Source organism: Bacillus sp. LJBV19 (genome assembly GCF_017797845.1).
GTDB classification, from domain to species: domain Bacteria; phylum Bacillota; class Bacilli; order Bacillales; family Bacillaceae; genus Bacillus; species Bacillus velezensis.
This window is the reverse complement of the sequence record NZ_CP072563.1, coordinates 3,710,481-3,768,151: the sequence shown is the minus strand read 5'-3', so window position 1 is coordinate 3,768,151 and position 57,671 is coordinate 3,710,481. Positions and strand designations below refer to the sequence as shown.

General features: G+C 47.8%; 54 protein-coding genes and 3 riboswitches (1 of these 57 only partly in view). Of the genes, 26 read left to right on the top strand and 28 right to left on the bottom strand.

From position 1 onward, the window contains the following. On the top strand, nt 1-78 hold the final stretch of the coding sequence (gene licT / locus J6600_RS18435) for a BglG family transcription antiterminator LicT (RefSeq protein ID WP_209387739.1). 750 nt of this gene lie to the left of the window's left edge; only the last 78 of its 828 coding nucleotides appear in the window; the start codon falls outside the window, past its left edge; the stop codon is at nt 76-78. A gap of 235 nt (nt 79-313) precedes the next feature. After that, nucleotides 314-1,045, top strand: coding sequence for a beta-glucanase (gene bglS, locus J6600_RS18430; protein WP_017418586.1), 732 nt, complete (start codon nt 314-316; stop codon nt 1,043-1,045). 41 nt (nt 1,046-1,086) lie between these two features. Here bglS and citH read toward each other — a convergent pair whose 3' ends face one another. Continuing rightward, nucleotides 1,087-2,367, bottom strand: coding sequence for a citrate transporter CitH (citH, locus tag J6600_RS18425; RefSeq protein WP_021494706.1), 1,281 nt, complete (start codon nt 2,365-2,367; stop codon nt 1,087-1,089). 200 nt (nt 2,368-2,567) lie between these two features. On the opposite strand from citH, the gene J6600_RS18420 reads away from it, so the two are divergent. The 3 genes from J6600_RS18420 to J6600_RS18410 all read left to right on the top strand — a co-directional run bounded on the left by J6600_RS18420 (nt 2,568) and on the right by J6600_RS18410 (nt 6,003). Continuing rightward, nucleotides 2,568-4,619, top strand: coding sequence for a catalase (locus tag J6600_RS18420; protein ID WP_209387738.1), 2,052 nt, complete (start codon nt 2,568-2,570; stop codon nt 4,617-4,619). Nucleotides 4,620-4,939: 320 nt separating this feature from the next. Beyond that, complete coding sequence (locus J6600_RS18415) at nt 4,940-5,188, top strand: hypothetical protein (protein WP_046341506.1); 249 nt, start codon at nt 4,940-4,942, stop codon at nt 5,186-5,188. 140 nt (nt 5,189-5,328) lie between these two features. Beyond that, complete coding sequence (locus tag J6600_RS18410) at nt 5,329-6,003, top strand: DUF3298 and DUF4163 domain-containing protein (RefSeq protein WP_021494710.1); 675 nt, start codon at nt 5,329-5,331, stop codon at nt 6,001-6,003. A gap of 47 nt (nt 6,004-6,050) precedes the next feature. On the opposite strand, the gene J6600_RS18405 is transcribed toward J6600_RS18410, so the two are convergent. Then, complete coding sequence (locus J6600_RS18405; RefSeq protein WP_209387737.1) at nt 6,051-7,244, bottom strand: NupC/NupG family nucleoside CNT transporter; 1,194 nt, start codon at nt 7,242-7,244, stop codon at nt 6,051-6,053. 135 nt (nt 7,245-7,379) lie between these two features. Further along, nucleotides 7,380-7,480, bottom strand: a riboswitch (purine riboswitch). 362 nt (nt 7,481-7,842) lie between these two features. Here J6600_RS18405 and J6600_RS18400 point away from each other — a divergent pair. Further along, nucleotides 7,843-8,724 carry a methyltransferase domain-containing protein gene (locus J6600_RS18400; RefSeq protein ID WP_095271136.1) on the top strand — a complete coding sequence of 294 codons (882 nt, stop codon included), beginning with the start codon at nt 7,843-7,845 and terminating at the stop codon, nt 8,722-8,724. A 34-nt stretch (nt 8,725-8,758) separates the two neighbouring features. Here the strand turns inward: J6600_RS18400 and J6600_RS18395 are convergent, their stop codons facing one another. The 4 genes from J6600_RS18395 to pepT form a co-directional block, all read right to left on the bottom strand. Next, the gene (locus tag J6600_RS18395) at nt 8,759-9,895 is read right to left on the bottom strand and encodes a 5-methyltetrahydropteroyltriglutamate--homocysteine S-methyltransferase (protein WP_029972954.1); all 1,137 of its coding nucleotides are present in this window, start codon (nt 9,893-9,895) and stop codon (nt 8,759-8,761) included. A gap of 77 nt (nt 9,896-9,972) precedes the next feature. Beyond that, nucleotides 9,973-10,059: riboswitch (SAM riboswitch) on the bottom strand. Nucleotides 10,060-10,142: 83 nt separating this feature from the next. Continuing rightward, on the bottom strand, nt 10,143-10,619 hold the full coding sequence (locus J6600_RS18390) for an LURP-one-related/scramblase family protein (protein WP_022553977.1): 477 nt from the start codon (nt 10,617-10,619) through the stop codon (nt 10,143-10,145). A gap of 103 nt (nt 10,620-10,722) precedes the next feature. Further along, nucleotides 10,723-10,890, bottom strand: coding sequence for a hypothetical protein (locus J6600_RS18385; RefSeq protein WP_003150808.1), 168 nt, complete (start codon nt 10,888-10,890; stop codon nt 10,723-10,725). 576 nt (nt 10,891-11,466) lie between these two features. Then, on the bottom strand, nt 11,467-12,699 hold the full coding sequence (gene pepT / locus J6600_RS18380) for a peptidase T (protein WP_014419238.1): 1,233 nt from the start codon (nt 12,697-12,699) through the stop codon (nt 11,467-11,469). A gap of 210 nt (nt 12,700-12,909) precedes the next feature. On the opposite strand from pepT, the gene galE reads away from it, so the two are divergent. Further along, nucleotides 12,910-13,926: a UDP-glucose 4-epimerase GalE gene (galE, locus tag J6600_RS18375; RefSeq protein ID WP_014419237.1), complete on the top strand. Its 1,017-nt coding sequence runs from the start codon at nt 12,910-12,912 to the stop codon at nt 13,924-13,926. Between the two features lie 46 nt (nt 13,927-13,972). Here the strand turns inward: galE and J6600_RS18370 are convergent, their stop codons facing one another. Then, on the bottom strand, nt 13,973-14,512 hold the full coding sequence (locus tag J6600_RS18370) for a DUF4352 domain-containing protein (RefSeq protein WP_123282873.1): 540 nt from the start codon (nt 14,510-14,512) through the stop codon (nt 13,973-13,975). A gap of 346 nt (nt 14,513-14,858) precedes the next feature. Further along, nucleotides 14,859-14,960, top strand: a riboswitch (guanidine-I (ykkC/yxkD leader). Nucleotides 14,961-15,025: 65 nt separating this feature from the next. Here J6600_RS18370 and J6600_RS18365 point away from each other — a divergent pair. The 4 genes from J6600_RS18365 (at nt 15,026) to J6600_RS18350 (ending at nt 19,081) form a co-directional block, all read left to right on the top strand. Continuing rightward, the gene (locus tag J6600_RS18365) at nt 15,026-15,862 is read left to right on the top strand and encodes a YitT family protein (RefSeq protein ID WP_003150818.1); all 837 of its coding nucleotides are present in this window, start codon (nt 15,026-15,028) and stop codon (nt 15,860-15,862) included. Between the two features lie 166 nt (nt 15,863-16,028). Continuing rightward, nucleotides 16,029-16,922 (top strand): PucR family transcriptional regulator, encoded by an 894-nt coding sequence (locus J6600_RS18360; RefSeq protein ID WP_209387736.1) that lies wholly within the window; start codon nt 16,029-16,031, stop codon nt 16,920-16,922. 116 nt (nt 16,923-17,038) lie between these two features. Beyond that, entirely contained in the window at nt 17,039-18,139 is a 1,101-nt protein-coding gene (locus J6600_RS18355; protein WP_014419235.1) for an ABC transporter ATP-binding protein, read from the top strand. A gap of 99 nt (nt 18,140-18,238) precedes the next feature. Next, nucleotides 18,239-19,081 (top strand): polysaccharide deacetylase family protein, encoded by an 843-nt coding sequence (locus tag J6600_RS18350; RefSeq protein ID WP_007407765.1) that lies wholly within the window; start codon nt 18,239-18,241, stop codon nt 19,079-19,081. A 35-nt stretch (nt 19,082-19,116) separates the two neighbouring features. Here the strand turns inward: J6600_RS18350 and cimH are convergent, their stop codons facing one another. Continuing rightward, nucleotides 19,117-20,460 (bottom strand): citrate/malate transporter CimH, encoded by a 1,344-nt coding sequence (gene cimH, locus J6600_RS18345; RefSeq protein ID WP_012118784.1) that lies wholly within the window; start codon nt 20,458-20,460, stop codon nt 19,117-19,119. Nucleotides 20,461-20,962: 502 nt separating this feature from the next. Between cimH and J6600_RS18340 the strand changes: the two genes are divergently transcribed. The 5 genes from J6600_RS18340 to J6600_RS18320 all read left to right on the top strand — a co-directional run bounded on the left by J6600_RS18340 (nt 20,963) and on the right by J6600_RS18320 (nt 27,721). After that, nucleotides 20,963-22,369, top strand: a complete 1,407-nt coding sequence (locus J6600_RS18340) for a cytochrome ubiquinol oxidase subunit I (RefSeq protein WP_007614697.1) — start codon at nt 20,963-20,965, stop codon at nt 22,367-22,369. Next, on the top strand, nt 22,353-23,369 hold the full coding sequence (gene cydB, locus J6600_RS18335; protein WP_014722010.1) for a cytochrome d ubiquinol oxidase subunit II: 1,017 nt from the start codon (nt 22,353-22,355) through the stop codon (nt 23,367-23,369). Before J6600_RS18340 ends, cydB begins: the two co-directional genes overlap by 17 nt. Continuing rightward, nucleotides 23,369-25,072, top strand: a complete 1,704-nt coding sequence (cydD, locus tag J6600_RS18330; protein ID WP_209387735.1) for a thiol reductant ABC exporter subunit CydD — start codon at nt 23,369-23,371, stop codon at nt 25,070-25,072. Before cydB ends, cydD begins: the two co-directional genes overlap by 1 nt. Continuing rightward, nucleotides 25,069-26,799: a thiol reductant ABC exporter subunit CydC gene (gene cydC, locus J6600_RS18325; RefSeq protein ID WP_209387734.1), complete on the top strand. Its 1,731-nt coding sequence runs from the start codon at nt 25,069-25,071 to the stop codon at nt 26,797-26,799. The genes cydD and cydC overlap by 4 nt, the downstream gene beginning before the upstream one ends. Nucleotides 26,800-26,890: 91 nt before the next feature. Continuing rightward, nucleotides 26,891-27,721, top strand: coding sequence for an NAD(P)H-hydrate dehydratase (locus tag J6600_RS18320; protein WP_209387733.1), 831 nt, complete (start codon nt 26,891-26,893; stop codon nt 27,719-27,721). 13 nt (nt 27,722-27,734) lie between these two features. Here J6600_RS18320 and J6600_RS18315 read toward each other — a convergent pair whose 3' ends face one another. Next, nucleotides 27,735-29,093 (bottom strand): purine-cytosine permease family protein, encoded by a 1,359-nt coding sequence (locus tag J6600_RS18315; protein ID WP_014419229.1) that lies wholly within the window; start codon nt 29,091-29,093, stop codon nt 27,735-27,737. Between the two features lie 316 nt (nt 29,094-29,409). Between J6600_RS18315 and J6600_RS18310 the strand changes: the two genes are divergently transcribed. Further along, on the top strand, nt 29,410-30,396 hold the full coding sequence (locus J6600_RS18310) for a choloylglycine hydrolase family protein (protein WP_014419228.1): 987 nt from the start codon (nt 29,410-29,412) through the stop codon (nt 30,394-30,396). Nucleotides 30,397-30,434: 38 nt separating this feature from the next. On the opposite strand, the gene katX is transcribed toward J6600_RS18310, so the two are convergent. The 13 genes from katX to J6600_RS18245 form a co-directional block, all read right to left on the bottom strand. Further along, a complete protein-coding gene (katX, locus tag J6600_RS18305; protein ID WP_022553975.1) occupies nt 30,435-32,048 on the bottom strand; it encodes a catalase KatX in 1,614 nt (537 codons plus the stop codon). 77 nt (nt 32,049-32,125) lie between these two features. Then, on the bottom strand, nt 32,126-33,208 hold the full coding sequence (locus J6600_RS18300; protein ID WP_209387732.1) for a glycosyl hydrolase: 1,083 nt from the start codon (nt 33,206-33,208) through the stop codon (nt 32,126-32,128). Nucleotides 33,209-33,227: 19 nt separating this feature from the next. Further along, the gene (gene manA / locus J6600_RS18295; RefSeq protein ID WP_209387731.1) at nt 33,228-34,172 is read right to left on the bottom strand and encodes a mannose-6-phosphate isomerase, class I; all 945 of its coding nucleotides are present in this window, start codon (nt 34,170-34,172) and stop codon (nt 33,228-33,230) included. Beyond that, nucleotides 34,169-35,050: an ROK family protein gene (locus J6600_RS18290; protein ID WP_209387730.1), complete on the bottom strand. Its 882-nt coding sequence runs from the start codon at nt 35,048-35,050 to the stop codon at nt 34,169-34,171. Before J6600_RS18290 ends, manA begins: the two co-directional genes overlap by 4 nt. A gap of 19 nt (nt 35,051-35,069) precedes the next feature. Further along, entirely contained in the window at nt 35,070-36,470 is a 1,401-nt protein-coding gene (locus J6600_RS18285; RefSeq protein WP_209387729.1) for a glycoside hydrolase family 1 protein, read from the bottom strand. Between the two features lie 29 nt (nt 36,471-36,499). Then, nucleotides 36,500-37,819, bottom strand: a complete 1,320-nt coding sequence (gene celB, locus J6600_RS18280; protein WP_209387728.1) for a PTS cellobiose transporter subunit IIC — start codon at nt 37,817-37,819, stop codon at nt 36,500-36,502. 18 nt (nt 37,820-37,837) lie between these two features. Then, on the bottom strand, nt 37,838-38,155 hold the full coding sequence (locus J6600_RS18275; RefSeq protein WP_209387727.1) for a PTS lactose/cellobiose transporter subunit IIA: 318 nt from the start codon (nt 38,153-38,155) through the stop codon (nt 37,838-37,840). A gap of 14 nt (nt 38,156-38,169) precedes the next feature. Next, a complete protein-coding gene (locus J6600_RS18270; protein WP_007614670.1) occupies nt 38,170-38,481 on the bottom strand; it encodes a PTS sugar transporter subunit IIB in 312 nt (103 codons plus the stop codon). A gap of 153 nt (nt 38,482-38,634) precedes the next feature. Further along, nucleotides 38,635-39,933, bottom strand: coding sequence for an arsenic transporter (locus tag J6600_RS18265; RefSeq protein ID WP_202735176.1), 1,299 nt, complete (start codon nt 39,931-39,933; stop codon nt 38,635-38,637). A 13-nt stretch (nt 39,934-39,946) separates the two neighbouring features. Next, nucleotides 39,947-40,297 (bottom strand): ArsR/SmtB family transcription factor, encoded by a 351-nt coding sequence (locus J6600_RS18260; RefSeq protein WP_209387726.1) that lies wholly within the window; start codon nt 40,295-40,297, stop codon nt 39,947-39,949. A gap of 102 nt (nt 40,298-40,399) precedes the next feature. Beyond that, nucleotides 40,400-41,296, bottom strand: coding sequence for an ABC transporter substrate-binding protein (locus J6600_RS18255; protein ID WP_095271094.1), 897 nt, complete (start codon nt 41,294-41,296; stop codon nt 40,400-40,402). Nucleotides 41,297-41,312: 16 nt separating this feature from the next. Beyond that, nucleotides 41,313-42,326 (bottom strand): FecCD family ABC transporter permease, encoded by a 1,014-nt coding sequence (locus J6600_RS18250; protein ID WP_209387725.1) that lies wholly within the window; start codon nt 42,324-42,326, stop codon nt 41,313-41,315. Beyond that, nucleotides 42,327-43,325, bottom strand: a complete 999-nt coding sequence (locus J6600_RS18245) for a FecCD family ABC transporter permease (RefSeq protein WP_245207621.1) — start codon at nt 43,323-43,325, stop codon at nt 42,327-42,329. A 242-nt stretch (nt 43,326-43,567) separates the two neighbouring features. Between J6600_RS18245 and J6600_RS18240 the strand changes: the two genes are divergently transcribed. The 7 genes from J6600_RS18240 (at nt 43,568) to licH (ending at nt 49,903) form a co-directional block, all read left to right on the top strand. Next, entirely contained in the window at nt 43,568-44,158 is a 591-nt protein-coding gene (locus tag J6600_RS18240) for a DNA-3-methyladenine glycosylase (protein WP_014419216.1), read from the top strand. Between the two features lie 51 nt (nt 44,159-44,209). After that, nucleotides 44,210-44,344 (top strand): hypothetical protein, encoded by a 135-nt coding sequence (locus tag J6600_RS19720; RefSeq protein ID WP_369719122.1) that lies wholly within the window; start codon nt 44,210-44,212, stop codon nt 44,342-44,344. A gap of 146 nt (nt 44,345-44,490) precedes the next feature. Continuing rightward, complete coding sequence (gene licR / locus J6600_RS18235; protein ID WP_038461685.1) at nt 44,491-46,446, top strand: transcriptional regulator LicR; 1,956 nt, start codon at nt 44,491-44,493, stop codon at nt 46,444-46,446. Between the two features lie 98 nt (nt 46,447-46,544). Next, nucleotides 46,545-46,853 (top strand): PTS lichenan transporter subunit IIB, encoded by a 309-nt coding sequence (gene licB / locus J6600_RS18230; RefSeq protein WP_003150863.1) that lies wholly within the window; start codon nt 46,545-46,547, stop codon nt 46,851-46,853. 15 nt (nt 46,854-46,868) lie between these two features. Then, a complete protein-coding gene (celB, locus tag J6600_RS18225; RefSeq protein WP_209387723.1) occupies nt 46,869-48,227 on the top strand; it encodes a PTS cellobiose transporter subunit IIC in 1,359 nt (452 codons plus the stop codon). Nucleotides 48,228-48,245: 18 nt separating this feature from the next. Then, nucleotides 48,246-48,578 (top strand): PTS lichenan transporter subunit IIA, encoded by a 333-nt coding sequence (licA, locus tag J6600_RS18220; RefSeq protein ID WP_003150867.1) that lies wholly within the window; start codon nt 48,246-48,248, stop codon nt 48,576-48,578. Further along, nucleotides 48,575-49,903 carry a 6-phospho-beta-glucosidase LicH gene (gene licH, locus J6600_RS18215; protein WP_014419213.1) on the top strand — a complete coding sequence of 443 codons (1,329 nt, stop codon included), beginning with the start codon at nt 48,575-48,577 and terminating at the stop codon, nt 49,901-49,903. Before licA ends, licH begins: the two co-directional genes overlap by 4 nt. A 41-nt stretch (nt 49,904-49,944) precedes the next feature. Here the strand turns inward: licH and J6600_RS18210 are convergent, their stop codons facing one another. From J6600_RS18210 to J6600_RS18185, 6 genes are all read right to left on the bottom strand, one after another. Continuing rightward, the gene (locus tag J6600_RS18210) at nt 49,945-51,036 is read right to left on the bottom strand and encodes a branched-chain amino acid aminotransferase (protein WP_209388366.1); all 1,092 of its coding nucleotides are present in this window, start codon (nt 51,034-51,036) and stop codon (nt 49,945-49,947) included. Nucleotides 51,037-51,219: 183 nt separating this feature from the next. Further along, entirely contained in the window at nt 51,220-52,398 is a 1,179-nt protein-coding gene (dltD, locus tag J6600_RS18205) for a D-alanyl-lipoteichoic acid biosynthesis protein DltD (RefSeq protein WP_209387722.1), read from the bottom strand. Then, nucleotides 52,399-52,635 carry a D-alanine--poly(phosphoribitol) ligase subunit 2 gene (gene dltC / locus J6600_RS18200; RefSeq protein ID WP_003150875.1) on the bottom strand — a complete coding sequence of 79 codons (237 nt, stop codon included), beginning with the start codon at nt 52,633-52,635 and terminating at the stop codon, nt 52,399-52,401. Nucleotides 52,636-52,651: 16 nt separating this feature from the next. Then, a complete protein-coding gene (dltB, locus tag J6600_RS18195; protein WP_012118762.1) occupies nt 52,652-53,833 on the bottom strand; it encodes a D-alanyl-lipoteichoic acid biosynthesis protein DltB in 1,182 nt (393 codons plus the stop codon). After that, on the bottom strand, nt 53,830-55,341 hold the full coding sequence (dltA, locus tag J6600_RS18190) for a D-alanine--poly(phosphoribitol) ligase subunit DltA (protein WP_209387721.1): 1,512 nt from the start codon (nt 55,339-55,341) through the stop codon (nt 53,830-53,832). The genes dltB and dltA overlap by 4 nt, the downstream gene beginning before the upstream one ends. A 15-nt stretch (nt 55,342-55,356) precedes the next feature. Further along, nucleotides 55,357-55,506, bottom strand: a complete 150-nt coding sequence (locus J6600_RS18185) for a teichoic acid D-Ala incorporation-associated protein DltX (protein ID WP_003150882.1) — start codon at nt 55,504-55,506, stop codon at nt 55,357-55,359. A 443-nt stretch (nt 55,507-55,949) separates the two neighbouring features. Between J6600_RS18185 and J6600_RS18180 the strand changes: the two genes are divergently transcribed. Then, on the top strand, nt 55,950-56,885 hold the full coding sequence (locus J6600_RS18180) for a 1,4-dihydroxy-2-naphthoate polyprenyltransferase (protein ID WP_014419209.1): 936 nt from the start codon (nt 55,950-55,952) through the stop codon (nt 56,883-56,885). Between the two features lie 131 nt (nt 56,886-57,016). Continuing rightward, nucleotides 57,017-57,649 carry a GTP pyrophosphokinase YwaC gene (gene ywaC, locus J6600_RS18175; protein WP_007407732.1) on the top strand — a complete coding sequence of 211 codons (633 nt, stop codon included), beginning with the start codon at nt 57,017-57,019 and terminating at the stop codon, nt 57,647-57,649. The last annotated feature ends 22 nt before the right edge of the window (nt 57,650-57,671 follow it).

Sequence of the window (57,671 nt, the reverse complement as noted above, 5' to 3'; positions counted from 1 at the left end):
GAGAGGGCGTATGAACACAAGCTCACCAGTGACGAGCTGCTGTATTTAACGATTCACATAGAAAGGGTAGTCAAATAAGCATAATGAAAGCGTTGGCATTTTTTTCTTCATTCACATATGATCTTGTTAGGATTGTTACTGATAAGCAGGCAAAACCTAAATTACAATGAGCGCTGATCATTTCTGTTTGCGCTGATGGTAATTTAGGTTTTTTTAAGATTCATTATTATCATTATTCTGACCGATGTCCCCTTTTAACAGAATCATGTATGATCGATAAAGAAATCGCTTTCAAAGAAAGGGGAATGCCGACATGTTTTATCGTATGAAACGAGTGCTGCTGCTTCTTGTCACTGGATTGTTTTTGAGTTTGTGTGCCATCACTTCTACTGCATCAGCTCAAACAGGCGGATCGTTTTTTGAACCTTTTAACAGCTATAACTCCGGATTATGGCAAAAAGCAAATGGTTACTCCAATGGAGATATGTTCAACTGCACATGGCGTGCAAATAATGTATCCATGACGTCATCAGGTGAAATGCGTTTGGCGCTGACAAGCCCGTCTTATAACAAGTTTGACTGCGGGGAGAACCGCTCCGTTCAAACCTATGGCTATGGACTTTATGAAGTCAGAATGAAACCGGCTAAAAACACAGGGATCGTTTCATCGTTCTTCACTTATACAGGTCCAACGGATGGAACTCCTTGGGATGAGATTGATATCGAATTTTTAGGAAAAGACACGACAAAGGTTCAATTTAATTATTATACAAATGGCGCGGGAAACCATGAGAAGGTTGCGGATCTCGGATTTGACGCGGCCAATGCCTATCATACGTATGCGTTCGATTGGCAGCCAAACTCTATTAAATGGTATGTCGATGGGCAATTAAAACATACTGCGACAAGCCAAATCCCGACAACACCGGGAAAGATCATGATGAACTTGTGGAATGGGATAGGTGTCGATGACTGGCTCGGTTCCTACAATGGTGTAAATCCGCTATACGCTCATTATGACTGGGTGCGCTATACAAAAAAATAATGTACAGAAAAGGATTTCCGCCAACGGAAATCCTTTTTTAATTAAAACGAAATAATCCCAATCAAAAGCGCCGCAATCGTCATCACAATCGTTGTCCCCACGGCCCATTTAATAGTGAATTTTTGATGATCGCCAAAGCTGACACCCGCCATTCCGACCAATAGATAGGTGGATGGCACAAGCGGGCTGAGCAGATGCACCGGCTGGCCCAGCAAGGAGGCTCTTCCGATTTCAGCGGCGTCTATTCCGTAAGCGGAAGCGGCTTCGGCGATGATGGGAAGGACACCGAAGTAAAAGGCGTCATTCGACATGAAAAAGGTGAAAGGCATGCTGGCAATCGCAGTGATCAACGGCAGATGCGGGCCCATGGCATCAGGGATGAGGGAAACGAGAGAATGCGCCATCGCATCGACCATTTTTGTGCCGGAGAGAATGCCTGTGAATATGCCTGCCGCAAACACCATTGAGACAACGTTTAACGCATTACCCGCATGCGCTGAAATCCGTTTTTGCTGCTCTTTGACATTTGGATAGTTGACCATCAAGGCGATGGCGAACGCGATCATAAAAAGAACAGGGATTGGCAGCAGGCTGGTGATCAGCGCGGCCATCAGGGCGACAGTCAGCAGCAGGTTGAACCATTGGAGAGCCGGACGCTTCAGCGGCGTCGCCTCCGGATCAGAAGACGGTGCGTGTTCAATTGAAATGATGCCGAGCCGCTTCCGTTCTTTTTTTCCGAGGAGATAAGCAACGGCGATCACCCAGAGAACGCCGGCGATCATAGCGGGAATCAGCGGCGTAAAAACTTCTGACGTGTCCAATTTCAAGGAAGCTAAAACCCTCGCCGTCGGTCCGCCCCACGGAATAATATTCATGACTCCCGAACCGAGCATCGCAATCCCCGCCAGCACCAAACGGTTCATGCCGAGCCGTTTGTAAAGGGGCAGCATTGCCGCAATCGTAATCATATACGTTGTTGTCCCATCTCCGTCCAGCGAAATGGTCATCGTCAGAACCGCTGTGCCGATGGCGATTTTTAACGGGTCCCCTTTGACAAGCGATAGGATTTTGGCAATGAGGGGATCAAACAAACCTGAGTCAATCATAATGCCGAAATACAGGATGGCGAATAACAGCATGATCCCGGTAGGAGCGAGGTCTGTAACGCCTTGAATCATCATCTCGCCGAGATCTTTGCCAAATCCGCTGATCAGGGCAAACACAACAGGAACGACAATCAAAGCAATAAGAGCGGAAAGCCGGTTAGACATAATAAGATACATAAAGACAATCATCATCACAAAACCGAGTATGGCAAGCACGATATGACCTCCCCTGTTCAACAGCTGTATTAGTAAGCGCTTTCACAACTTATTTCTGTGAAAATGGCTTATTTCAAAATGTGTATGACCGCATATGTAAATACAGACCTAAAATCCTAATGAGCGGATCAGCAGTTTATATGAAGAACGCCGCGGGTAAATGTGCTGTAGAATGTTTCGTTTTAAAAGGGGGAACTGACATGAGTGATGATCAAAACAAACGAGTAAATGAACACTCAAAGGACGAACAGCTGGAGCAGTACCGGTCTGATAACAGCGGCAAAAAAATGACGACCAATCAGGGGCTTCGCGTGTCTGAGGATGAGCATTCTTTAAAAGCGGGCGTTCGCGGCCCGACGCTGATGGAGGATTTTCATTTTCGTGAAAAAATGACGCACTTTGACCACGAGCGGATTCCGGAACGGGTCGTTCATGCGCGCGGGTACGGCGTTCATGGGCATTTTCAGGTGTACGAACCGATGACGGAATATACACGGGCGAAATTTTTGCAGGACCCGTCCGTCAAAACGCCTGTTTTCGTCCGTTTCTCAACAGTGGCAGGTTCCAAGGGGTCAGCCGACACCGTCCGTGACGCCAGGGGATTTGCGACGAAGTTTTATACTGAAGAAGGGAACTATGACCTCGTCGGAAACAATATTCCGGTGTTCTTCATTCAGGACGCGATCAAATTCCCGGATCTCGTTCACGCCATAAAACCGGAACCGCACAATGAAATGCCGCAGGCTGCGACGGCTCATGATACGTTCTGGGATTTTGTCGCTAATAACCCTGAGTCGGCTCACATGGTCATGTGGACGATGTCTGACCGCGGCATCCCGAGAAGCTATCGGATGATGGAGGGCTTCGGCGTGCATACGTTCCGTTTTGTCAACGAGAAAGGAAAAGCGCGCTTTGTAAAATTCCACTGGAAACCCGTGCTCGGCGTTCATTCCCTCGTATGGGATGAAGCGCAGAAAATTGCCGGGAAAGATCCCGATTTCAACCGCCGCGACCTGTGGGAAACGATTGAAAACGGCGGCAAAGTCGAGTATGAGCTCGGTGTTCAGATGATTGACGAAGAAGACGAGTTCAAATTCGATTTCGATATCCTTGATCCGACGAAGCTGTGGCCGGAGGAGTTGGTTCCCGTCAAGCTGATCGGAAAAATGACCCTTGACCGCAATCAGGACAATGTCTTTGCGGAAACGGAACAGGTTGCCTTTCACCCGGGAAATGTCGTGCCGGGCATTGATTTCACCAATGATCCGCTTCTTCAAGGCCGGCTTTTCTCTTATACAGATACACAGCTCATCCGTCTTGGCGGGCCGAATTTTCACGAGATTCCGATCAACCGGCCGGTCTGCCCGTTCCATAACAACCAATACGACGGCTACCACCGGATGACGATTAATAAGGGTCCCGTCGCCTATCATAAAAATTCTCTGCAGAACAATGATCCGTCGCCGGCCTCAGAAGAAGAAGGCGGATACGTTCATTACCAGGAAAAAGTAGAAGGCAGAAAAATCCGCCAGCGCAGTGAGAGCTTCAATGACTATTTTTCTCAGGCCAAGATGTTCTGGAACAGTATGTCTCCCGCTGAGAAAGAACATATCATCTCCGCGTTCTGTTTTGAAGTCGGAAAAGTGAACAGCAAGGATGTGCAGCAGCAGGTGGTTGATGTCTTCAGTCACGTCGACGCCGGGCTAGCCGAGCGTGTTGCGAAAGGAATCGGCGTGAACCCGCCGCCGAAGGACCGTGAATCTGATGAAACGTTCACTTCCCCGGCCTTAAGCCAGGAAAACACGGTGAAGACGGCAGCGACAAGGCAGGTTGCGGTTTTAACCGACCACGGGTTTTCTGATGAGAAAGTCAAACAAGTGCTTGATGCATGCAAACAGGCGGGAGTCAGAGCCGATATCATCAGCCCCGCGCTTGGGACCGTGAAGGGAGAAAACGGCACGGAGCTCGAAGCGTCAGCCACTTTCCTGACAGCGGATTCCGTCCTGTACGACGCTGTTTTCATTCCGGGCGGAAAACAAAGCACAGACAGCCTCAAAGCCCAAAAATCGGCCAGAGACTTCGTTAACGAAGCCTTCAGCCATTACAAAGCGATCGGCGCCTCCGGTGAAGGAAAAGAACTTCTCGCCCTCGCCGCCGGAACCGAAAACGGCCCCGGCCTTGTTCCGGACGGAAACCATGAACAATTTCTGAAGGCCGTGGCTGAGCATCGGCATTGGGACAGAAGCATATAAGAATGAAAAAGCGCCTTTTATGAGAGGGGCGCTTTTTTATTGTGAAAGTGAAATATCTGAACGAAGCATTAATATTGGGAGAAAACGAAAATGGCTTCCGGGCAAATCCGTACCTTCCGCTGTCCGGGACATTCAGACAACAGTTTTAGAGAGTCAGGGCATTGCATGATTTAAAGGGTTCTGACTGATGGTGAAATGATCTTTGGTTTACTTCCGCTCTTTGTTTGTGTATCTTAGGGGTAGATTTTCTGGAGGAGCGAATAATAGTGAAGCCGTTTACCGAAAAACAACTCGAAGAATATTACCGGCGTGACGAAAACATGATGATTTTGGTGTTTGCCCAATGGTGCGTCAATCATGACCTTGATCCGATGGCCATTTACAGCAAGGCTTATCCCGGACAGCCTTTAAACGAAGAGCTGCGAAAAACGGCTGAAGAACTTGTCGTGCCGAAGGAGGAATCAGAACCGATTCCTGATCAAACCGTTATCGGCGTTTTGGAGATGTTCGGCAACTCCGATTTGGCGGAAGCCGTTTATGAAGCCATTGCGCAAAGACCTTCACGGTAAAAGAGGCGTGGATTTTCCATGTCTCTTTTTTTCATGGAGAAAATGTGAAAGAAGGCCCAGAAACAATTTGCTGATCTGCGCTGTCTATAGAGTGTAATCCGTTTTCAAAAAGGGAACGGTAATGAAAAGGAGGAGTTGTGATGAAAAAGGCATTCAAAATGATGGCGGCTGTGCTCTTAACCGTGCTGACAGCCGCGCCGTTCGGAGGTTTCGCGCCTTCAGCCGAGGCCGCGCAAACCGCAAAGCCCGTTGTCAAAAGCCATACGTATAAGCATGTAAAGCAGCTGACATACCCCGAGGTCACAAATACGGGAAACGCATCTTTTGAAAAGAAAATCAATCAGGACTTCAAGCGCTATATTGAACAATCGTACAAAGAATATGTGAAAAACAAAAAAGACGGTGAGAAACAAGGCTACAAAGCGGAATACCAGGCAGATTTCAAGGTGAAGTATAATCAAGACGGCAAGCTCAGCATTCAGACGGAAGACTACAGTTACACAGGCGGCGCACACGGGCTGACATCCGTTCAGACCTTTAATTACGACCTGGCCGCAAAAAAACGGGTCACACTCGATAATGTGCTGAATACAAAAACGAAAGCTAACAAGACGAGAGACTATCTTTACGGCTACATCAAGAAACATGATGATCTGTTCGATCAGGACGTTAAAAAACAGGAGATCATCCTGAATAACGAAAGACCTTTCTTCTTTACGAAAAACGGCATTGCCGTTGTGTTCGGACAATATGATCTCGGACCGTACGCGGCAGGAATCCGGGACGTTTTCGTACCTGCATCCGTCTATCAATAAAAAAAAGCGATATCACTCCAAAACGGAGCGGTATCGCTTTTTTTCTTTTACCAGACAAACAATCCGACAATCGCCGCGCTCAATAAGGAAACGGCAATTCCGCTGACAAGCAGCTTCCAGACGTTTTTTCCGATGATGGCTGATTTTTCACTATCAAGCAGAGATTGATAAGATCCGTAGATCATACCGATGGTGCTGAAGTTTGCGAATGATGTCAGGAATGTTGTAGCCACGGCAATCGTGTGCGGCGGAAGTGAATTCAGCTGCCCTTTCAGATCGGCCATTGCCACAAATTCATTTGTCGCGAGCTTGATGCCCATCAGCTGTGCGACATACATCGCGTCATGTCCGCCTAATCCGAGAAGGAAGGCAAACGGACTGAAGATGTATGAGAAAATCTTTTGAATGGTCAAACCGTGCATGAACAGTCCGAGTACGCCGTTTAACGCGGCCGTTAACGCCACATATCCGATCACCATCGCTAAAATGACAATGACCATGTTCATGCCGACAAGCATACTGTTAGAAATCGTGGAGAAGAAGTCTTTTTTCTCCGCTTTTGAAGGAACGTATATAATATCGTCCTCTTTAGAAACGTCCACGGGATTCAGCATATTGGCGATTAAAAGCGCGTTTAAGCAATTCAGCGGGATGGCTGTAAACACATAAGTGGACGGAACCATCGTCAAGTACGATCCGATGATCGAGCCGCTGATGCTGCTCATGCTCATCAGCCCGAATGTCAAAAGCCGATTGTTGCTGACGGCGGCAAGCTGCTGGCGGATGACGGCTAAAGCTTCCGTATTTCCTAAAAACATCATCTGGATGGAGAAAAAGCTCTCCAGCTTCGGCAGACGGGATATTTTAGAAATCAGCCAGCCGATTTTATCAATGAGCCACGGCAGAATACCGAAATACGACAGCATATCAAAGAAGGTCACGACGAAGATAATCGGCAGCAATGCGCTGAAGAAAAAATCAACCGTCGGGTTCGCCATGACAGACGGAAAAGCGAACGCAATCCCTTGACTGGCGCAGGAAATCAGCCATGTAAAGAACGCGCCGATCTTCCCGATGACAAAGCCGCCGACTTTTGTCCCTAACATAAACCAAGTAATCAGAAACTCAAAGACGAGGAGCATGACAATCGGACGCCATTTAATCTTCTTCTTGTTGGGAGAGCATAAGAAAACAACAGCCATGACAACAATGAGACCGACAATGTTCAATAAAAAGTACATGTGAGCAACTCCTATAAGGGTATTATGGAAATAAAAAAAGCTCTTATTCGTCACAAATTCCTGAAAGCCAGAAAGTGTGATAAATAAGAGCCAAAAGAAAAGAATAGACAGCGTCATATGCTTTTCACTCGTTCAAATTTATGCAAACTTTCTTGTAGTCTAGTCTTTTACGGCACTAGGTAGAAACAATCAGACCATATTACTGATCATATACAAGAATAACGATATTACATGAGATAGCAGTATTTTATCGTTTCAATTTTTGAAAATCAACCTTTTTAGATATTTTCAAAATAATAAATTTATATTATAAATAAAGAAAATAAAGGATATTCATAAGTAATTGGATAATAAAGGTTTAAAATACCCCCAAAAACCGTTCCGGTTCATTGTAAAGACGGGATGCAGCTGATAAAATGGATCTGAGGGCACAGCCTTCAAAAGACGGCAGAAAAGGGGTCATTTTCGTGATCATTCAGTTCATTCGTTACAGATAATGAGAGGTATAGATAAATAGGTTAAAACTTCCAATTTGGCGAGGTTTATTTGTCTATGCCTTTTTCATTTCATCGGAATAACGAATGAATGAGGTGTTTTTTTGACGTCTATAAAAAGAAAACGCGCGGAATTATTGCAATCATGCCAGTCCGTGTTCAGGTGTCCGCTATGCCGGTCGGCCATGGCGGTCTCACAATACAAAAGCTTGATTTGCGGACAGGGGCATACATTTGATATATCAAAACAAGGATATGTGAATTTCCTCAATATATCGGTCAAAACCCGCTATGACAGGCAGCTGTTCGAAGCGAGACGCGAGCTTTTTGACAGCCGGGAATTTTTTGGGCCGGTTCAAAAGGAGATCGCCGCCGTCATCAGCCGTAAGCAATCTCCGCATAAACCGGCGGCGATATTGGATGCGGGGTGCGGAGAAGGCTCTCATTTAGCCGCCGTATGCAAATTGCTTCAGCCCGCTTTTTCCGTGACGGGAATCGGCATTGATCTCTCGAAAGAAGGTGTGCTGCATGCCGCAAAGGCCTTCGGGAATCATATGGTGTTTGCCGTCGCTGATGTGGCGGATGCGCCGTTTGCCGACAGCTGTTTTGATGTCGTGATGTCTGTTTTATCACCTTGGAATTACAAGGAATGCAGCAGACTTTTACGAAAGGGCGGCACAGTCATTAAAGCGGTGCCGCGGCGTGATTATTTGAAGGAAGTAAGGGAATTCTTCTTCGGAGACAGTCCTCGGCGGAATGACACCGCCGATTCTGCGGCCGGACGATTCCAAGGGGGCTTTCAAACCTTTGAGCGCAAACGGCTGTGTTACACGAAGACCTTATCGCAGCCTGACCTCGAGCGGCTTGTGAAAATGACGCCCTTAACATGGAAATGTACTGATGACAGCATCCGGCGGTTTATCAGCCGGAAAGAGGCTGCTGTCACGATAGATATCGATATTTTAATCGGAACCGGTCCGCTGTAAAACGGAAAAGACACGCTAATCGCGTGTCTTTTTTTTATTTCCAGACTTCACCGGCAATGTTGACGACATGGCGCAGTTTCGCCCATTGCTGTTCTTCTGTGATCAGGTTTCCTTCCTCAGTGGAGGCGAATCCGCATTGCGGGCTGAGGCAAAGCTGATCCAAGCTGACATATTGTGAAGCTTCTTCAATCCGGCGTTTAATCGCGTCCTTGTCTTCAAGTTCGCCATGTTTCGACGTAATCAATCCAAGCACAAGCTGAAGATCAGAGCGTTTGACATAGCGGAGCGGTTCAAAGCCGCCGGAGCGGGAATCATCATATTCCAGGAACAATCCGTCAAGGTCAAGCCCGTCAAAAATCGTTTCAGCCGCTGCATCATAGCCGCCTTCAGCCGTCCATGTGGATTGGAAGTTGCCGCGGCAGATATGCATCGTAACCTTCAGATCGTCAGGGCGGTCCTTGATGGCGTCATTAATGGAAGCGGCAAACAGCTTGCGCAGCTCATCCGGCGTTGTGCCGAAAGCTTCAATCTGACGAAGCCCCGCTTCTGATAAGAAAACGGCCCATGCGGTGTCATCGAGCTGAAGGTAGCGGCACCCGGCGTCATAGAAAGCTTGAATCGCTTTTTTATACGCCTTTGACACATCGTGCTGAAATTGTTTGTAATCATTCTGGTAGGACGCTTTTTCCAATTTTCCGCGGAAAAACAGCATATTCGGACTTGGGATGGTCATTTTCGGAACAGCATCGCCGGCAATGCTGTGCAGGAATTTATAATCTTCGAGCATCGGATGCTGAGAAAAATCAATATCTCCCGTTACTTTAATGCCGCGCGCTTTCGTCTGTACGTTGTGAAACTGAATGCCGCTTTCAGGCGTAAATGCTTCGACGCCGTCTAAGTTTTCGAGAAAATCAAAATGCCACCAGGCACGGCGGAATTCGCCGTCAGTCACGACATTGAGGCCGGTTTCTTTCTGCTTTTCCACACTGCGGATGATTTCTCTGTTTTCGATTTCGCGCAGCTGTTCTGCCGAAATCTCACCCGCCGCTCTTTGCAGGCGGGCTTGCTTCACAGCCGCCGGCCGCAGCAGGCTTCCGACCTGATCCGCGCGAAACGGCGGGTTTTTTCTTAGAAGCGTATGCAATGGTTGTTCTGTGTTTTGCTGTGACATGAACGATTCCTTCTTTCCTGATGAAATATAAAAAGCTCTTCCCTCGGATAGGGAAGAGCTTGCGTCCGCAAATCTCAACCTTATCTTCAGGATTTAGCACCATTCTGCTGAACAGCGGTTGCCGGGTATCATAGGGCCAGTCCCTCCACCTCTCTTGATAAGGAAATATGCTATTTTTCAGAATAAACTGTAATACTCTTAATCTTAGTATGTTTTCTCATATTGTCAATATATTTCGATAAATATTTTATTTATCACCCTCAAATAGAATCATATCTATCACAATGGCGATCGCGAGACAAAGAACGATATCCTCTTCCTTTTCAATCTGCAAATGATAGGAATCGCCCCAGCTCATCCATGATTTGGTGACGGTCATCCGGTTTGATTTTCCGTCTGTCACTTGAAAATTCCGGCCCCACACATCGCCGGTAAGATCCCAGCCGAGTCCGGAAATTTCAAATTTCGGTTTGAATAACGTGACTTTCTTGATGACTTGGCAGACGGGTTTGCCGCTGACGGAAATCTCGTAACGGGGAACGAGCGACATCAGTTTCTGATTGACGCTGGCGAGCGTGCGGCCGTCCAAATCAGTCAGCTTCAGTTCATCACCGAATGAAAACAGCTTTCCTTCAACATTGTAGACTTCTTTCCCGCTTTCAAGAAACACTTGAAAACGATTCTTAAACGTAAACATCCGCTCTTTGATATAAAAATGGTACATAAAAAAACTCCTTTTTTATGTTGTACGAAAAAAGGAGGCGGATGGTTTCATATCGGCCGGGTGCATAAAAAAAAGGCTGCCGATTTTGCGGCAGCTGTCGTTTTTATGATAGCGGCATCCGGCGTTTTTGACGGATCGCATTTAAATCAATGATGTTATTCGTGTCGGCAGCTGTCACCAGCGGGCTTGTCTTTGGCGTTTTCCGGCGGTTGTCCTTACTGAAAGAGAAAACAAGATACCCTGTCAAAGCAGCAAAAATAAGTAGCATCATTTTACATACCTCCCAAAAAAAGTTTTGGTATTATTATTGTACGAAAAAACAAACGAAAAGTATTCAAACAATTGTCACTTTTTTAAAAAATAACGTCATTTTCCGTAAAAATGACTAGGGGTTGAAGAAAATTTGCTCTTGTTGTGGTTCTATAGATTGTATCGGCTGATGAATGGTGATCGTTTATATAACTTTTTCACTATTTTTTGTAAGAGTCTAATTAACCACTTCGTTGTTTTCGTTTGCCTTGTGTTATTCAGTACCCTAAAAAACCTTATAATATGCAAAATAACTGCTTCTAACAGATGACTGCGGAATGACAGCGCTTTCTTTATTTTTTTAAAGAAAACGAGATGTTATCTTAAAAAAATCGTTTGAACATTTTCCGCAGCTTTTTAAAAGGGTTTGATTTCGTCTCCAGAACACGCGGGTCTTTTAAGGTTTTTTTTAATTCTTTCGCTACAGTCCCTCTTGCCATAGTCTTCACTCCTTCTTTCCATTTCATACCTTATATACGGAAAGAAAGGAGGAAAGGTTTCATGTGAAAGAAAAAAACCAAAGCAGGGGGCTTTGGTTTTAAGCGCGCTCTTCAAAGAGCCTGGCGATTTCAACAATGACGTTTACCGCCTTTTCCATATGATCTACGGAAATGTATTCATATTTTCCGTGGAAGTTTTGGCCGCCCGTGAAAATGTTCGGTGTCGGCAGTCCCATGTAAGAGAGCTGTGATCCGTCGGTTCCGCCCCGGATCGGTTCGATAATCGGTTCGATATCGAGGTTTTTCATGGCTTGATAGGCGACATCGACTATCTCTTTGACCGGTTCGATTTTTTCTCTCATGTTGTAATATTGATCACGCAGTTCAAGCTTGATGCTTTCCTTGCCGTATTTGGCCGCCAGCGCATCGGCGGTTTTCTGCATATATTCTTTTCGTTCTGCAAAGCGGTCTCTGTCAAAGTCTCTGATGATGTACGACAGGGCGGCTTCAGAAACGTCTCCGTTCATGGAAAGTAAATGATAGAAGCCTTCATACCCTTCCGTATATTCCGGCGCTTCTTCTTTCGGCAATGCGTGATGAAATTCCATCGCGATTTTTGAAGCGTTGACCATTTTGTTTTTTGCCGTTCCCGGGTGGACGCTTTTTCCGTAACAAGTCAGCTTTGCGGCGGCTGCGTTAAAGCTTTCATATTGCAGTTCGCCGAGGGGGCCTCCGTCTATCGTGTAGGCAAATGCGGCGTTGAAGCGGCCGACATCGAATTTGTGAGGGCCTCTGCCGATTTCTTCATCGGGCGTGAACGCGACCCGGATCGTTCCGTGTTTGATGTCCGGATGTTTGATCAAGTACGCCATTGCCGTCATGATTTCGGCAATGCCCGCTTTGTTGTCGGCTCCGAGCAGCGTCGTGCCGTCTGTTGTAATCAGCGTCTGGCCTTTATAGCGGGAGAGCTCCGGGAATTGCTCAGGCGACAGAACGACATTGAGTTTGTCATTCAAAACGATATCATGTCCGTCGTAGCTCTCAATAATCTGAGGATTCACATTTTTCCCGGTAAAATCGGTCGCTGTGTCCACGTGAGCCAGAAAACCGACAGTCGGCACATCTTTATCCGTATTCGCCGGCAGAGTCGCCATGACGTACCCATTGTCATCGACTGTGATTTCTGTCATGCCGATCGACTTTAATTCATCTGCCAGCATGTTGGCCAATGTCAGCTGGCCGGGGGTTGAAGGGCAGTTTTCATTGTTTTCGTCAGACTGTGTATCGACTTTTACGTAAGAGGTAAAGCGTTCAATGATTTCATTTTTCATACCGTCATCTCCTTTGTCTTATCTTACCATGCGCGGGGGAGGGATTTCTATTTCACAACCCGTTTGAATCGAGGGCTCTCTGTTTTACGCGAATGAAAACAAATTATGAAGAAACGATGACTAAACGATTAAACTTTTTGGAAATGGATGTTTGAGAAAGAAAAAACCGATATAATATGGTCAATTCATTCAATAGAGGAGGCTTTCTTCATGGCGATTTTAGTGACAGGCGGAGCGGGTTATATCGGAAGCCACACATGTGTCGAGCTGTTAAACGGCGGCTATGACATCGTGGTTCTGGATAATCTGTCAAATAGTTCACCGGAAGCATTGGAGCGTGTGAAAGACATTACCGGAAAAGGGCTTGTGTTTTATGAAGCGGATCTCCTTGACCGTGATGCCGTTCACCGGGTGTTTGCTGAAAATGAGATTGAAGCCGTCATTCATTTTGCGGGATTAAAAGCGGTCGGTGAGTCTGTGGCTGTTCCGCTCCGTTATTATCATAATAATCTGACGGGGACGTTTATTTTATGTGAAGCCATGCAGGCACACGGTGTGAAAAAAATCGTCTTCAGTTCTTCAGCGACGGTTTACGGCGTTCCGGAAACAACGCCGATCACTGAGGATTTTCCATTAAGCGCGACCAATCCTTACGGGCAGACAAAGCTGATGCTGGAACAGATTTTACGCGATCTGCATAAAGCGGACTCTGAATGGAGCATTGCGCTGCTCCGCTACTTTAATCCGTTCGGCGCGCACCCGAGCGGCCGGATCGGAGAAGACCCGAACGGCATCCCGAATAATTTAATGCCGTACGTCGCCCAAGTCGCTGTCGGCAAGCTTGAGCAATTGCAGGTGTTCGGCAATGATTATCCGACAAAGGACGGCACCGGCGTGCGGGATTACATCCATGTCGTTGATCTTGCCGAGGGCCACGTCAGAGCGCTTGAGAAGGTGCTGAACACAACAGGCGCGGATGCCTATAATCTCGGCACGGGAAGAGGCTACAGCGTTCTTGAGATGGTCAAAGCGTTTGAAAAAGTATCAGGAAAAGAAGTGCCGTACCGTTTTGCCGCCCGGCGCCCGGGAGACATCGCCGCATGCTTCGCAGACCCGGCAAAAGCGAAGGCTGAATTAGGCTGGGAAGCAAAGCGCGGGCTTGAAGAAATGTGCGCCGACTCTTGGAAGTGGCAGTCCTCCAATGTGAACGGGTACCAAAAGGTGTAAAAAGAAAGAGACCTTCAAATGGTGAAGGTCTCTTTTATTACGGTCATTATTTAATTTTCACTTCAACATCGTTGCTGAACTTTAATTTCCAAGTGCCTTTAGAGTATGCGTTTTTATCAACTTCAAAAGCTTTTACGTCAGTAACTTTAATGTTCGGGTTCAAGTCACTTAAAATTTTACTGTTGTCTACTTTTGTTTCTGTTGCATAGCTTGAAGAAGCATCAATATCTGAATCATAGGATGTTCCTTTAGAATCTACTAATTTCGCTCTTGGAATGGAGAAAGAGCTTAACGGCTTGTTTGAAACATTTTTAACTGTGTATTGAACAGCTACGATAACGCCGCCGTCAGACGCTTTTTTCTCGACAAATTGAGAGCCTACTGAATCTCTTTTTTCCACTTTGGTAACAGTAACTTCAGTTTTCTCAGTCTTAACAGTGTCACCGATGTTATACAGTTTTTCCTTGGATTCCGAAGCTTTTGAAGACGCGGTTTTAGATGATGAAGATCCGCCTCCGCCGCCGATGTTTACGAGAATGATAATAACCACTACCGCCAGAAGCAATGTGATAATTTTATGTCTCATAAAAAAGTTTCTCTGATCTTTACCGCAGTTTGGGCATTTTTTAACGCCTTTAGCGATTTCTTTGCCGCATGCCTTACAAGACACCAGGTTGCCTGCCATAACATTTCCTCCTATGTAAACTATTTCTTAAAAACTACATACTATAATGCCTGTAAAATAACCTATAGTCAATAATATTTTGAGAAAAAAAGTATTTTAATGGTTTTTTAGTCATGTATTTTAAAGGTCTTTTTTAGTATCGGCAGATCGTTCGAATTTTTTATAGGTTTATTGAAAAAAGAGTGGTTGAACATGTTCGTGATTTCCCGTATAATCTTGAAAGATATACAAAAACTGAACATAAAAAACAGTGGTTTTCTAGGGTTCCGCAATGCTGAATTGGTCTGGACCGAGAGAAAACACACAGCAGGTTCCTGCTGTGACACGTTGGGATAAAAGCCCGGGAGTTTCTGCTCTTTTGATGAAGAGTGCTCTCCCGGGCTTTTTTGATTTTATAAAAAAGGAGTGTCTGGGATGAAAAAGAGATTGCTGGATGTGCTGATGCTGATTATTGGGGCTTTTATCTTTGCTTTGGCTGTTAATTTATTCGCCATTCCGAATGATCTTGGAGAGGGCGGGGTAACAGGAATCACCCTGATCTTGTACTATGTGTTTGAGTGGTCGCCCGGGGTGACGAATATCATTTTGAACGGGATCTTATTGATTATCGGATATAAATTTTTAGACGGAAAAACAACGCTTTATACGATCATTACCGTTGTTGCCAACTCACTGTTTCTGCATCTGACGCATGATTGGCACTCGCCTTCACATGAACTCATTATTAATACTATTTTTGCGGGTGTGTTTGCCGGTGTCGGAATCGGGATCATTATTCGAGTCGGAGGCACGACTGCGGGTTCTGCCATTTTGGCGAGGATTGCGAACAAATATCTCGATTGGAATATCAGCTATGCGCTTTTGTTCTTTGATCTGATTGTCGTCTTCAGTTCTTATTTCATCATCGGTGCGGAAAAAATGATGTTTACCATTGTCATGCTGTACATCGGAACGAAGGTGATGGACTTTATCATTGAAGGCCTGAATACGAAAAAAGCGGTGACGATTATATCTGAGCATAAGCACGAAATCGCTGAACAGGTCAACACGCTTATGGACAGAGGGGTTACGCTGCTGTCGGGTAAAGGAAATTACACGGGGCAGTCGAAGGAAATTTTATATATCGTCATCCAGAAACAAGAGCTTTCCATGCTCAAAAAAATTATTAAAAGCTGTGATACAAAAGCGTTTGTCATTGTTCATGATGTGCGTGACGTCTTTGGCGAAGGCTTCGTCGATATCTCTAAATAAAAAGGATCCCTCTGCCGGCGCGGAGGGTTTTTTTCTTATGCCGGCAGAAGCTGTTATGATCCGTTTCCCGGGAAATAGCCTGAAAGCTGTTTCTTAAAACGAAGTGGATACAATCGGCCGGACGTTTTATACTGAAAATATGATAGAGCGATAGAAAGGAGCGCATATGAACCCGTTATTGGCAATTTACCCAAGGGCTGTGTTGTCTGATACGTGCTGTACGGCGGAGGATGTCTTTTGCTTTTATGATGAAAAAAGGCGGGTCTATGTCGCCATTCCGAAGGAGGATATCACCCCGAAGGAGAAACTGCTACTGGAATCATTTTTGGCGCCCGCTGAAGAAAAAGGCGATTTTTTTCCGGAGACGGCGGCAGCAAAGAGGTGGCGGCGTTTTCTGCTGGAAGAAGGCCCGGTGCCTGATGTCAAGGAGCCGCGTGTCCGTTTTATCCATTATGACTTATTGGGAGAACGGGACTGGGGGGCATTTACGGAAGCGCTGCGCCATTTCTGGCCGGTTTCATATACAGTTGTCCGGACGGGAAGGGATCAAGGCGTGATTGTGGAGGAAGAAAAGCTGGAAGCGCCAGATTCGGATGACATCGCATCTTTTGTGAAGATTCTCGAAGCCGATTTTTATTTCAGTGTCCGTTTTTTCATCGGAAGGTATTATGGCGCGGGAGAACGTCTGCGCCTTCATTATCGGAGAGAACAGCAATATTGTCAGATTGGCCGGCGTTATCTCCCGCAGCTGAGCACGCTGACCGCGGAAACGGTATTTCCGGTGATGCTCACGGAAGAAAGCAGAGAAAAGCTCTCAGCCTTGCTTCACGAAGAAGCGGCGCTGCTGTTTCAGAAAGAACCGGAGCTGAAGCATACGATTCAGACTTTTATTGAACATAACTCGAACATGTCGCTCACATCGAAAAAACTGCATTTGCACCGCAACAGTCTTCAATATCGGATTGATAAATTTGCGGAACGCTCGGGTATTGATATTAAGACATATCAGGGCGCCCTGCTGGCTTATTTCATTTGTCTGCAGTATGAAAAATCACATTAAATGGGAAATGTGCACGAAGGCAGCGGACTTTTTTTATGAACATTGCCTATATCCGCCGCCGTCTGACGCTGTTACAATCCTATTTAAGAAAGCGTTTACAAAAAGGGGGAGATGACATGGCGGAACTTCGGCTGGAGCATATTTATAAGTATTACGATCAAAAAGAGGCGGCTGTCGATGATTTTAACCTTCATATTAAAGATAAAGAGTTTATCGTGTTTGTCGGTCCGTCGGGGTGCGGCAAGTCGACAACATTGAGGATGGTTGCCGGGCTGGAAGACATTACAAAGGGCGATTTCTATATCGGTGACACGAGAGTGAATGACATCGCTCCTAAAGACAGGGATATCGCCATGGTGTTTCAAAACTATGCGTTATATCCGCACATGACGGTCTATGATAATATCGCTTTCGGTCTGAAGCTGAGGAAGATGCCGAAACCGGAGATTAAAAAACGGGTCGAAGAAGCGGCAAAAATGCTGGGGCTCACAGAGTATCTGCACCGCAAACCGAAAGCGCTCTCCGGCGGGCAGCGGCAGCGGGTTGCATTAGGCCGGGCGATTGTCAGGGACGCCAAAGTGTTTTTAATGGATGAGCCGCTGTCAAATCTGGACGCAAAGCTTCGGGTGCAGATGCGGGCAGAAATTATTAAGCTGCATCAAAGGCTGCAAACAACCACAATCTATGTGACGCACGACCAAACAGAAGCACTGACGATGGCGACACGCATCGTAGTCATGAAGGACGGAAAAATTCAGCAGATCGGCACCCCGAAAGACGTGTATGAACATCCCGAAAACGTATTTGTCGGCGGGTTTATCGGCTCCCCAGCGATGAACTTTTTCAAAGGAAAGCTGACGGACGGCGCCATTCAGATCGGTTCAGCCGCTCTCGGCGTGCCGGAAGGGAAAATGAAAATGCTCCGGGAAAAAGGGTATGCCGGCAAAGATGTTATCTTCGGCATCCGCCCGGAAGACATACATGACGAGCTGATTGTGGTGGAATCCTATAAGAATTCATCCATCACAGCTAAAATCAATGTCGCGGAATTGCTCGGGTCAGAAATTATGGTCTATTCCCGGATCGGGGATCAGGATTTTATCGCCCGGATTGACGCCCGCCATGACATTCATGCCGGTGAGGAATTGACCGTCGCTTTCGACATGAATAAGGCTCATTTTTTTGACAGTGAAACAGAAATCAGAATCCGCTCATAACGCAAAGCCGGACAGCTGGATGTCCGGCTTTTTTGATGTAACAATTTATGACGCATAACCGATATAAAAAGTAAATAGAAGACAGAAAGCAGGAAAACGATGAAACGCATGATCATGTGCATGTGCCTTTTGGCTGCCGTGTTTACGCTTGCCGCCTGCTCGGGCCATGAGGCAAGCGCCGAACAAAGCATTCCGAAGGCAGAAGCGCACCACGATAAAAAGTCTGTAAAGCGCCAAATCAAAAAAGAGCCGGATACGTCCGCCTGGGTTCAAACGAAAGGAACGGCAAGACTGCCGATTCTGATGTACCACAGCATTTCAGAGGGAAACAGCCTGCGTGTGCCGAAGGAAGAATTCCGGCAGCATATGAAGTGGCTTCATGATCACGGCTATTATACGATGACTCCTGAAGAGGCCTATCTGATGCTGACGGAGGATAAGGAGCCGCGTGAAAAATGTGTTCTGATCACATTTGATGACGGCTATACCGACAATGTGAAAGCGGCCTATCCCATTTTAAAGAAATACAAGATGAAAGCGACAATCTTTATGATCGGAAACTTTATCGGGCATAAGAATCATCTGACTGAGAAGCAGATGAAGGAGATGGCCGCCCACGGCATTTCCATTCAGAGCCATACGATGAACCATCTCGAATTGAACGGGCTCACACCGCAGCAGCAGCGACGTGAAATGAAGGACTCTAAGCGTTTATTTGATCAAATGTTCGGACAGCGGACGTCTATGATCAGCTACCCTGTCGGACGATATAATAAGGAAACATTAAAAGCCGCCGCCGCGTCAGGCTACCGTATGGCGGTCACGACGGAGCCGGGAGCGGCGTCAAGAGATCAGGGGCTTTACGGGCTTCACCGCGTCCGTGTGTCGCCGGGCATGTCCGGCGCGGCATTCGGCTCTTATATTCAAAATGTGATGAAATAACAGAGCCTCCGCATCATGCGGAGGCTTTTTTCAGTTTAATAGAATTGATGAAGCAGCAGAAGGGTGACACTCACGGTAATCGCTCCGCCGATTCTGGTCGACACTTGGGCGAACGGCATAAGCTCAAGCCGTTCAGCGGCGCTCAAGATCGCGACGTCGCCGGTGCCGCCCTGGCCGGAATGGCAGGCATTAATAATCGCCGTCTCAATCGGGTACAGATTCAGCCATTTTCCGGTCAGAAAACCGACGGCCATCATCGTGACGACGATTGATAAAATGGTAATGATGTTGCTGATCGTAAACGCCGCAATCAGCTTGTCCCACGGTGTCATTGAAACGCCGATCGCAAATAAGAGCGGATAGGTCACGGCTGTCGAGAAAAAGCGCGAGACGCCGAAGGCTCCGTTTTCAATCGAAGCCGGCGCCAGCCTGAACAGCTTAATGAGAACGGCAAGGACGAGCATCACGACAGGAGCCGGAAGCTGAAAGAAATCATGCGCCAGCATGCCGACCAAATAGAGGGAAACCGCTAAAATACCGCCCGAAGCGAAAAAGGACAAATCAAACGTTTTATCATTGGCCGGCTGTTCCAATGCGGGAGCGGAATGATCAGACTTATCAACCTTCCCGTTGCCCGTCCATTCCGGTTTGCGTTTCCCGATGACATTCAGCAAACCCGATAACATAATGGCGCACAGGCTGCCGAGCATGATGGACGGCAGCACAAGCGCAAAGGCGTCTCCCTGGGACATCGGCATAATATCGGAGTAGCCGATGGATAAAGGAATCGCGCCTTCACCGACACCCCCCGCCATAATCGGAACGACAATATAAAGCAGCGTGTGCTGAAAGCCGAGCCCGAGCAGCGTCCCGACGCATAAGCCGACGATGGCGGCCGCGATCGAGCCGGCGATCAGCGGAATAAAAATCTTGACGAAAGCTTTGACGAGCGTCTCTCTTTTCATCCCGAGAATACTGCCGACGACGATACCGGCAATAAATAGATAGAGAAAGTTGGAGCTTTCTGTGAATTCTGTTGTTGAAGTAATAATGTCTTTCGGAAGCAGGTGGTAGTAGACGACAGCGGATGGAATAAAGGTTGCGAGAATCGCAGGGCCGCCGATGGACCGCACGATCGGAATGGATTTTCCGATCTGGCCGAAGGTAAATCCGAAAAAACTCATGACGGCAATTGATGTCAGAATGTCGCTTTTTACATCACGGCTCATGACAAACACCGTAATAAGCAAGAAAAGCAGGATATAGATAGGAAGAGGAATAATGCCGATTCTTATATTCATTGCTCTGGCAAACCAGTTATCAGTCCGTTCCTGTTTTTGGATTGAATCCGTTTGCAATTTTGGTTGAAGTTCTCCCATGCTTGTTCCCCCAGTCGTTATGTAGTGAAAAAATATCCCCATTTAAAGTATACTAAAAAATTTAAATTGTTCATATATTATGAATTTACTAGAGGACATGCTTTCTTCACATTTTCTTTCTCAAAATGGCGATTTGGCGGGCTTTTTCGCCGAGAAAAGCATTTTGTTCGCCACACGAATAAAAAAGAGGTACGATATCAAAGGGACAAATATCCTAGGCGCTGACATAAAATCTCTACAAATCCGACAATAATCGGTCACAATTTCAGCCTTATTTTAGGTATATTGATCTTTTTTTTTAGGCTGAATCGTTGTAAAGTAATGATATTGAATCATTTCTATGACAGCCGCTGTCCCCCAGGGTGTACAGGCTGATATTTCAATAGTTTTGACGAATTTGTGAAACATTGAGCAAATATATCATTTTTTGTGAAATACCGAGCAATGATCTCGTTATGTTTGTGAAATGTTGAGCAATTTACCAGATTGGAGGAAAAACATCATGAGTGAGTTGGTATTAGCCCGCATTCAATTTGCATCTACAACATTGTTTCACTTCTTGTTTGTGCCTTTGTCTATCGGGCTTGTGTTTATGGTTGCTTTGATGGAGACGCTTTATGTTGTCAAAAAACAAGAGACCTATCTCAAAATGGCTAAATTTTGGGGGCATCTCTTTTTAATTAACTTCGCTGTCGGCGTCGTCACAGGGATTCTTCAGGAATTCCAGTTCGGTCTGAACTGGTCTGATTATTCCCGTTTTGTCGGAGACGTATTTGGAGCTCCGCTTGCGGTTGAAGCGCTTTTGGCGTTTTTTATGGAGTCTATTTTTATCGGATTATGGATTTTCGGCTGGGACCGTTTATCTAAAAAAGTGCATTTGCTTTGCATTTGGCTTGTGTCCTTCGGAACGATTATGTCATCTTTCTGGATTTTGACGGCAAACTCATTCATGCAGGAGCCGGTCGGCTTTGCGATTAAAAACGGCCGCGCGGAAATGAATGATTTCGGGGCGCTTTTGACAAATCCTCAGCTTTGGGTTGAATTCCCTCACGTCATTTTCGGGGCGCTTGCGACGGGTGCTTTCTTTATCGCCGGTGTCAGCGCATTTAAATTATTGAAGAAAAAAGAAGTGCCTTTCTTCCATAAATCTTTCAAGCTTTCGATGATTGTCGGTCTGATCGCCGGTATCGGCGTTGCGTTCAGCGGACATATGCAGGCTGAGCATTTAATGGAATCGCAGCCGATGAAAATGGCTGCCAGTGAAGCGCTTTGGGATGACAGCGGTGATCCTGCCGCGTGGACGGCTTTTGCGAATATTGATACGAATAAAGAAAAAAACACATCAGAAATTTCAATTCCTTACGCACTCAGCTACTTGGCTTACCAGAAGTTCAGCGGCAGTGTGAAAGGGATGAAAACACTTCAAAAAGAATACGAAAAAACGTACGGAAAAGGCGACTATATCCCGCCTGTTAAAACGACGTTCTGGAGTTTCCGCATTATGGCGGGAGCGGGCGCGCTTATGATTTTTGCCGCGATTGCCGGCTTTATTCTGAACCGCCGCAAAAAGCTTCATACGAGCAAGTGGTATTTACGGGGCATGATCGCACTGATCGCATTTCCATTCATTGCGAACTCTGCCGGTTGGATTATGACTGAAATCGGCCGCCAGCCGTGGACGGTCATGGGACAATTGACGACCGCACAATCCGTTTCTCCTAACGTAACGACGGGATCTCTGCTGTTTTCAATTATCAGCTTCGGCGTCATGTACTTGATTTTAGGCGCGCTGCTTGTTTTCCTATTCGTTCGTGAAATTAAAAAAGGTGCGGACCATGATGATCATAAGGATGTTCCTGTATCAACGGATCCGTTCAGTCAGGAGGTCTACCATGGGGTCACTTCATGATCTTTGGTTTATACTCGTTTCAGTTTTGTTTGTCGGATTTTTCTTTTTAGAGGGTTTTGATTTCGGTGTCGGCATTTCGACCCGATTTCTTGGCCATAATGAATTAGAACGCAGAGTGCTGGTTAACACCATCGGCCCGTTCTGGGATGCGAATGAGGTGTGGCTTATCACAGGTACGGGAGCGATCTTCGCGGCATTCCCGAACTGGTATGCGACGATGCTGAGCGGATATTACATTCCGTTTATCATCATTCTTCTTGCTTTGATGGGGCGCGGCGTGGCATTTGAATTCCGCGGCCAAGTGAATAATCTGAAATGGGTCAAAACATGGGACTGGGTGATTTTCTTCGGCAGCCTTATCCCGCCATTTGTATTCGGACTTATTTTCACAAGCTTGTTCCGCGGTGTGCCGATTGACGGACATATGAACATTCACGCAGGTTTTTCAGATATTGTGAACGTGTATTCCGTTCTTGGCGGAGCAGCCGTCACCCTTCTTTCATTCCTGCACGGTTTAATGTTTATCACCCTGCGCACGATCGGTGATTTACAAGAGCGTGCGAGAAAAATGGCAAAACGCGTAATCGGTGTTATCTTTCTTGTTGTACTTGCTTTCTTTGCGATGTCTGCATACGATACGGATATGTTTACACGCCGGGCAAACATCACGATTCCGGTATTCGTGCTGATTGTCATCTGCAACGTTCTTGCCGTTGTGTTCATGAGCAAGAAAAAAGACGGCTGGGCATTCGGTATGACCGGCGCGGGTCTTGCTTTGACAGTTGCGATGATTTTTATCTCTCTGTTCCCGCGCGTCATGGTCAGCTCGCTGAAAAGCGCGTATGACTTAACAGTAGCTAACGCGTCTTCCGGTGATTATTCACTTAAGGTCATGACAATTGTCGCACTGACTCTGCTGCCGTTTGTTATCGGCAGTCAGATCTGGAGCTATTATGTCTTCCGGAAACGCGTCAGCCATAAGGAGCCTATGACTTATTAATGGGAAAAGACCTGTTTCTTTATAAAGGAATGAAGCGGATTCTTGCGATCATTACGGGATTAACGATTATACAAACGGCCGCCATCATCTTGCAGGCGGAATGGCTGAGCCAGGCGGTAACCGGATTATTTAACGGGAAGCGGATTGCTTCTCTTTATCCGGTTATCGGCTTTTTCCTGCTTGCGTTTTTGGTCCGGCATGCGGTGACAACGGTCCGGCAGAAAATCGTGTACCAATATGCCGCACAAACCGGCGCAGACTTAAGAAAAAGATTTCTTGAGCAATTGTTCCGTCTCGGCCCCCGCTTTGCGAAAAAAGAGGGAACAGGCCGGATGGTGACGCTGGCGATGGAAGGCATCAGCCAGTTCCGCCGTTATTTAGAGCTGTTTCTGCCGAAAATGGTCAGCATGGCGATTGTGCCGGCGGCCGTTGTTATTTACGTGTTTTTTCAGGATAAAACATCGGCATTGATTCTGATTCTTGCGCTTCCGATTTTGATTGTATTTATGATTCTGCTCGGACTTGTCGCACAGAAAAAAGCCGATCGCCAATGGAAGTCCTATCAGACGCTTTCCAATCATTTCGTGGATTCGCTTCGCGGACTGGAGACATTGCGGTTTTTAGGATTAAGCAAATCACACAGCAAAAACATCTTTCATGTCAGTGAGAGATACCGTAAGGCGACGATGAGCACGCTCCGGGTCGCGTTTTTATCATCATTCGCCCTGGATTTCTTTACGATGCTGTCGGTGGCGACAGTGGCGGTGTTTCTCGGCTTGCGGCTGATAGACGGACAAATTCTGCTCGGGCCGGCACTGACCGCGCTCATTCTCGCGCCTGAATATTTTCTCCCGGTCCGCGAAGTGGGAAATGATTACCACGCGACGTTAAACGGGCAGGAGGCGGGGAAAACCATTCAAGCGATTTTGGCGCAGCCCGGTTTTAAAGAAGAAAAGCCGCTCAAACTTGATACGTGGACTGACGGGGATGAATTACAGCTTACGCGTTTGTCCGTCCGAGAATCGATGTCTGAATTTCATCTGTCCTTTAAAGGGAAGAAAAAAATCGGGATTATCGGGGAAAGCGGTGCGGGAAAATCGACACTCATTGATGTGCTGGGCGGCTTTTTAGAGCCTGCGTCCGGTGAGATCAAGGTAAACGGTGAATCCCGCTCGCATCTGCAGTCGGACGGCTGGCAGAAGCAGCTGCTTTATATTCCGCAGCATCCGTACATTTTTGATGACACGCTTTTGAATAATATCCGGTTTTATCATCCTGATGCTTCCCGTGAGGAAACGGCGCGCGCCGCTGATTCAGCGGGTCTTTCCGGACTGATCCGTGATCTGCCCGGCGGCCTTGACGGCCGGATCGGCGAGGGCGGACGGGCGCTCAGCGGAGGACAGGCTCAGCGTGTCGCGCTGGCCAGAGCCTTTTTAGGAAACCGGCCGATTCTCCTTTTGGATGAGCCGACCGCTCACCTTGATATTGAAACAGAATATGAAATAAAAGAAACGATGAAAGACCTGTTTGAAAACAAGCTTGTTTTTCTGGCCACTCACCGTCTTCACTGGATGCTTGAGATGGACGAAATTATCGTGCTTAATGACGGCGCGGTGGCGGAAATCGGCACCCACGACGAATTGATGGCGAAACAAGGCGTATACGCCAAACTTGTAAAGGCGCAACTGGGGGAAAGAACATGAGAAAAGAAGAATGGATTCTGCCGTATATGAAGCAAAATGCCCGTTTGTTTGTTCTTGTGATTTTTTTAGGCGCGGTGACGATTTTTTCGGCGGCCTTTCTCATGTTCACTTCCGGTTTTTTGATCTCTAAGTCGGCGACCAGGCCTGAGAATATCCTGCTGGTGTACGTTCCGATTGTGGCCGTGCGCACCTTCGGGATTGCCCGTTCAGTCTCACGGTACGCCGAACGTCTGACGGGGCACCATATCATTTTGAAAATCGTGTCCGACATGAGGGTGCGGCTTTACAATATGCTGGAGCCGGCCTCGCTCATGCTTTCATCCCGTTTTCGGACGGGCGACATGCTCGGCATTTTGGCTGAGGATATTGAGCATTTGCAGGATGCGTTTTTAAAAACGATTTTCCCGGCGGTTTCCGCTTTGCTGCTGTATGCGGCCTCCGTTATCGGACTCGGCTTTTTTTCCTGGCCGTTTGCCGCTTTTGCGGCGATTTACCTGTTTATATTGGTTGTATTGTTTCCGGTTGTGTCGCTTCTTGTGACGAGAGCGAAAAACATGAGGCTGAAAAGCGGCCGGAATATGCTCTACAGCCGGCTGACAGATGCCGTGCTCGGCGTGAGCGACTGGATGTTTTCGGGACGCCAGGCGGCCTTTATTTCCTCTTATGAAGAGAAAGAGAAGGCATGGTTTGACCTTGAAAGCAAACGTCAGCGGTTTACGAGATGGCGTGATCTCGCCGCGCAATGCCTTGTCGGCGGCTTTATATTGATCATGCTGTTCTGGACGGCGGGTCAGTATGCGGACGGCAGCATCGCCAACACGATGATCGCGGCCTTTGTGCTTGTCGTATTTCCATTGACGGAGGCGTTTCTGCCCCTTTCGGATGCGCTGACGGAAGTGCCTTCTTATCAGAATTCCATCAAAAGAATGAGTAAGGCGGCTCCGGAGCTGCGAAGTCGTGAGGTGAAGCAGACAGATGAGAAACTGGATGTAACTGATGTGACACTTACATTTGATAACGTGACGTTTTCTTATGATCAGCACAGTCATGTGCTTGACCGTTTTTCCTTCACTCTCCGCCAAGGTGAAAAAATGGCGCTGCTCGGCAGGAGCGGCTCCGGTAAGTCGACCTCTCTCGCTTTAATTGAAGGCGCCTTAGTTCCCGATTCGGGCAAAGTGATGCTGAACGGGCTGGAAACTGCGGCCGTGCAGGAGCAGATTTCCTCAGCGGTGGCCGTTTTGAATCAGAAACCTCATCTCTTTAACACGAGCATTATGAACAATATCCGGCTCGGAAACGGCAAGGCGAGTGATGAAGATGTTAAGCGTGCGGCGCGGCAAGTGAAGCTGCATGATTATATTGAATCACTGCCTGACGGATATGAAACGTCCGTGCAGGAGACGGGAATTCGTTTCTCAGGCGGGGAACGGCAGCGGATCGCGCTTGCCCGTATTCTGCTCCAAGATACGCCGGTCATTATCCTTGATGAACCGACGGTCGGCCTTGATGCGGTCACTGAACGCGAATTGCTTGATACGATTTTTGATGTCTTTAAAGAGAAAACGATCCTCTGGATTACACACCATTTAGCGGGTGTGGAAACAGCTGATAAAATCGTCTTTTTAGAAAATGGAAAAGCAGAAATGGAAGGAAACCATCAAGAGCTGCTTGCAGAAAACGAACGGTACCGGAAGCTTTACCGTCTTGATGTTCCGATCAGAACATAAACAGCCGCAAACGAGCGGCTGTTTTTTTTGTGCGGTTTAAAATCTCTTCTTGTTTGGAATATAAATAGGAGACAGAAGAGGAGGTACAGAGATGAATATAATGGATTGGACGGAACAGGATGTGAAAGATACGCTGCCGCAACGGGAGGCAGACAGCCATAAAGGAACGTTCGGGACGGCGTTATTGCTGGCCGGGAGCGATGACATGCCGGGAGCCGCCCTTCTGGCCGGATTGGGCGCGATGAGAAGCGGTGTCGGCAAGCTCGTCATCGGTACATCGGCAGGCGTCATTCCGCTTATCGTCCCGGTGCTGCCGGAAGCGACGTACTGGCGGGACGGCTGGAAAAAAGCCGCGGCGGGCCAGCCCGGGGAAACCATCCGGGCCGCTGCCATCGGGCCGGGCCTTCCTCAAACAGACGAAGTGCAGCAGGCGGCTGATCAGCTGCTTTCTGCCGATTATCCCGTCATACTGGACGCGGGCGCCATTACGAAAAGAACCTATCCAAAGAGGAAAGCCCCCGTGATCTTGACGCCTCATCCCGGCGAATTTTCCAGAATGACAGGCCTTCCGATTCAAGAGATTCAGCAGAACAGAGCGGGATATGCCGCGGAATGGGCGGAGCGGCTTCATGCCACGATTGTCCTGAAAGGAAACGAAACCATTATCGCTTTTCCCGACGGGGAATGCCGCAGGAATACAACCGGAAACGGCGCGCTTGCAAAAGGCGGGACCGGCGACACGCTGACGGGAATGATTCTCGGCATGCTGTGCTGTCATCAAGACCCGAAGCATGCCGTATTGAACGCCGTCCGCCTTCACGGCGAATGTGCGGAATTATGGACGAAAGAGCGCTCCGCTCATACCTTATTGGCGCACGAACTTTCTGAACTGCTGCCGCGTGTATGGAAGGAATATGAATAAAGAAAAGGCGTCTTCATAGGGAAGGCGCCTCTTTTTGTTTTACCCTTGATTTCATCAGGACATAATACAGCAGCGACGGAACGGCCAGGCCGATGACCCAGGCAATGTCGCCTCCGCCGAATATTTCAGCGAGCGGCCCGATGTAAAAGGATGTATTGATGAACGGGATTTCTAATATAATCGACAAAACGAAGGCGGCCGCTGTAATCCAATTGACCCTGCCGTATTGCCCGTTGACGTCAAACATCGATTTGACGTGGTATTTTCCGCGGCGGATAAAATAGTAATCCACGAGGTTGATCGCCGTCCATGGAATTAAGAAATAACTGATGAAAAAGATGAAATTTAAAAACAGTTCCATGAAATTGCTTTGGCCCAAGAGACTTAATACAGTACCCGCTGCCGTCACACAAAGGATCATTACCACTCTCGTTTTCGGCGTCACCTTCAGTTTTAAAAACGGCTCCAAAGTAGTCGTGGTTGACATAAAGGCTCCGTATAAATTAAAGACGTTGATCGCCATTTGTCCGAACAGGACAATGATCAGCATAATAAAGGAAAACGGACCGAACAATCGGACAATCTCATTTCCCGCATTAGCGGTAAATTCCGGGAGCGCCGTCGTCAAAATGGCGCCGAGAAGCATCATCCAGATGGAACTGACTGACGTACCTGCGTAGCTGTACCAAAAGGTATGCGATGCCGGTGTTTTGACCGGCAGATAACGGGAATAATCTGCGACATATGGCGCATATGCCAGCTGCCATGTGGCCACCGCGCTGACCGCCACTAGGAAAACAGGCAGGTCTAATGAGCCGGGCACCCAGCTTCCTGAAGGAATCGGCAGTTGAAAAATAAGAATCGTTGCAGCAAAAAAAACGGCAAAGGAGGTCCAAGAGAGGATTTTCTGCATTTTGTGAATCAGATCATGACCGTAGATCGTGAGTAAAAAACAGATGGCGCTTAAGCCGATAATACACCATGAAGCCGGAATCGGTACAAAGCTGCTCAGTGTACCGGCTGCGAGAATCGTACTGCTCGCAAAGAAGCCCAGGTAGATAAACATGACCAAAAAGAGGGGCAGAATCGCTCCGATCACGCCGAACTGCGCGCGGCTTTGAATCATTTGCGGAATTCCGAGCTGAGGTCCTTGTGCGGAATGAGACGCCATAAAGATTGCGCCGATAAAGGTTCCGATAATAATGGCGGCGATACTCCAAAAGAGATCGAGTCCCATTGTAACGGGCAGTGTGCCTGTGACTAACGTCGTAATATGCATATTAGCCCCGAACCAGACGGGGAATAAATCTTTAGCCTTTCCGTGTCTTTCGTCATGCGGAATATGTTCAATCGTTCGCCTTTCTACTTTCAATAGATAATCTCCTCCGTATGTTCTTCTTTAACATAAAAACATAGCTTAACAGATTGACCTGCCGTTTACAAATTCCAGCATGCAGGAAAAACATTGTAAAGCCTCGCTGACAGCCGTTCAAAAGTTTTTTTGGAAAACGGAACAAACACTGCCGCCAAAACGATTTGCCAGGGTTTAAAAGGCATGGATATGCTTACGGACTAATATGTATTAAGGAGAAATGTGTCAATCTTTTGACGAATGGAGCCATTATTCGTTAAGCTGAAAGAATAGTTTACTTTGTGTAAATTTCATTAATGAAAAGGGGATTGATGATATGTGTACAAGTCTTACATTGAAAACGACAGACGGTAATCACCTATTGGCGCGAACGATGGATTTTGCATTTCAGCTCGGTACGGACGTCGTGCTTTACCCTCGTCAGTACAGCTGGAAAAGCGAAGCTGACGGCAGGATGCATAAGACGAAATACGCATTTATCGGCATGGGGAGAAATCTCGGCAATGTTCTGTTTGCCGACGGCGTAAATGAAAAAGGGCTGTCGTGTGCGACGCTGTATTTTCCGGGCTTTGCGGGATACGAGAAAGCGGAACGGGAGGGCACCTGTCACATCGCTCCTCATGAGTTTGTCACCTGGGCCTTATCAAACTGTGAATCTCTTGAAGACATAAAGGAAAAGCTCTCAATGCTGACGATTGTAGAGAAGAAGTTAATGTTATTGGATACGGTGCTGCCTCTTCATTGGATTTTATCAGACCGCACGGGCGGCTGCATTGTCATCGAGCCGACACCGGAGGGAATGAAAGTATATGACAACAAACCCGGAGTGATGACCAACAGTCCGGAATTTCCTTGGCATGTGACCAATCTGCGCCATTATATCGGAATCAGGCCGCAGCAGTCAGAAAGCAAAACATTGGGCGGAATGACATTAACCGCTTTCGGCCAAGGATCTGGAACGATCGGGCTTCCCGGTGATTACACGCCGCCATCCCGATTCATCAGAGCCGCTTATCTGAAAGAGCATTTAGAGCCTGCCGCTCATGAAACGGATGGCGTTACGGCCGCTTTTCACGTGCTGTCCAATGTGAATATTCCAAAAGGCGCGGTGATCACAGAGGAGAATGAAATTGATTATACGCAGTATACGTCGGTCATGTGCTGTGACAGCGGTAACTACTACTTTCATCTGTACGACAACCGGCAGATTCACAAAGTAAGTTTATTCCATGAAGATCTTGAACGTCCGGAGCCGAAAGTATTTGCGGCCGCGGCGGAGCAGAATATACAGGAGCTGAATTAGCCCAAAAAAAACAGGACGCGATTGTCCTGTTTTTTTATTTAATACGGATCAGACGGATGGCTTTCCTGTTCAGCCTGCTTTGCAGCCTGTTCCGTATCAGTAGTGCCGATCGGCCCGTTGCTGTTGTTTTCGGAAACCTTTTTCAGCCCTTCCGCAACACGTTTTCCGTAGTCCGGATCAGCTTTTGTGAAATTCTCAATCATTTGATCCTGAATGTCTTTCCGGCAGGAAGAAAGCGTATTGACCAAGTTTGTGATCAATTCGTTCCGTTCAAATTCCGAAAATCTGCGGTATGTTTCTCCGGCTTGGCCGAAATTATTCGACCGGTCGATCGCTTCCCGCTTTACATCGCCTTCGACATGAGGTGTATGGTCTTTCCCATCCTGCTTTGCTTCGTTGAGTCCTCCCATAATGGACGGCTCATAGTTGACGTGCGGGTTTTGTCCTTCTGCCCGATCGACCCGATACTGCATTTGCCCGCCTTCCTGGTTGGTGGCGACATGCTTTTTCGGCGAGTTGATCGGAAGCTGCAGGTAATTTGCGCCGACCCGGTACCGCTGGGTATCTGAATAGGCGAATGTCCGCCCCTGAAGTAATTTGTCATCTGAAAAATCAAGGCCGTCCACAAGCACGCCCGTTCCGAATGAGGCCTGTTCCACCTCGGCATGGTAGTTTTCCGGGTTTTTGTTCAGAACCAATTTACCGATCGGCTTCCAAGGAAAATCGTCTTTATACCACAGCTTGGTCGGATCAAGCGGATCAAAATCCAGCTCGGGGTGTTCGTCATCAGTCATGATTTGCGCATACACTTCCCATTCAGGGTAATCGCCTTTTTCAATCGCTTCATACAAATCCTGTGTCGCATGGTTAAAGTTTTTCCCCTGAATCTCTTCCGCTTCCTTCTGTGTCAGGTTGCGGATGCCTTGTTTCGGTTCAAAGTGATATTTGACGAGCACGGCTTTTCCTTCTTCATTGACCCATTTGTAGGCATGGACGCCTGAGCCCTGCATCTGCCGGTAGTTGGCCGGGATGCCCCACGGCGAAAACAAGAAAGTGATCATATGAGTCGCTTCGGGTGATTGGGAAATGAAGTCGAAAATACGCTCGCCGTCCTGAATGTTCGTAACGGGATCAGGCTGAAATGCGTGCACAAGATCCGGGAACTTCAGCGGATCACGGATAAAAAAGATTTTCAAGTTGTTGCCGACCAGATCCCAGTTGCCGTCTTCGGTATAAAGCTTAACGGCAAAACCCCGGGGATCACGCAATGTTTCCGGGGAATGCTTTCCGTGGTTGACGGTAGAAAACCGCACAAACGCCGGAGTTTTCGTTCCTTTCTTTTGAAACACTTTCGCTCTTGTGTATTTAGAAATCTCCTCGTCTCCAAAACTTCCGTACGCCTCAAAGTATCCGTGTGCGCCGGCGCCGCGCGCGTGAACGACGCGCTCGGGAATCCGTTCGCGGTCAAAGTGGCTGATTTTCTCCAAAAAATCATAATTCTCCAATGTCGTCGGTCCTCTATTGCCGACTGTCCTGACATTCTGGTTGTCAGTGACCGGATGGCCCTGCCGGTTTGTCAGCGTGTCTTCTGACTCGCCTTTACCGGTCGTCTTACTGGAAAGCGTTTCTTCGCTGTTTTTGTTATTTTCCATTGTTGAACCCTCCTTTTTGAACGGTAACAATATGCCCAGCAGAGCCGTTTTTTAAAACCGATTTTCAAAAGAAGCGGTTATTCCGCGATCGGCGTCAAGGACCCGTCGTTCCATATTTCGCCCTTGTTCAGCGTCCAGCTGTTTTGATAAAGGCTTTGCGCGCCTTGATTGGCCGCCGGACTTAATTGTTCATCCCATGTCAAAAAGTACGTGGTCTCGGGGTATTTTTGCCTGATCGCATTGATAAATGCAGCATAATCAAAGCTTCCGATATTGCCGGACGGACCGGTTTCGGCAAAGGCAAACGGTTTTTGCAGAGACAGCATTTCATCATAGCCTGATATCGCATACGGATCAGTGAAGTAAGCGTCCAGACCGGTAATATCCACATAAGATGAGCCTGGGTAGAAGTCTGTTTTAAAGTCTCTGTTGGCATCCGGCGAATACACCCACAAAAGGTTATCCAATCCTCTTGTCTCTGTCATATAGCGGTATATCTTCTTGTAAAGCTCTTTGTACAGCGAGATTCTTTCCGTGTCTTTTTGGTTGTAGCCTGTCAGCCCCCACCAGAACCACTCGCCGTTCATTTCGTGAAGCGGCCTGAACAGAACGGTGACGCCTTGATTTTTCAGCTGAGTAAGGCCGTCGGCGATTTTGCTGAGCAGCGCCTCAAGCCGTTTTCCTTCAACAGTTGAAGGGTCCAGGATGTTTTTGTACTGGCTGTTTGAGATGGCCGTTTTATAGTTTCCGGATGGAAAAGCCGGATTTGCGAGATGCAGGCTGACCTGAGGGAGGCCGCCGCTTTTCCAGTATGAGATTAAGCTGCTGTTGCAGCTGTAATCGATAGTATCGGTGATATCCGCTGTTTCAAGCCATCCTCTCCCATAGTCACAGCCGTAGATGGCGGGAGACTGTCCCGTCGCGTTTTTCAAGCGGTTTTCCTCTGTCATTGAAAAAGTGACATCGCTGTACCCGCCGAACGCACCGGACATGACCCTGTTTTCTGAACGGTTGGGCAGGTGCGCCAGCCAGTTCATGATATCTTTTGTCGTCTGCTGGGCATTTGGGTTTACGGGATAAACGGTGTGAGCCGATATCGGACTGGCGGCTCCTAAGAGTAATAAAACGATAGACAGGCAGACTGCTAACTTTTTGAGCATATAAAAGACCTCCTGATTTTTAGGATGATGAAGGATGTGAAACGATAACCTCACAATCTCCTTCTATAACAAAATCTCCGGAATCCGCCGGCACGATAAAGTGATCGCCTTTGTGAATGGGGCATCCATCCAGTTCTCCGCGTCCTTTAATGACGCTTGCGAGTAAATAACGGCCGGGTGCGGGGAATGATGCTTTCCCGCTCACATCCCATTGATAAACTGAAAAGAAAGGTGTTTCGGCAAGTGTTGTAATAAGAGCATTTCCGATCCGATGCTTTGTGCTTTTTACATTTTCATCGGTATGCGGAATGCCTGTTACGTCAATTGCTTTCTGAAGATGAAGCTCGCGTTTATTCCCGTTCCCATCCGTCCGGTCATAGTCGTAAAGCCGGTAGGTGGCATCAGAGCTTTGCTGGATTTCAAGAACGAGCGTACCTTCACATAAAGCGTGCAGTGTGCCGCTCGGGACATAGAAAAAGTCGCCGGGCTTAATGGGGATGCGGCGGAGCAGGTGATCCCACTCGTTTCGTTCAATGAGCCGAACGAAGTCTTCTTTCGTTTGGGCGCGGTGCCCTAAAATGAGCTCCGCCTCTTTTTTGCAGTCCAATATGTACCAGCATTCCGTTTTTCCGAGTTCTCCGTTTTCATGCCGATGTGCATATACGTCATCCGGATGAACCTGTACGGATAAGTCCATATTTGCGTCGAGAATTTTTGTGAGCAGGGGAAAGGCTTCTTCTTTCGGATGTCCGAACAGGTCAGGGTGTTCATTCCAGAGACGATGTAATGATGTTCCGGAAAAAGGCCCGTTCCGCACGATGGATGTGCCGTGCGGATGAGCTGAAATCGCCCAGCACTCTCCCGTCCGCTCAGAAGGAATCTCATACCCGAATGTATCGCGCAGCTTCGTCCCGCCCCATAATCTTTCTTTAAAAACCGGTTCCAAAAATAAGAGTTTCGTCATTTTCCCGCCTCCCGGTTTGCCGCCTTTAATGCGCGCTCCGCCAATACGAGCGAACCGGCCGCTCCGGAGTGAATGCCTAATTGAGGGGGGACGATGCGGTTTTCAATGTCGGGCAGATCAATATATTGATTCAGCCGCTTTTTCACGTGCTGACGGATAGAAGAGAACAGCTGCCGCTGCTTCATGACGCCTCCGCCGAGAATAATCTTTTCCGGCGAAAGTATGAGAATATACTGCACAAGCGCTTCGGCAATATAATAGCCCTCAAGCTCCCACACTTCCTGCTGATCCGTGAGCAGAACTGCTTTTTTCCCCCAGCGTTTCTCAATGGCGGGGCCTGCCGCGAGGCCTTCCAGGCAATCTGTATGGTAAGGGCAATTGCCTTTGTAGCCGTCGTCCGGATGTCTTCTGACGTAAATGTGACCCATTTCAGGATGAGACAGCCCTTGAACAAATCTTCCGTTCATAATGGCGCCCGCGCCGATGCCTGTGCCGACCGTCAAATAGAGGCAGCTGTCCGCGTTTTTGGCCGCGCCGAAAGAAGCTTCTCCGAGCGCCGCCGCATTAACGTCGGTGGTGAAGCCTGCGGGAATATCAAGAGCGCTTTTGATCGTTTGAAGAATAGGGCAGTTCCGCCAGGCTGTCTTCGGCGTCGCGGTGATGCACCCGTATGTTTGACTGTCGGGACGGATATCAATCGGCCCGAACGACCCGATGCCGATGGCGTCTATCGGGAAATCTTTAAAGTAACGGATCACCTGTCTGAGTGTGTCATCCGGTTCTCCCGTCGGAAACTCTGCTCTGTCCAGAATGGTGCCGTCTCTTTGTCCGGCGGCACAGACAAATTTCGTGCCGCCGGCTTCAATACCTCCAAGCATGGCCGTCCCTCCTCATCTGTTAAAATCCGTTTTGATCGGAAACGGCTTTGAACCAGCGGCCGCTTTTTTTGACGGTCCGTTCGCCCCCGTTTTCCAGATTGACAGATACAAAGCCGTAGCGGTTTTTATAAGCATTTGTCCAAGACCAGTTGTCCATGAAAGTCCACAGGTGATAGCCTTTTACATTTGAACCTTCTCCGATGGCCCGATGCACCCATTTCAGATGTTCCTGGATAAATTCAATCCTGTAATCATCCTGAATGATGCCGTTTTCATCGCGGAAGCGTTCCTCGCCTTCTACTCCCATGCCGTTCTCAGAAATAAAACACTCGATATTTCCGTAATGTTCTCTGAGATTTGTGAGAATGTCGTAGATTCCTTTTTCGTAAATTTCCCACCCGCGGTGAGGGTTCATTTTACGGCCGGGCATGACATACGGATCGAAGAAACGCTCGGGCAGGAAAGGGGCATGCGGATTCGGAACATGTTCTTTTGCCTTGACGCGCCTCGGCTGGTAGTAGTTCACTCCTAAGAGGTCAACCGTATGCTCCTGAATGAGGCGGAGATCTTCTTTCTCATAATGCGGCAGAAAGCCTTCCGCCTTGAGAATCTCGACAAGCTCCTCAGGAAATTCGCCCCTTACGGCGGGATCTAAAAATGAGCGGTTGAAAAAGGCGTCGGCAATCCGGGACGCTTTCAGATCTTCAGGATGTGAGCTTCTCGGATAAGAAGGCGTCAGATTCAGAATGATTCCGATTTGTCCGTCCTGTTTCAATTCTCTGTAGGCTTTGACAGCCCTTGCATTCGACAGCAGGGTATGGAAGCCGGCCTGCACTGCTTCTTGAAAATTAACGTGATTCGGGTAGTGAAAGTCGTATAAGTAGCCGCCTTCAATCGGCACAATCGGCTCGTTGTGAGTGAACCATTTTTTCACCTTGTCACCGAATAGCGAAAAGCAGGTTTTGGCGTAATGTTCAAATGCGTCAACGGTGTTCCGGCTGACCCAGCCCCCCTTACGCTGAAGGACGAGCGGCATGTCAAAGTGAAACAAATTGACAAACGGCTCAATGTGATGGGCAAGCATTTCATCGATGACGTCCTGATAAAACGCGACCGCTTTCTGATTGACCTCGCCAGTTCCGTCCGGAATCAATCTTGACCAGGAAATAGACAGCCGGAAGGAGTTGTGGCCGATTTCTTTCATCAGCCGGATATCCTCCTTGTATTGATCGTAAAAACGTGACGTGTCGCCGGGGCCGACGCCGTTAAAAAAACGGCTCGGCTCTTTTTCATACCAGTAATCCCATATGTTTTGGCTTTTTCCGTCTCTGTCAGCGGCGCCTTCTGTTTGGGTGGCGGAGGCGGAAGACCCCCACCAGAATCCTTCCGGAAAACGATATTGAATATTTGATTCAGTCAATTGATTTCTCTCCCTTACTGCGATTTTGATTACATACTCATGCTGTCATCCCGGGCATGCTGCTCGGTCTCAGCTTCTTTTTCCTTTGCCATGTTTAATTTGTCCAGCGCTTTAAGAAACGGGAACCAGATGACAAACACAATACAGAGGTTGACCAGCTGCATAATGCCGCCCATGACGGAATTGGTCGCCATAATCCCGTTAATGAATAGGGGGACGGTCCAAGGCACGGTCACGCCGGTAGGAGGGGGCACGATCCCCGCCGACATGGCCAGGTAGGTGACAAGGGTGACAACCATCGGCGCGATGACCCACGGAATGATAATGATCGGGTTCATCACAATCGGCAAACCGAAAATAACCGGCTCATTGACGTTGAAAATGCCCGGCGCGAGACCGAGTTTGGATATCTGTTTCATCTGTTTGCTTTTCATAAAAAGCAAGATGGCGATCACTATGGCCAATGTCATTCCGGTTCCGCCCATTCCGACGGTGTAAATCTCCATAAACGGCTTAGAAATAATATGGGGAATCTCTTTTCCCGCTGTATACGCAGCCAAATTTTCGACCTGTAATGTATTCCAAATCGGGTCCATCACGGAATTGATAATGATTTGTCCGTGAAGTCCGAAAAACCATAAAATCTGAATAAAGAAAACAGCGATTAATGTAGGAATGATGCCGCTTCCAAGTCCGACAAGCGGGGCTTGAACCGTATGATAAATGACATCATGCAGATTGGTGTGAAAGATCTGGGTGACAGCCGCATTGATCAAGAGGAAGACGGTAAGCGTGATAAAAGCCGGAATCAATGCGGCGAACGATTTAGCAACAGCCGGAGGAACACCGGCAGGCATCTTAATCGTTAAGTTTCTCTGGACGATTCTTCTGTAGATTTCACCTGACAAAAACGCGGTAATCATGCCGAGAAACATCCCTTTTGCTCCAAGCCGGTCAACCGGAATGACGCCTGCGACCGCTTTGCCCGTTTCCGGCTCTAAGACGAACGGGGTGAGCAGCAGAAAAGAAACCAATGCGATCGCTCCGCCGAATACGGCCTCCACATCGTAGCTTTTGGAAAGGTAATAGCCGATCCCGAAGACGACAAAAATGGACATGATCCCCATCGTCGCTGTCGAAGCGCCGCTAAATCCGGATTGAAAGACAGACAGTGCGGAGCTGCTCATGATTTTGTTTAAAAACGGCAGGTTCGTCAGCACGACGAACACCGAACCGAAAATGGTCAGCGGAAACGCCAGCATAAAAGCATCCCGTAAGACTTGCAAGTAGCGGTTATTGTTTAATTTGCCCGCGATCGGAACAAGGAATTGGCTGATTTTCTCAAACACGTCTTCACCCCCGGCTTTTTATAAATTCTTTGATTGAAATAAGTCGAGCATTTCTTTAACCAGCTCTTTCATTGAGAGCGCTGACATTAAGTGGTCTTCGGCATGCATAAAAAGCAGGGAGACATCCATCTTGGCGCCGCCGGCTTCTTTTTGAATCATCTGAAAATGGATGTCGTGCGCTTTCCCCAGTTCTTCTTCAGCCTTTGTCAGAAAGGTGTCTGACTCATCTGGCCGGCCGTCTTTATAAGCGCGTATCGATTGAATAATACAGCTGCGGGCATTGCCGCTGTGAAGAATCAGCTGAAAACTGATCTGTTCATCCGTGTACGTTTCCATGCTTATCGCCTCCTTTATTTGTTCTCAATCAAGGCAACGGCCTGTTCGTATGCTTTTTTGCCGTCTCCCATGCCGTAAGCCATCATGTCAATCACATCAACGGTGATGTGAAGCGGGTCCGCCTCTTTCTGAAGCTCACCTTTTAAAAAGCTCATCTGCGGGCCGATCAGTACGACGTCTGCATCTTTCATCGCTTCTTTTGCTTTATCCTGTCCGACTGCCCAAATCTCGGCTTCCTCACCGATGGAGCGGGCGTAATTCTGCATTTTCGTAACAAGAAGGCTGGTGGACATGCCTGAGCTGCAGGCTAATAAAATTCTTTTCATGAGGAATCCCTTCTTTCATAAAGTTAAAACGTTTTCATGAATATTATAATCTTTTGAAATTAAATGTCTATACTTTTAAAATATAAAAGTTTTACTTTTCGGATTTTTGACACAAAAAAACCTTTTAAGATTCAACTTAAAAGGTTTTTCATCTCAAGCGAGCCATAACAGCCATAAATAAAGTCCGATCAGGGTGATGAATAACGTCGGAATGGTTAATATCAGACCTGTCTTGAAATACATTCCCCAGGAAATTTTCACGTTTTTCCGGCTCAGCACGTGGAGCCATAACAATGTCGCCAGCGATCCGATCGGCGTGATTTTCGGCCCGAGGTCCGAACCGATAACATTCGCGTAAATCAATGCTTCTCTCATCAGCCCGTGAGTGTCCGTTCCGCTGATGGCTATGGCGTCAATCATCACCGTCGGCAGGTTATTCATAACGGAGGAGAGGATCGCAGCGATAAACCCCATCCCGAGTGTGCCCGCAAACAGTCCGTGATCCGCCGCTTTCTGAATAAGCTGAGAAAGAAAATCCGTCAGTCCGGCATTCCGCAAGCCGTACACGACAACATACATGCCGACAGAAAAAAACACGATGGCCCACGGGGCGTCCTTGATGACTTGTTTTGCAGGGACGGCGGGGCTTCGCTGCGCCAGAATGAGAAAAATGACCGCGATGGAGCCGGCAACGAAGGAAACGGGTATCGACAGCAGTTCGCTGACGAAATATCCGATCAATAAAACGGCCAGCACAGCCCACGATAACCGGAAAAGGCGTTCATCCTTAATCGCGGATGCCGGATGTTTCACAAGACCGGTGTCATACCGTTTCGGAATGTTTTTTCTGAAATAGAGATACAGCACCAAAATGCTTGCCGCCAGGGAAAAAAGGTTGGGCACCAGCATGCGTGATGCATATTCAATGTATCCGATATGAAAGTAATCCGCGGATACAATATTGACCAAATTGCTTACAACGAGCGGAAGCGAGGTGGTGTCGGCGATGAATCCTCCGGCGATAATAAACGGAAAAACCAGCTTTTCAGATAAATTCAAAGCCCGCACCATCGCCAGTACGATCGGCGTCAAAATGAGCGCCGCTCCGTCATTGGCAAACAGGGCGGAGACAACAGCTCCTAAGACCGACACATAGAGAAACATCCGCAGCCCGCTGCCTTTGGCCGCCATGGCCATATGCAGCGCGGCCCACTCAAAAAAACCGATACTGTCAAGAATCAATGAAATGATAATAATGGCGATAAAGGCAAGTGTCGCATTCCAGACGATTCCCGTCACTTCCGCGATATCGTGCAGGCTGACTGCTCCGGCGATCAAAGCGAGGACCGCTCCGCCGCAGGCAGACCAGCCGATTGATACATGTTTTGGCTGCCATATGACAAACACAAGTGTCAGCACAAAAATCAGCGCTGATAAAACCGCAACTCCCAAGAATATATCCCCCTTACCGGCATGTAACAGTGACTTCTTTTTGCCGCAATGTCTGTAAAACTTCGTCCTTTTCATCTATCTGCTGCAGAATCGAGCAAACCAGCGCGTATTCCGGACCGGACGGATGAATGGCATAGTACCGCCACTGGCCCTCGCGTCTTTCCCGCACAAGGCCGGCGTTCTTTAATTTCCGCAAGTGCTGGCTGATGCCGGGCTGACTTATATCAAAAATGGCCGTCAGCTCGCAGACACAATATTCCTTATTCTCCAGAAGCTTCAGCATCAAAAGCCTCGTCGGGTCGCTTAGAAGCTTGAGGCACTGACTGATCCCTCCGGAACTTAAAGCATGATGCCGCCGTTCCATGCGCTCACTCCTTTTTCACACTATTATATAAGCGGTTGTTTATATAAGTAAACGACAATATAAAAAAGCCGGCCTTGCACTTTTTGCAAAACCGGCTCATGTTTATTTTTGGAACAGTTTTTTCGCTTCATCCATTGCTAATTTATTTCCCAGTGCTGAATAATCAAGCCAAGGCTGATCGGCAATTTTATAGACGTGGTTTGCTTTCACGGCCTTCAGCCCTTTCCATACAGCGCTTTTTTGCAATTCTTTATAGGCTTGCTGTGACTTGTCGTCTCTGTTAACGACGACGAAAATCGCATCTGCGTTGTAATCAGGCAGCACTTCTTGAGAAATGACTTCATAAGGGCGGGAGGTGTTCATTTCTTTAATGCCGTCAGCCGGTTTCAGCTTCAGATCGTCAAACAGAATCGGTCCCATCGGGCGGCGTGTGCTGAAGACGCGAAGCTCTTTTGCGTTCACGCGGATCGCCATGACTTTGGCGTTTTTCCCTAATTCCTTATTCATCATGGATCTGACTTGTTTTGTTTCATCTTCGTAATCCTGAATAAATGTTTTCGCTTCTTTTTCACGCTTGACGATTTTTCCGATGTCCTTTAAATGATCGCGCCATGTGCCTTTATCAAGGTCGAAAACGTGTGTGTTTCCGATTTTCTTGTATTTTGACACATCTTTTCCCGCAAATTCTTTATCAAGATAAATGTTGTCAGGATTCAGCTCAAGTAAAGCTTCCATATCCGGATCTGAGGCAGGTCCGAGTTTTTTCGTGTCTTTCAGCTGATTTTTCACATGAGGGAGAAAATCTTTTAATTCTCCGCCCACGACGGAACCGGCAGGTGTAACGCCGAGAGCCAGCAGATCATTTGTCAGGTGAATGGACATCGAAGCGATTTTATGATCGCCGGATTTCTTTTTTGACTCCGGCTGTGTTGAATCGGATTGGCAGGCAGCCAGTAAGAAAATACACATGAAACTGATGAGCGCAATTATTTTTTTCATGGGAATACTCCTTGTTTTATGATTTGATTTTCATGACGAGATAGAGAAAATACGGCGCGCCGATGGCTGCCGCAACCACGCCGGCCGGAATGGCGTTCGGCTGAAACAAAGACCGGCCGATGGTGTCTGCCGCGACAAGAATGACAAGTCCGATTAATCCCGCAATCGGAATAATATGCTGATGCATGGTGCCGACGAGCCGTCTTGCCAAGTGAGGGGCGGCAAAGCCGATAAAGCCGATTCCGCCGGCCATCGCGACGCTCGCGCAAGACAAGCCGACCGCTATGGCGATCAGCATGATCCTTTTTCTCTGCACGTGTGCGCCGAGCCCCGCGGCTGCCTGGTCACCGAGCATTAAAACATTCAAAGAGCGGGCGTTCAGCCATGCAAGCGGTGCGAGAATGCCGATCCAGGGCAATAGCGACCACACGTGAATCCAATCCCTGCCCCAGACGTTTCCCACCAGCCAGCGGGAAGCGAATGTATAAGTTTCTTCATTCAGGCGCAGCGACATAAACAATGTAACGGCGCTGAAGCCCGCGGAAACGGCGATCCCGACTAACAGCATGCGGATCGTTAAAAAACCGTTCAGCCTGTCGTACGTAAGCACTACGATCAGCAGGGCGGCGAGTGTTCCGCCCGCAAACGTAAACAGCGGGATGAACATCGACGCCTGCGCCTCCAGGGAATGAAAGAATGTGATATACATCATCAAACCGAAGGACGCGCCGGCATGCAGTCCGAGAATGCCCGGATCGGCAAGCGGATTTCGGGATACACCCTGCAAAATAGCGCCCGACACTCCTAAACCGATGCCGGCCAGCATCGTCACCAGAATCCGGGGAAGCCGGTAATCGAATAAAACGGTTGTGCTTTGAAACGTGCCGTATCCGAACAGCGTTTTTCCCACGGTGAGAGGAGAAAGCCGGAATGAACCCGTATGCAGCCCGATCAGAATCATGCAAACGGCGATGACCAGCAGAATGAGTCCTGCCGCCGCCGCTTTTTTTGTTTCTTTCTGCACTTTCATTTATAAGTCTCTCCCTTCCTTGCGGGCAATATAAAGAAAGAAAGGGACACCGACAAGTGCGACCATAATGCCTATTGCCAATTCTCTCGGGGGACTGACCGTGCGTGAGGCCAGGTCAGCCAAAATCAAAAGAATCGCGCCGAGTAATGCGGACATCGGAATAATCAGCCTGTACGTAACGCCGACGATCTTTCGCGCGATATGGGGAATGACCAGCCCTACAAAGCCGATCGCGCCGGCAGCGGAAACAGACACACCGGCAAGAACGACGGCGGTCATTAATCCGGCGGCACGCGTCAGCGCCGTGTTCACCCCTAAATTCGCCGCCACGTCATTTCCCATTGAGAGAAGGGTGACGGACCGGCCCATGAATGTCGCGAGAATGATGAAGACCGCAATCACGGGAACAAGGACTTGTAAATGAGCCCACTTGATCCCTGACACCCCGCCGGCGTACCAGAAGGCCAAATCCTGGCTTAAATCGTAATAAATCGCCACACCGGTACTGAGTGAATGTAAAAGAGCGGCCACGACCGCCCCGGCAAGCGTCACCTTTAAAGGTGTCATGCTGCCTTTTCCCGCCGCACTGATAAAGAAAATCAAGCCGGTGCTTGCCAGTGCTCCCAAAAATGACATCACCATCAGCAGGGCGTATGACAAATGAGGGAAAAAAGCAAAGCTGAGCGCAACAACAAACATGGCGCCCGCGTTTACGCCTAAGACACCCGAATCGGCAAGCGGGTTTCTCGTGACACCCTGCATGAGGGCGCCGGCTGCGGCAAAAGCGGCTCCTGTAACGGCCGCCCCGAGCACCCTCGGAAGACGCAATTCATGAATGATCTGCTGGCCCGTTATGTTCGGATTGTAATCAGCAACAGCCGACCAAACCGTATGTAAAGTAATGTCTTTCGCGCCGAATGAGACGGCGAAAAAAATAGATACAAGCAGCCCGATCACCGCGATCAGGAAGAAAACCCCGTTTTTTAAGATGCTGATCAGACGGTTTGCGGACGTGACAGAATCGCTCAAAAATCAATTCACCTACTTTTATGATCATTGTCCGGTATTTATTGAATATGAGAATCATTTTCATTTGAACCATCATATTATACCGAGCTGATTTTCAAAACGCAATAGAGCGTTCAACAATGATGTCCTTTTTTTCTCTCATGTTTATATTGTAAAAAAGAAGTGAAAAACGTGAAAGAGGAAATCGCTATATTCAGAAAGGAGGGAGGCAAATGGCGGGAGAACGAAAGCCTTTGCCGATTGAATTTTACCAGAGACCGTCAGTGGAGCTTGCCCCTTTATTGCTCGGCTGTCTCTTGGTGAAGGAGACGGACGAGGGAACGGCTTCAGGTTTTATCGTGGAAACGGAAGCTTATATGGGAGCGGATGACCGGGCGGCGCACAGCTTCGGCAACCGGCGCACGAAACGGACGGAAATTATGTTCCATGAGGCGGGCCGCATTTATACATACGTCATGCACACTCATACATTAATGAACGTCGTCGCCGCGGACATCGGCATTCCGCAGGCCGTGTTAATCAGGGCGGCGGAGCCTCATGAAGGACAGTTCCTGATGGAGAGCAGGAGACCGGGCAGACCCCCGAGAGAGCGGACAAACGGCCCGGGAAAACTGACGAAGGCGATGGGCATTTCAATGAACGACTACGGCGGCATGATCACGGAACCGCCGCTGTATATTACGGAGGGCTTTACGCCTGAGCATATATCAACAGGCCCGAGAATCGGGATTGACAACAGCGGAGAAGCCCGGGATTATCCGTGGCGCTATTGGGTGACGGGGAACCGGTATGTCTCACGCTGACCATGTTTATAAACGCTGATAACAGGGGAAAGACAAGGTAAAAGAAAGGGGATTCAGACATTGAAAAAATTTTTCAAAACGATTATCAAATGGGCGCCCGTCATCTATCCGATCATCAGAAAAATCATAAAAGAACGGAAGGCATCTAAGCGGAACCGCATGTCCGCATCCCGAACAGCCGGCTGATCCGGCTGTTTTTTTACGGGCTTGGCAACGGATTGCCGCATTGACTTGAAATCCTCCCCATTATAGAATTTACATACATTTACCCCTTCCTCATTCTTTTTGCCCATTTTTCACGTCTGCATCTGATCTGATAGGAGGTTTTTCTCATGCTTCATGGGCGGCTTCGTGAACTTCTGCGCTTGCTTTTAGCTGCTGAAACACCGGTTACAAGCTCAGTCATCGCTGCAAATGTAAAGGTAACGACGCGGACGGTCCGCAATGACATAAAGGAACTGCAAACCATTGTAGAAAAACACGGCGCATCCATTCAATCTGTCAGAGGGAGCGGCTATAAGCTGCTGATCCGGAATGAGCAGCCGTTTAAAAACTGGCTTCAGGACAATTTCCAGCAGAACAGCACCGTGCCGATTTTTCCCGGTGAACGGTTAGATTACCTTATGAAAAGAATGCTTCTGGCCGACGGCTACCTCAAGCTGGATGACTTGGCGGAAGAACTGTTCATCAGTAAATCCACACTTCAATCTGATTTAAAAGAAGTCAAAAAACGGCTCCGCCCCTATGACATCATTTTGGAAACAAGGCCGAATTACGGCTTTAAGCTGCGCGGCGAAGAGCTCCGCCTCCGTTATTGTATGGCGGAATACTTAGTGGACGACCGCGAGCCTGAGCCTGATCTCCTGAGTGAAAAGGCCGGTATTCTGCCGAAAGACGACATTCACGTGATCCGCACAGCCATTATGAAGCAGGTTCGAAACCACAAGATCCCGCTTTCTTTCTTCGGCCTGAATAATCTCATCATCCATATCGCCATTGCCTGCAAACGAATCCGGACAGAAAACTATGTATCTCTCATCCCGGAAGATCTTCATGATATTAAGCTTGAAACAGAATATCAGTCAGCGGAAGCCATCGTAAAAGAGCTTGAATCTGCGCTTTCGGTCACCTTTCCCGAACAGGAAACCGCCTATATCGCCATTCACCTGCTCGGGACAAAGCGCATGACCCAGTCACAACTGGAAGGAAAAGAGCTTACAAGGCTGATAGACGGGGAAACCAGCCGTTTGACGGAGGCCATGATCGAAGCCATTGAGCGGGAGCTGAAGCTCGGAATCACGGACGACAATGAGCTGAAAGCGGGTCTTGCGCTCCACATCAAGCCGGCGATTAACCGAAACCGGTACGGAATGAACCTGAGAAACCCGATGCTCTCCGCCATAAAGGAAAATTATCCGCTCGCATTTGAAGCGGGAGTGATTGCGGGAATCGTGATCAAGGAGCAAACCGGCATTGATATTCATGAAAATGAGATCGGATATTTGGCGCTTCATTTCGGAGCCGCCATTGAAAGGAGAAAGACGGAACGGCCGCCTAAACGCTGTCTGATTGTTTGTGCGTCCGGCGCCGGCAGCGCGCAGCTTTTAAGAGAAAAGCTCCGTTCCCGGTTCGCAAAGCGTCTTGAAATCGTCGGAACAGCTGATTACTGCAGCCTTGACCAGCTTTCCTTTGAGTCGATTGATTTTGTGGTCAGCACAGTGCCGATCAAAAAAGACCTGCCCGTTCCCGTATTGAAGGTTCATACGCTGTTGGGCGGCGGGGATTTTACAAAAATCGACGCCATGCTGGAAGAAAAGCGGGAACAATTGAACTTTCTGAAACCGGAGCTGGTATTTTTGCAGCAGGATCTGGAGACGAAGGAGGACGTCATCCGTTTTCTCGGACAGCAGGTTGCAGAAGCCGGCCTCGCTTCTGATTCTCTGACCGATTCTATTTTTGAAAGGGAAGCGATTTCTCCTACGAGTTTCGGCAATCTTACGGCGATTCCGCACCCGCTCGTTCCGCAGACAGACACGACGTTTTGGGCGGTATGCACGCTGAAGAAACCGATTGACTGGGCGGATAAGCGTGTCCAATTTGTCTGCCTGCTCTGCGTCGAGAAAGAAAGCAAAGCCGACCTCCAGCATATGTACAAATGGCTCGGCGGCATGTTAGATGATCCGGCCGCGGTAAGCCGTCTCTTAAAATGCACAACCTATCAGGAGGTTTTACGAGTATTCAGAGACAAACGATCAGAGAAAGACCGGGATACACCTTTTTTCCGTTAGCAGCGGAAAAAGCCTGAGTAGTTATGAAAGCGATTTCATAATATGATGGTACTAACATCGAGACATACAAAATACCAAACTTTCAGGAGGTCTTTTACATGAATATATTACTCGTTTGTGCAGCAGGGATGTCAACAAGCTTACTCGTCACCAAGATGGAAAAAAGCGCGCAGGAACAAGGAAAAGAATATAAAATCTGGGCGGTGTCAGGCGATTCAGTCAACCAGCATATTGATAAAGCGGACGTATTGCTGCTTGGGCCTCAAGTCCGTTATTTGCTTCCGCAGCTGAAAAAATTGGGTGAATCAAAAGGAGTGCCGGTTGAAGTCATCAATACCGTCCATTACGGCACTTGCAACGGAGCGGAGGTTCTGAAATCAGCGGAACAGCTCGGAAACGCATCGTAGAAAGGGGCGGGCCGTGTGAATAAGGTGAACCAGTTTTTAGAAGAGAAAGTCATGCCCATTGCCGGAAAAATTGCCTCCCAGCGGCATCTGCAAGCATTGCGTGACGGGATCATCCTCACCATGCCGCTTATCATCATCGGTTCGTTTTTTCTGATCATCGGCAACCTGCCGATTCCGGGATATGCGGATTTCATGGCAAAGACGTTCGGAAGCGCCTGGTCTCAAAAACTGCAATATCCGGTTGATGCGACCTTTGAAATCATGGGTCTTGTCGCCGCTTTCGGAATCGCCTACCGCCTGGCCGAAAAATACGGGGTGGACGCATTATCGGCCGGTGCGATATCTTTGGCGGCGTTTCTATTGGCAACGCCGTACAAAGTTCCGTTTCTGCCTTCCGGCGCCAAAGAGGAAATCATGGTCGGCGGCGGCATTCCGCTTTCTCTCATGGGAAGCAAAGGGCTGTTTGTCGCGATGATCATCGCCATGCTGTCGACGGAAATTTACCGCCTGATCATCCAGCGGAATTTCGTCTTCAAAATGCCGGACGGCGTGCCTCCGGCGGTCAGCAAATCGTTTATCGCCTTAATTCCCGGCTTTGCCGTCATCTTTCTGATCTGGGGCGCGCGTTTACTTGTCGAAGCGACGCCGTTTGAAAGCCTTCATAATATTGTAAGCGTTGTACTGGGGACGCCGCTCTCGATTCTTGGGGGAAGTCTCGGCGGAAGCCTGATAGCCGAAGCGGTTCAAATGCTCTTGTGGGCGTGCGGATTACACGGGGCGAACATAGTCGGCGGCGTCATGGCGCCGATCTGGTTCGGAGCGATGGATGCCAACCGGATTGCGTTTCAGGCGGGCGATGCGCTTCCGAATATTTTCACCCAGCAGTTCTTTGAAATCTGGATCAACATCGGCGGAAGCGGCGCGACACTGGCGCTCGTGGTCACCATGTTTCTCCGTTCGCGAAGCAAGCAGATGAAGCAGCTTGGGAAACTCGCCATCGGGCCGGCCGTCTTTAATATTAATGAGCCGATTATTTTCGGAATGCCGATCGTCATGAACCCGATGCTTCTCATTCCGTTCATTATCACACCGCTTGTCACACTGGTCCTTACCTATATCGGCATGAGCACCGGCCTCGTCGCCAAACCTGCCGGCATTGCCGTCCCGTGGACGATGCCGCCGATTTTCTCCGGCTATCTTGCCACGGGCGGAAAAATATCAGGGGCTGTCATGCAGGCGATTAATATCATCACAGCCTTTATCGTGTACTATCCGTTCTTCAGAATGTGGGATTCGCAAAAGCTGAAAGAAGAAAACGAACTTGAACAATCGCAGGCGCCAGCCGTACAGGGAGACGAAAAAGCCGTGCTGTAGAGAAAGGGAGTGAAACACATGAATGAAAAAATGGAACAGACCATTTTTCAGATCATCCTGCATGGCGGCAACGGCAGAAGCGCATCAATGGAAGCCATTGCCGCCGCAAAGCGGGGGGACAGAGCCATGGCGGAGGAAAAGCTTCAGGAAGCCGCAAGGGAACTGACCGAAGCTCATCATTACCAGACAGAATTGATCCAAAATGAAGCCGGCGGAGAAAAAACAGACATGACGCTTTTGATGGTGCATGCGCAAGATCATTTAATGAATGCCATGACCGTGAAAGACTTGGCCGCTGAGTTAGTCGAGATTTACGAAAAAGTGAGTCTGCAAGGGGGAGCAAAAATATGACAAAAGGAATTAAAATTGTAACGATCGGCGGAGGTTCAAGCTATACACCGGAGCTTGTGGAAGGCATCATTAAGCGCTATGAGGAACTGCCTGTCAGAGAATTATGGCTCGTCGACATTCCTGAAGGCGAGAAAAAACTCAATATCGTCGGCACGCTTGCAAAACGCATGGTCGAAAAAGCGGGTGTTCCGATAGAGATTCACCTGACGCTTGACCGGAGAGAAGCCTTGAAGGATGCGGATTTCGTAACGACTCAATTCCGCGTCGGCCTTCTTGAGGCCCGCGCCAAAGACGAACGGATTCCGTTAAAATACGGCGTAATCGGCCAGGAGACAAACGGTCCGGGCGGTTTATTCAAAGGGCTGCGCACCATCCCGGTTATTCTGGAAATCGCGAAAGACATTGAAGAGCTTTGTCCGAATGCATGGCTCGTGAATTTCACAAACCCTGCCGGCATGGTTACCGAGGCCTTGCTCCGCTACTCGAATCTCACAAAAGTCGTCGGCCTCTGCAATGTGCCGATCGGCATTAAAATGGGCGTCGCAAAAGCATTGGACGTGGATGTCAGCCGGATCGAAGTGCAATTTGCCGGGCTGAATCACATGGTCTTCGGATTAGATGTTTTCTTAGACGGCGTCAGCGTGAAAGATCAAGTCATTGAAGCCATGGGAGACCCGAAAAACGCCATGACGATGAAAAATATTTCAGGAGCGGAATGGGAGCCTGAATTCCTGAAGGCGCTCGATCTGATTCCTTGCGGCTACCACCGCTATTATTTCAAAACGAAAGAAATGCTCGAGCATGAAATAGAAGCGTCACAGACGGAGGGCACACGCGCCGAGGTCGTGCAGAAGGTTGAGAAAGAACTGTTCGAACTGTACAAAGATCCGAATCTCGCCATCAAACCGCCGCAGCTTGAAAAACGGGGCGGAGCGTACTACAGTGACGCGGCCTGCAACCTGATCAGCTCCATCTATAATGACAAACATGATATCCAGCCCGTCAATACGATAAACAACGGCGCGATCGCCAGCATTCCGAATGACTCAGCGGTCGAAGTGAACTGTGTCATGACGAAAGACGGTCCGAAACCGATCGCCGTCGGTGATCTGCCGGTGTCTGTCCGCGGACTCGTCCAGCAAATCAAATCATTTGAGCGCGTCGCCGCTGAAGCAGCCGTCACGGGAGATTATCAAACGGCGCTACTTGCGATGACGATCAACCCTCTCGTCCCGTCAGACTCCGTGGCAAAGGCCATTCTGGATGAAATGCTTGAGGCCCACAAAGAACATCTGCCTCATTTCTTTAAGTCGATTGAAGCATAAGAGCAGTAAAAAAAACCCGGATTCGCTTCCGGGTTTTTTGCTTATTTTGATTCGCTTAGTGAGGCGACTTCCGTCGTCCAGCCGAACACGTCGGCTTCCGCGCCTTTTTGAATGCCTGTAATGGTATCATACAATTTCTTCGAGATCTCTCCGGTTTCACCGCTGCCGATGACAAGACTTTCATCATTCCAGATCAGTTCGCCGACCGGAGAAATGACCGCCGCCGTACCGGTTCCGAATGTTTCTTCCAATCGGCCGTCACGATGCGCCTGGATGATTTCATCGATCGAAATCTTCCGCTCAGACACAGTCAGTCCCCAATGTTTGAGAAGGGTGATGACAGAATTTCTCGTAATTCCTTCAAGAATGCTTCCGTTCAGCTCCGGCGTCACGATCTCGCCGCTGATTTTGAAGAAGATGTTCATGCTGCCGACTTCTTCGATGTATTTTTTCTCAATGCCGTCAAGCCATAAAACCTGGGAAAATCCCTTTTCTTCCGCAACCTGCTGCGCTTTCAGACTTGATGCGTAGTTGCCGGCGGTTTTCGCGTTTCCGGTGCCGCCTTTGACGGCGCGCACGAATTCGTTTTCCACGGCGATTTTCACCGGTTTAATGCCTTCTTTGTAATAAGAGCCGACCGGGGAAAGAATGATAAACAGCTTGTACGTATGGGATGCCGCTACACCGAGGAAAGGCTCAGTCGCAATAATAAACGGACGGATATAAAGGGAAGTGCCTTCCACTTTCGGAATCCAGTCTTTGTCGATGGCTACGAGCTGTTTCAGGCCTTCAAGAACAAGCTCTTCATCAATGAGCGGGATGCAAAGGCGGTCATTTGACTGGTTCAGGCGCTCCATATTTTTCTCCGGTCTGAACAGAAGCACTTCCTGATCCTTCGTTACATACGCTTTAAGCCCTTCAAAAACGGTTTGGCCGTAATGATAAACCATGGCCGCAGGATCCATTGAGATGGACTGATAAGGGATAATTCTCGGATCATACCAGCCTTGATCGGCGTCGTAATCCATAACAAACATATGGTCGGTGAAAATTCTGCCGAACGCAAGGTCATGGGGGTCCGGTTTCGGTTTTTTGGCTGAAGTCAATTCAACACGAATGTCTTGTTTCATAATGTTCTGTCTCCCTATTGGTGTTATTGTCAAACTTATTTGAAAATAATTTATATTCTATTGTATACCTTCAACAAATATTCGCAATAGTTTTCCTCAAATTTGTGAAAAAATCAAATCACATAAAAAGCAGGGGAGAGAATGCCCCCTGCGTGTTCGTTTTTACGTATTCTGTCATCACCGTGCTCAGTGAACCGTCACCTTGCCGGTTTTGTAAAACTGCTCCATTGCTTTATCGACGTACACCCAGCCCTTCCAGGCGATATGGATGGTGTCTTTCATAAAGTACGGATCATATTCGTGCCCGGATAAGTCGGCAACCTGAAAGCCCTTCGCTTTAATTTGCTTAGTGACTTTTTTGTAGTAATCAGTCCGGCCTTTTTTCGGGAAGCCGGTGTAGTCATACCATTTTCCGTTGACCGGAATAACCACGAACATCGGTTCAGCGCCGGCATCTTTCAGAATGTCCAGCATATCCTCAAAGTCGTGATATTCGACTGATTTGGCGTACGTTCTTCCTTTGTTGATCCCTTTCACTCTCTTTACTTTCTTCTTAATCTTTTTATAAGAAGCGTCATCGATATAGAAAGGATTGGACTTGGAGCTCCGTTCTCCTAATTGCGCGGCGGCTGTTTTTAACTCTGACCACGATTTCCCTTTCAGGTTTTCAGAGATCGTCCGTTCAGGGCCCTTGGTTTCTCCCATTGAATAATAAAGATCTTTTTTCTCAAGCAGAGAATAATAAGCTTTGGCAGCCGGCATGACCGCTTTCACTTTCCATGATTGTCCGTTGACCATTCCCTTGTACAATTCAGAAAGGACGGCATCATGCTGAACGACTTTAAAACGGAGCATGCGCTTCATCATGTTCTTTTTGACTGCGGGATCAATCTGGTCATTAAATGCTAAATCCAATGCCTGAAGTGATGAAAAATTCGGCGCAAAGTGCTGTTCATCAGAACCTTTTTTGATAAACCATTGCGGAGAAACAATGAATACCAGCTTTTTGCCTTTCAGCTGCTGATAATGCGCCGCAAAGTTCACGGCGTGTATCAAGGATTGGTCCCCGCCTTTTCCGACAAGATAAGGCGTAAAGCCTTGGTTGTTCACTTGGAAATAGTTGGACGGATGAAACTCATCCAGTCTTGAAAGCTCGGAAGAACCGAAAATCGGCAGATACTTCGAGTCTTCGAACATTTTATTTTGCAGATAGAGCCCCTGGAACATATTCGGATTTAAGGCTGCCGCCGACTCTTCGACACGTTTTTCAGGAATGAAGCGCGTAAGCCATGAAGCCGGAACTGCGATAGCTCCGACAAACAGGACGAACGCTAAAATAATTGGTCCAAAGAAACGCTTTTTCATTTACTTCAACTCAGTCAGTTTGTTTACAATGTTGTTTGGCGTATTCCACTCGTCACGGTCAAATTCAGTGATCGGCACTGTAATGCCGAAGCGGTTTTCGATGGCGACAAGCAGCTCTACAGTTCCGAAAGAATCAAGCAGTCCTTCTTCAAAGATTTCAATATCAGGATTTTCTTTCACAGCGTCCTCCTGACAAACTTCAGCTAATACGTCTAATACTTCCTGTTTAAATTCCATGTGTTTTCAATCTCCTTTAGTGATGAAATGGTTTTCCTGAGAAAATATAAAATCCGAAACATACGAAATGGAATGTGATGACGATGGCTAAAAAGGCCGTAAAACGATTGGCGGGCAGCCACTTGTATTTCTTATTCCATTTCTCAAAAAAGTTATACCCGGTCATTAATACGGCGTGGTACAGGCCGTATACAATATATTGCAGGGCGAGTCCGTGCCAGACGCCCATCAGCATGAACAGCAGGAAATACCCGATGTTCGAGACGGCCATCCGGTTCTTTATCCATTTTTTCTTTGTCATCCAGAAAACAAAGCGCATAAATACGTAGTCTCTGAACCAGAAGGATAAGGACATATGCCAGCGGTTCCAGAAGTCTTTAATGTTTTTGCTGATAAACGGCTTATTAAAGTTTTCCGGAGATTTGATACCCATGATATAGCTTACACCGACGGCAAACATCGTGTAACCCGCAAAATCAAAAAACAGGTACAAGCTGTATCCGTACATGTACAGCACATTACCCCACAGTTTGCTGTGGGTGATATGAGACAGATTCATAATGAAATACGTGTTAATCGCATATCCGATAATGAATTTGTATAAGAAACCGATAAAAATTTTATGAATGCCGGTATACAGTAAATCAGCGTATTCTCCCTTTGTCCATACTTTCTGTTCGTCCTTGGCAAATCTGCGGTATCTGTCGATCGGACCGGAAGAAATGGTCGGGAAAAACATAATAAAGTACAAAAGGCGGTGAAGCGGCATTTTTTCTTTAATCAGCCCGTCTCTCGTTTCCATGATCAGCTGGACGCCTTTAAATGTCAAATAAGAAATTCCTAAGAAACTGATCAGGTTATGAACCGGGTGATGAGGCGCCGGCGGAAAGAAAAACGGCCATAATTTAGATAAAAACAGGGGTAAAATGGACGCGATCACGGCCATACTGAAGACAAAGCCGCTGTTGGCTTTCAGTCTGTAAGCGAGATAACCCCTGATTAAAAGCACCTGCCACAGCGTAAAGATACATAGTGCGATCACGCCGTGCAGATCATGCGCGAAAATCAAAGCCAATACGATGATGGATATAAACATGTTGTATCCTTGGAATCTCTTGCCGTTCAGCCCTAAAATAATCGTCGGCAAAAGAAGGATTCCAAGTAAGATAAAGAAGAAAAACGAGCTGTAAGGCGTCATACAAGAACCTCTTCGCCAATGCGTTTACGGTCGATTTTTCCGTTCGCAGTCATTTGAATGTGATCCTGATAAATGAATTTTCTCGGAATCATGTAGGCCGGAAGCGAAGCGGCCAGTTCTTTCTTAATGGCGCTTGTCAGCTGGAATTCTTTTTCAAAATCATGTTTTTCAGGTACGATGGCGGCAATTAAATATTCGACAGGTCCGTTAGGCTGATACGGGATGACAACCGCCGTGCGCACATATTGAGACTGCCTTACATGTACTTCGATTTCCTCCAGCTCCATGCGGTAGCCGTGAAGCTTAATCTGGAAATCAAGGCGTCCTTGGCAGAAAATCTGACCATCCTGAACATAACCGGCATCACCCGTGTGATATGCCCACTGGCCGTCGATCGGGAAAAACGCTTTTTCCGTCAGACAAGGCTCTCCGAGATAGCCTTTGCTCACGCTCGGGCCCGCGATGATGATTTCCCCTTTTTCTCCGTCCGGAAGCTTATTCCCGTTTTCATCCATGATGAAGATATTCATATCGGGTTTTGCAAAACCGACGGGCAGAGATTCATGTTCATCGATGATCTGCTGCGTGATTTCAACGGAGGTGACGGCAACCGTTGTTTCAGTCGGGCCGTATGTATTGAATACGCGGGCCTTCGGAAAACGGTTTAACAGCTCCTGTGCCACGGCAGCCGGAAGCGCTTCTCCGCAAAACATAAATACTTCTGCCTCAGGCAGGAGCTCCTGCGTAAAGCCGGGGTCCATCAGACACATTTGGACGAAAGACGGCGTCGATGTCCAGACGTTCAGTTTGGATTTCTCCAGCTCTTCAAATAGTACTTTCGGTTTATTGATTTTGTCTTTCGTTACGCAGTGCAGCGTACCTCCCGTTTGAAGCGACGGGAAAATGTCCATGACAGATAAATCAAAAGAAAACGGAGCTTGGTTTAAGAATGTCTTACCCTCGCCCACAGGAAAATCCCTGCAGATCCAGTCAGTGAAGCTTTGCAGGTTATCAGCCGATATCTGCACGCCCTTCGGATTTCCCGTGCTGCCGGACGTGTAAATAATGTAAAATGTGTCCAGCTCTTTTACCCAGTTCTCACGGCTGAGGTCTGCATCTCCGTCAGCTGCAAGCTCTTCGGGCTTAACGGTTTTAATCAGATTGCTTCCCGTATCGACTGCATCGCCCGATACGGTGATAAGCAGCTCTGCGCCTGAGCTTTCAATGATTTTTACGATCCGCTCCGCCGGAATGGAAACATCGACAGGGATGTAAGGGCGGCCCGCTTTGACGCTTCCTAAGAAAGAAACGATCATATTCGGCTCCATATGTCCGTAAACCAGGACAGGCGCTTTCGAACCGTCAGCTGTATGTTTTTGAATGCCGGACGCAACCCGCTCCGACAAATCCCATAATTCCCCGTAAGTGAGGGAATGATCTAAGGAACGAAACGCTTCGGCCTGCGGCTTGGCGTCTGCGTATGTTTTTATAGCATCAAGTAGTTTCATAGTTATCCTCCCCGATTAGAAATCGTTGTAAATATAAGTGCCGGTATTCGCTGTATGAAATCCATACATCCAAAAGAGCAATACTAATATCAGAAAATAAAAGCCCGTATGAAACGTCCATTTGATCAATGTATTTTCATAAGCACGTTTTAATTTTTGCATCATATTCAAAATTCCTTCCCCGCGTATTCAATAATTACACCAGTATATGACGATTAGATTAACAAAAAGTTTCAAAATATGTCTAATATCCTAAGCTTAAAATTTCCTTAAAAATGAATGAGAAACAAAAGGATGGAAAACACGCATGTATAAATTGGCAAATGATCATACTAAAAAGGCGCTGTTCAGGCGGGATTTTTAACTTATCGTAAATATAAACGAGGTAAAAAAATTTTGGCGGCTTTTTCTTACGCAGGCTTGTGCCGAACCCCAATGGAGAAGGGCGAAAAGCCGTTTCCGGCAGGATAGCCGATAAAGCGCCGCATCTTGTGAAATGAGGAAGAAATTATTATGATAGATAAGGTAGCAGAAAACGTGAAAACCCCAATTCAACACTACTGTTATCGGCTGACTGTGAAAGCCTTTTAATAGAAAGGAAGAGGAAAATGAATCAAAACAATATGGGGGGCAGCCAAAAGACGCCCGAGAAAGAAAGCATGGGCCGCATTTTGTGGCAGCTAACCCGCCCTCATACATTGACGGCATCGTTTGTGCCCGTACTTCTCGGCACCGTATTGGCGATGTTTTACGTAAAGGTTGATTTCCTGCTGTTTTTGGCCATGCTGTTTTCCTGCCTTTGGATTCAGATCGCCACGAACTTATTCAATGAATATTACGATTTTAAACGCGGTTTAGATACGGAGGATTCCGTAGGTATCGGCGGAGCGATCGTCCGCCACGGCATGAAGCCGAAAACAATTCTGCAGCTGGCGCTCGGCTCTTATGCGATTGCCCTCGTGCTCGGTGTTTATATCTGCATAAGCAGCAGCTGGTGGCTTGCGGTTATCGGCCTTGCCGGCATGCTGATCGGCTATCTGTATACGGGCGGCCCGCTGCCGATTGCGTATACACCGTTCGGGGAACTGTTCTCCGGCATTTGCATGGGCTCTGTATTTGTCCTTATTTCTTTCTTCATTCAGACAGGCAGAATTAATGAACAGAGCATTTTGATTTCCATCCCGATTGCCATCTTGGTCGGAGCGATTAACCTGTCCAACAATATCCGTGATATTGAGGAAGATAAAAAGGGCGGACGTAAAACGCTGGCCATTTTGATGGGGCATAGAGGAGCCGTCATGATACTGGCCGCATCTTTTGCCATCGCTTACATCTGGATCGTCGGTCTTGTTATCATGGGTTACACAAGCCCGTGGCTGTTCCTGGTCTTCCTGAGCGTGCCGAAGCCCGTTCAGGCTGTGAAAGGCTTTGTGAAAAACGAAATGCCGATGAATATGATTATTGCGATGAAATCAACGGCGCAAACCAATACATTTTTCGGATTCCTGCTTTCAATCGGACTCCTGATCAGTTATTTCCGCTGATCAAATGAAAAGGCAAATGCCATAACCGGCATTTGCTTTTTTTTATGAAATAATCTTCATGATTTTGTAAAGAACCTGACTGAGGACTGACCCGTCTTATATACGGACAGCAAAGCAAGGAGATGAAAAAAATGGACTTGTCAACAGCCCATATGGATGATTTGAAAACGGTCATGGAAGATTGGAAAAATGAATTATTAGTTTATAAATTCGCTTTAGATGAGCTGGATACGAAGTTTTCGATCATCAGCCAGGAATATAATTTGATTCACGGGCATAACCCGATCGAGCATACAAAATCACGCGTAAAAAGTTTCGAGAGTATCGTCAATAAACTGATGCGCAAAGGCTGCGATGTGACGACGCAGGAAATGAAAGAGCATATTCATGATATTGCGGGTGTCAGGATTATCTGTTCCTTTATTTCCGATATTTATAATGTCGCTGAGGTTTTGAAGCAGCATAAGGATCTGAAGATCGTAAAGGTGAAGGATTATATCAAACATCCGAAGCCGAACGGCTACCGCAGCCTGCATTTGATTATTGAAATTCCCGTTTATTTGACGAATCGTGTGGAATATGTGAAGGCGGAAATTCAAATCCGCACCATCGCCATGGATTTTTGGGCGAGTCTTGAACATAAAATTTATTACAAATTAAATAACGAAGTCCCAAAGCATCTGACCGACGAGCTGAAGGAAGCGGCGGACATCGCCCATTATTTAGACGAAAAGATGCTTGGGATTAAGAAAGAAGTCGATTAAACGATTGACGCATCACAAACAG

What these genes read in the sequence shown, in the direction of transcription:
- J6600_RS18365 (WP_003150818.1), top strand. Translation starts at nt 15,026, where the DNA reads ATGAAAAAGAGATTGCTGGATGTGCTGATGCTGATTATTGGGGCTTTT.
- J6600_RS18385 (WP_003150808.1), bottom strand. Translation starts at nt 10,890, where the DNA reads ATGATGCTACTTATTTTTGCTGCTTTGACAGGGTATCTTGTTTTCTCT.
- licA (WP_003150867.1), top strand. Translation starts at nt 48,246, where the DNA reads ATGAATGAAAAAATGGAACAGACCATTTTTCAGATCATCCTGCATGGC.
- J6600_RS18420 (WP_209387738.1), top strand. Translation starts at nt 2,568, where the DNA reads ATGAGTGATGATCAAAACAAACGAGTAAATGAACACTCAAAGGACGAA.
- J6600_RS18180 (WP_014419209.1), top strand. Translation starts at nt 55,950, where the DNA reads ATGAATCAAAACAATATGGGGGGCAGCCAAAAGACGCCCGAGAAAGAA.
- licR (WP_038461685.1), top strand. Translation starts at nt 44,491, where the DNA reads ATGCTTCATGGGCGGCTTCGTGAACTTCTGCGCTTGCTTTTAGCTGCT.
- ywaC (WP_007407732.1), top strand. Translation starts at nt 57,017, where the DNA reads ATGGACTTGTCAACAGCCCATATGGATGATTTGAAAACGGTCATGGAA.
- J6600_RS18255 (WP_095271094.1), bottom strand. Translation starts at nt 41,296, where the DNA reads ATGAAAAAAATAATTGCGCTCATCAGTTTCATGTGTATTTTCTTACTG.
- J6600_RS18270 (WP_007614670.1), bottom strand. Translation starts at nt 38,481, where the DNA reads ATGAAAAGAATTTTATTAGCCTGCAGCTCAGGCATGTCCACCAGCCTT.
- J6600_RS18390 (WP_022553977.1), bottom strand. Translation starts at nt 10,619, where the DNA reads ATGTACCATTTTTATATCAAAGAGCGGATGTTTACGTTTAAGAATCGT.
- J6600_RS18310 (WP_014419228.1), top strand. Translation starts at nt 29,410, where the DNA reads ATGTGTACAAGTCTTACATTGAAAACGACAGACGGTAATCACCTATTG.
- cydC (WP_209387734.1), top strand. Translation starts at nt 25,069, where the DNA reads ATGAGAAAAGAAGAATGGATTCTGCCGTATATGAAGCAAAATGCCCGT.
- dltA (WP_209387721.1), bottom strand. Translation starts at nt 55,341, where the DNA reads ATGAAACTACTTGATGCTATAAAAACATACGCAGACGCCAAGCCGCAG.
- J6600_RS18250 (WP_209387725.1), bottom strand. Translation starts at nt 42,326, where the DNA reads ATGAAAGTGCAGAAAGAAACAAAAAAAGCGGCGGCGGCAGGACTCATT.
- J6600_RS18370 (WP_123282873.1), bottom strand. Translation starts at nt 14,512, where the DNA reads ATGAGACATAAAATTATCACATTGCTTCTGGCGGTAGTGGTTATTATC.
- J6600_RS18415 (WP_046341506.1), top strand. Translation starts at nt 4,940, where the DNA reads ATGATGATTTTGGTGTTTGCCCAATGGTGCGTCAATCATGACCTTGAT.
- katX (WP_022553975.1), bottom strand. Translation starts at nt 32,048, where the DNA reads ATGGAAAATAACAAAAACAGCGAAGAAACGCTTTCCAGTAAGACGACC.
- galE (WP_014419237.1), top strand. Translation starts at nt 12,910, where the DNA reads ATGGCGATTTTAGTGACAGGCGGAGCGGGTTATATCGGAAGCCACACA.
- licB (WP_003150863.1), top strand. Translation starts at nt 46,545, where the DNA reads ATGAATATATTACTCGTTTGTGCAGCAGGGATGTCAACAAGCTTACTC.
- J6600_RS18340 (WP_007614697.1), top strand. Translation starts at nt 20,963, where the DNA reads ATGAGTGAGTTGGTATTAGCCCGCATTCAATTTGCATCTACAACATTG.
- bglS (WP_017418586.1), top strand. Translation starts at nt 314, where the DNA reads ATGTTTTATCGTATGAAACGAGTGCTGCTGCTTCTTGTCACTGGATTG.
- J6600_RS18405 (WP_209387737.1), bottom strand. Translation starts at nt 7,244, where the DNA reads ATGTACTTTTTATTGAACATTGTCGGTCTCATTGTTGTCATGGCTGTT.
- J6600_RS18410 (WP_021494710.1), top strand. Translation starts at nt 5,329, where the DNA reads ATGAAAAAGGCATTCAAAATGATGGCGGCTGTGCTCTTAACCGTGCTG.
- J6600_RS18360 (WP_209387736.1), top strand. Translation starts at nt 16,029, where the DNA reads ATGAACCCGTTATTGGCAATTTACCCAAGGGCTGTGTTGTCTGATACG.
- cimH (WP_012118784.1), bottom strand. Translation starts at nt 20,460, where the DNA reads ATGGGAGAACTTCAACCAAAATTGCAAACGGATTCAATCCAAAAACAG.
- J6600_RS18350 (WP_007407765.1), top strand. Translation starts at nt 18,239, where the DNA reads ATGAAACGCATGATCATGTGCATGTGCCTTTTGGCTGCCGTGTTTACG.
- J6600_RS18240 (WP_014419216.1), top strand. Translation starts at nt 43,568, where the DNA reads ATGGCGGGAGAACGAAAGCCTTTGCCGATTGAATTTTACCAGAGACCG.
- J6600_RS18395 (WP_029972954.1), bottom strand. Translation starts at nt 9,895, where the DNA reads ATGTCACAGCAAAACACAGAACAACCATTGCATACGCTTCTAAGAAAA.
- J6600_RS18300 (WP_209387732.1), bottom strand. Translation starts at nt 33,208, where the DNA reads ATGCTCAAAAAGTTAGCAGTCTGCCTGTCTATCGTTTTATTACTCTTA.
- pepT (WP_014419238.1), bottom strand. Translation starts at nt 12,699, where the DNA reads ATGAAAAATGAAATCATTGAACGCTTTACCTCTTACGTAAAAGTCGAT.
- manA (WP_209387731.1), bottom strand. Translation starts at nt 34,172, where the DNA reads ATGACGAAACTCTTATTTTTGGAACCGGTTTTTAAAGAAAGATTATGG.
- dltB (WP_012118762.1), bottom strand. Translation starts at nt 53,833, where the DNA reads ATGACGCCTTACAGCTCGTTTTTCTTCTTTATCTTACTTGGAATCCTT.
- cydB (WP_014722010.1), top strand. Translation starts at nt 22,353, where the DNA reads ATGGGGTCACTTCATGATCTTTGGTTTATACTCGTTTCAGTTTTGTTT.
- J6600_RS18260 (WP_209387726.1), bottom strand. Translation starts at nt 40,297, where the DNA reads ATGGAACGGCGGCATCATGCTTTAAGTTCCGGAGGGATCAGTCAGTGC.
- J6600_RS18290 (WP_209387730.1), bottom strand. Translation starts at nt 35,050, where the DNA reads ATGCTTGGAGGTATTGAAGCCGGCGGCACGAAATTTGTCTGTGCCGCC.
- dltC (WP_003150875.1), bottom strand. Translation starts at nt 52,635, where the DNA reads ATGGAATTTAAACAGGAAGTATTAGACGTATTAGCTGAAGTTTGTCAG.
- dltD (WP_209387722.1), bottom strand. Translation starts at nt 52,398, where the DNA reads ATGAAAAAGCGTTTCTTTGGACCAATTATTTTAGCGTTCGTCCTGTTT.
- cydD (WP_209387735.1), top strand. Translation starts at nt 23,369, where the DNA reads ATGGGAAAAGACCTGTTTCTTTATAAAGGAATGAAGCGGATTCTTGCG.
- J6600_RS18275 (WP_209387727.1), bottom strand. Translation starts at nt 38,155, where the DNA reads ATGGAAACGTACACGGATGAACAGATCAGTTTTCAGCTGATTCTTCAC.
- J6600_RS18355 (WP_014419235.1), top strand. Translation starts at nt 17,039, where the DNA reads ATGGCGGAACTTCGGCTGGAGCATATTTATAAGTATTACGATCAAAAA.
- licH (WP_014419213.1), top strand. Translation starts at nt 48,575, where the DNA reads ATGACAAAAGGAATTAAAATTGTAACGATCGGCGGAGGTTCAAGCTAT.
- J6600_RS18320 (WP_209387733.1), top strand. Translation starts at nt 26,891, where the DNA reads ATGAATATAATGGATTGGACGGAACAGGATGTGAAAGATACGCTGCCG.
- J6600_RS18185 (WP_003150882.1), bottom strand. Translation starts at nt 55,506, where the DNA reads ATGATGCAAAAATTAAAACGTGCTTATGAAAATACATTGATCAAATGG.